49 protein-coding genes and 1 pseudogene are annotated in these 51,237 nt (G+C 65.0%); 24 read left to right on the top strand and 26 right to left on the bottom strand.

Annotation, left to right across the window (positions count from 1 at the left end; all coding sequences use genetic code 11):
• Nucleotides 1–88: 88 nt before the first annotated feature.
• From P0D89_RS31405 to P0D89_RS31395, 3 genes are all read right to left on the bottom strand, one after another.
• Nucleotides 89–337: a hypothetical protein gene (locus P0D89_RS31405; protein WP_408360699.1), complete on the bottom strand. Its 249-nt coding sequence runs from the start codon at nt 335–337 to the stop codon at nt 89–91.
• 78 nt (nt 338–415) lie between these two features.
• Entirely contained in the window at nt 416–781 is a 366-nt protein-coding gene (locus P0D89_RS31400; RefSeq protein ID WP_408360701.1) for a hypothetical protein, read from the bottom strand.
• 53 nt (nt 782–834) lie between these two features.
• Nucleotides 835–960, bottom strand: coding sequence for a hypothetical protein (locus P0D89_RS31395; protein WP_408360703.1), 126 nt, complete (start codon nt 958–960; stop codon nt 835–837).
• A 540-nt stretch (nt 961–1,500) separates the two neighbouring features.
• Here P0D89_RS31395 and P0D89_RS31390 point away from each other — a divergent pair.
• Nucleotides 1,501–2,049, top strand: a complete 549-nt coding sequence (locus P0D89_RS31390) for a cytochrome b (protein ID WP_408360822.1) — start codon at nt 1,501–1,503, stop codon at nt 2,047–2,049.
• Between the two features lie 41 nt (nt 2,050–2,090).
• Here the strand turns inward: P0D89_RS31390 and kdgR are convergent, their stop codons facing one another.
• The 3 genes and pseudogenes from kdgR to kduI all read right to left on the bottom strand — a co-directional run bounded on the left by kdgR (nt 2,091) and on the right by kduI (nt 4,696).
• Complete coding sequence (gene kdgR, locus P0D89_RS31385) at nt 2,091–2,948, bottom strand: DNA-binding transcriptional regulator KdgR (protein WP_408360705.1); 858 nt, start codon at nt 2,946–2,948, stop codon at nt 2,091–2,093.
• 101 nt (nt 2,949–3,049) lie between these two features.
• Complete coding sequence (kduD, locus tag P0D89_RS31380) at nt 3,050–3,820, bottom strand: 2-dehydro-3-deoxy-D-gluconate 5-dehydrogenase KduD (protein ID WP_408360707.1); 771 nt, start codon at nt 3,818–3,820, stop codon at nt 3,050–3,052.
• Nucleotides 3,821–3,860: 40 nt separating this feature from the next.
• Nucleotides 3,861–4,696, bottom strand: a pseudogene (gene kduI, locus P0D89_RS31375) (5-dehydro-4-deoxy-D-glucuronate isomerase).
• Nucleotides 4,697–5,007: 311 nt separating this feature from the next.
• Between kduI and kdgT the strand changes: the two are divergent.
• Nucleotides 5,008–6,024 carry a 2-keto-3-deoxygluconate transporter gene (gene kdgT, locus P0D89_RS31370; protein ID WP_408360709.1) on the top strand — a complete coding sequence of 339 codons (1,017 nt, stop codon included), beginning with the start codon at nt 5,008–5,010 and terminating at the stop codon, nt 6,022–6,024.
• Nucleotides 6,025–6,097: 73 nt separating this feature from the next.
• On the opposite strand, the gene P0D89_RS31365 is transcribed toward kdgT, so the two are convergent.
• Nucleotides 6,098–6,697 carry a GNAT family N-acetyltransferase gene (locus tag P0D89_RS31365; protein WP_408360824.1) on the bottom strand — a complete coding sequence of 200 codons (600 nt, stop codon included), beginning with the start codon at nt 6,695–6,697 and terminating at the stop codon, nt 6,098–6,100.
• Nucleotides 6,698–6,815: 118 nt separating this feature from the next.
• A complete protein-coding gene (locus P0D89_RS31360; RefSeq protein WP_408360711.1) occupies nt 6,816–8,261 on the bottom strand; it encodes an NAD-dependent succinate-semialdehyde dehydrogenase in 1,446 nt (481 codons plus the stop codon).
• 428 nt (nt 8,262–8,689) lie between these two features.
• On the opposite strand from P0D89_RS31360, the gene P0D89_RS31355 reads away from it, so the two are divergent.
• The 5 genes from P0D89_RS31355 to P0D89_RS31335 all read left to right on the top strand — a co-directional run bounded on the left by P0D89_RS31355 (nt 8,690) and on the right by P0D89_RS31335 (nt 13,787).
• On the top strand, nt 8,690–8,893 hold the full coding sequence (locus tag P0D89_RS31355; RefSeq protein WP_007181784.1) for a cold-shock protein: 204 nt from the start codon (nt 8,690–8,692) through the stop codon (nt 8,891–8,893).
• Nucleotides 8,894–9,407: 514 nt separating this feature from the next.
• On the top strand, nt 9,408–9,800 hold the full coding sequence (locus P0D89_RS31350; RefSeq protein WP_408360826.1) for a hypothetical protein: 393 nt from the start codon (nt 9,408–9,410) through the stop codon (nt 9,798–9,800).
• A gap of 243 nt (nt 9,801–10,043) precedes the next feature.
• Nucleotides 10,044–11,465 carry a hopanoid biosynthesis associated radical SAM protein HpnJ gene (gene hpnJ, locus P0D89_RS31345; RefSeq protein ID WP_408360713.1) on the top strand — a complete coding sequence of 474 codons (1,422 nt, stop codon included), beginning with the start codon at nt 10,044–10,046 and terminating at the stop codon, nt 11,463–11,465.
• The gene (hpnI, locus tag P0D89_RS31340; protein WP_408360715.1) at nt 11,462–12,622 is read left to right on the top strand and encodes a bacteriohopanetetrol glucosamine biosynthesis glycosyltransferase HpnI; all 1,161 of its coding nucleotides are present in this window, start codon (nt 11,462–11,464) and stop codon (nt 12,620–12,622) included. Before hpnJ ends, hpnI (P0D89_RS31340) begins: the two co-directional genes overlap by 4 nt.
• A gap of 124 nt (nt 12,623–12,746) precedes the next feature.
• The gene (locus P0D89_RS31335; RefSeq protein ID WP_408360717.1) at nt 12,747–13,787 is read left to right on the top strand and encodes a lysylphosphatidylglycerol synthase domain-containing protein; all 1,041 of its coding nucleotides are present in this window, start codon (nt 12,747–12,749) and stop codon (nt 13,785–13,787) included.
• A gap of 26 nt (nt 13,788–13,813) precedes the next feature.
• Here the strand turns inward: P0D89_RS31335 and P0D89_RS31330 are convergent, their stop codons facing one another.
• Together P0D89_RS31330 and P0D89_RS31325 are read right to left on the bottom strand one after the other, a co-directional pair.
• Nucleotides 13,814–15,229 carry an ATP-binding protein gene (locus P0D89_RS31330; protein WP_408360719.1) on the bottom strand — a complete coding sequence of 472 codons (1,416 nt, stop codon included), beginning with the start codon at nt 15,227–15,229 and terminating at the stop codon, nt 13,814–13,816.
• On the bottom strand, nt 15,226–15,885 hold the full coding sequence (locus P0D89_RS31325) for a response regulator (RefSeq protein WP_408360721.1): 660 nt from the start codon (nt 15,883–15,885) through the stop codon (nt 15,226–15,228). Before P0D89_RS31325 ends, P0D89_RS31330 begins: the two co-directional genes overlap by 4 nt.
• A 338-nt stretch (nt 15,886–16,223) precedes the next feature.
• On the opposite strand from P0D89_RS31325, the gene P0D89_RS31320 reads away from it, so the two are divergent.
• From P0D89_RS31320 to hpnK, 3 genes are read left to right on the top strand one after another with little or no spacing between them, the layout of a single operon-like run.
• The gene (locus P0D89_RS31320) at nt 16,224–16,574 is read left to right on the top strand and encodes a hypothetical protein (RefSeq protein WP_408360723.1); all 351 of its coding nucleotides are present in this window, start codon (nt 16,224–16,226) and stop codon (nt 16,572–16,574) included.
• Nucleotides 16,575–16,586: 12 nt separating this feature from the next.
• A complete protein-coding gene (gene hpnI, locus P0D89_RS31315; protein ID WP_408360725.1) occupies nt 16,587–17,888 on the top strand; it encodes a bacteriohopanetetrol glucosamine biosynthesis glycosyltransferase HpnI in 1,302 nt (433 codons plus the stop codon).
• Complete coding sequence (hpnK, locus tag P0D89_RS31310; protein ID WP_408360727.1) at nt 17,878–18,699, top strand: hopanoid biosynthesis-associated protein HpnK; 822 nt, start codon at nt 17,878–17,880, stop codon at nt 18,697–18,699. The genes hpnI (P0D89_RS31315) and hpnK overlap by 11 nt, the downstream gene beginning before the upstream one ends.
• A 112-nt stretch (nt 18,700–18,811) precedes the next feature.
• On the opposite strand, the gene P0D89_RS31305 is transcribed toward hpnK, so the two are convergent.
• The 3 genes from P0D89_RS31305 to P0D89_RS31295 are packed head-to-tail and all read right to left on the bottom strand — an operon-like array spanning nt 18,812 to nt 24,460.
• On the bottom strand, nt 18,812–21,862 hold the full coding sequence (locus tag P0D89_RS31305; protein WP_408360729.1) for an efflux RND transporter permease subunit: 3,051 nt from the start codon (nt 21,860–21,862) through the stop codon (nt 18,812–18,814).
• Nucleotides 21,859–22,956: an efflux RND transporter periplasmic adaptor subunit gene (locus tag P0D89_RS31300; RefSeq protein ID WP_408360731.1), complete on the bottom strand. Its 1,098-nt coding sequence runs from the start codon at nt 22,954–22,956 to the stop codon at nt 21,859–21,861. The genes P0D89_RS31305 and P0D89_RS31300 overlap by 4 nt, the downstream gene beginning before the upstream one ends.
• Before the next feature lie 34 nt (nt 22,957–22,990).
• Nucleotides 22,991–24,460: a TolC family protein gene (locus P0D89_RS31295; RefSeq protein WP_408360733.1), complete on the bottom strand. Its 1,470-nt coding sequence runs from the start codon at nt 24,458–24,460 to the stop codon at nt 22,991–22,993.
• Nucleotides 24,461–24,707: 247 nt separating this feature from the next.
• Here P0D89_RS31295 and P0D89_RS31290 point away from each other — a divergent pair, with 247 nt between their 5' ends.
• The 3 genes from P0D89_RS31290 (at nt 24,708) to P0D89_RS31280 (ending at nt 27,750) form a co-directional block, all read left to right on the top strand.
• Nucleotides 24,708–25,367, top strand: coding sequence for a response regulator (locus P0D89_RS31290; protein ID WP_408360736.1), 660 nt, complete (start codon nt 24,708–24,710; stop codon nt 25,365–25,367).
• Nucleotides 25,367–26,731, top strand: a complete 1,365-nt coding sequence (locus P0D89_RS31285; RefSeq protein ID WP_408360738.1) for a sensor histidine kinase — start codon at nt 25,367–25,369, stop codon at nt 26,729–26,731. Before P0D89_RS31290 ends, P0D89_RS31285 begins: the two co-directional genes overlap by 1 nt.
• A gap of 284 nt (nt 26,732–27,015) precedes the next feature.
• Nucleotides 27,016–27,750: a ProQ/FinO family protein gene (locus tag P0D89_RS31280; RefSeq protein ID WP_408360740.1), complete on the top strand. Its 735-nt coding sequence runs from the start codon at nt 27,016–27,018 to the stop codon at nt 27,748–27,750.
• A 16-nt stretch (nt 27,751–27,766) separates the two neighbouring features.
• Here P0D89_RS31280 and P0D89_RS31275 read toward each other — a convergent pair whose 3' ends face one another.
• Entirely contained in the window at nt 27,767–29,119 is a 1,353-nt protein-coding gene (locus P0D89_RS31275; protein WP_408360742.1) for a TAXI family TRAP transporter solute-binding subunit, read from the bottom strand.
• A gap of 210 nt (nt 29,120–29,329) precedes the next feature.
• Between P0D89_RS31275 and P0D89_RS31270 the strand changes: the two genes are divergently transcribed.
• The 3 genes from P0D89_RS31270 to P0D89_RS31260 all read left to right on the top strand — a co-directional run bounded on the left by P0D89_RS31270 (nt 29,330) and on the right by P0D89_RS31260 (nt 31,157).
• Entirely contained in the window at nt 29,330–29,746 is a 417-nt protein-coding gene (locus P0D89_RS31270; protein WP_408360828.1) for a DUF2946 domain-containing protein, read from the top strand.
• Nucleotides 29,747–29,852: 106 nt separating this feature from the next.
• Nucleotides 29,853–30,749, top strand: a complete 897-nt coding sequence (locus tag P0D89_RS31265; protein ID WP_408377670.1) for a hypothetical protein — start codon at nt 29,853–29,855, stop codon at nt 30,747–30,749.
• 15 nt (nt 30,750–30,764) lie between these two features.
• Nucleotides 30,765–31,157: a copper resistance CopC family protein gene (locus tag P0D89_RS31260; protein WP_408360746.1), complete on the top strand. Its 393-nt coding sequence runs from the start codon at nt 30,765–30,767 to the stop codon at nt 31,155–31,157.
• Nucleotides 31,158–31,407: 250 nt separating this feature from the next.
• On the opposite strand, the gene hpaC is transcribed toward P0D89_RS31260, so the two are convergent.
• The gene (hpaC, locus tag P0D89_RS31255; RefSeq protein ID WP_408360830.1) at nt 31,408–31,944 is read right to left on the bottom strand and encodes a 4-hydroxyphenylacetate 3-monooxygenase, reductase component; all 537 of its coding nucleotides are present in this window, start codon (nt 31,942–31,944) and stop codon (nt 31,408–31,410) included.
• Between the two features lie 312 nt (nt 31,945–32,256).
• Between hpaC and P0D89_RS31250 the strand changes: the two genes are divergently transcribed.
• Nucleotides 32,257–32,907: a response regulator transcription factor gene (locus P0D89_RS31250; protein WP_408360748.1), complete on the top strand. Its 651-nt coding sequence runs from the start codon at nt 32,257–32,259 to the stop codon at nt 32,905–32,907.
• An 87-nt stretch (nt 32,908–32,994) separates the two neighbouring features.
• Here P0D89_RS31250 and P0D89_RS31245 read toward each other — a convergent pair whose 3' ends face one another.
• From P0D89_RS31245 to P0D89_RS31225, 5 genes are all read right to left on the bottom strand, one after another.
• Nucleotides 32,995–33,738 (bottom strand): SDR family NAD(P)-dependent oxidoreductase, encoded by a 744-nt coding sequence (locus P0D89_RS31245; protein ID WP_408360750.1) that lies wholly within the window; start codon nt 33,736–33,738, stop codon nt 32,995–32,997.
• 81 nt (nt 33,739–33,819) lie between these two features.
• Nucleotides 33,820–34,944: an amidase gene (locus P0D89_RS31240; protein WP_408360752.1), complete on the bottom strand. Its 1,125-nt coding sequence runs from the start codon at nt 34,942–34,944 to the stop codon at nt 33,820–33,822.
• Nucleotides 34,941–35,456, bottom strand: a complete 516-nt coding sequence (locus P0D89_RS31235) for a nuclear transport factor 2 family protein (RefSeq protein ID WP_408360832.1) — start codon at nt 35,454–35,456, stop codon at nt 34,941–34,943. The genes P0D89_RS31240 and P0D89_RS31235 overlap by 4 nt, the downstream gene beginning before the upstream one ends.
• Nucleotides 35,457–35,488: 32 nt before the next feature.
• Entirely contained in the window at nt 35,489–35,884 is a 396-nt protein-coding gene (locus P0D89_RS31230; protein WP_408360754.1) for a hypothetical protein, read from the bottom strand.
• A gap of 100 nt (nt 35,885–35,984) precedes the next feature.
• A complete protein-coding gene (locus P0D89_RS31225) occupies nt 35,985–37,160 on the bottom strand; it encodes an acyl-CoA dehydrogenase family protein (protein WP_408360756.1) in 1,176 nt (391 codons plus the stop codon).
• A gap of 237 nt (nt 37,161–37,397) precedes the next feature.
• On the opposite strand from P0D89_RS31225, the gene P0D89_RS31220 reads away from it, so the two are divergent.
• Nucleotides 37,398–38,924: a PAS domain-containing sensor histidine kinase gene (locus P0D89_RS31220; RefSeq protein ID WP_408360758.1), complete on the top strand. Its 1,527-nt coding sequence runs from the start codon at nt 37,398–37,400 to the stop codon at nt 38,922–38,924.
• A 7-nt stretch (nt 38,925–38,931) separates the two neighbouring features.
• Here P0D89_RS31220 and P0D89_RS31215 read toward each other — a convergent pair whose 3' ends face one another.
• The 4 genes from P0D89_RS31215 to P0D89_RS31200 all read right to left on the bottom strand — a co-directional run bounded on the left by P0D89_RS31215 (nt 38,932) and on the right by P0D89_RS31200 (nt 42,557).
• The gene (locus P0D89_RS31215; protein ID WP_408360834.1) at nt 38,932–40,248 is read right to left on the bottom strand and encodes an MFS transporter; all 1,317 of its coding nucleotides are present in this window, start codon (nt 40,246–40,248) and stop codon (nt 38,932–38,934) included.
• Nucleotides 40,249–40,314: 66 nt separating this feature from the next.
• A complete protein-coding gene (locus P0D89_RS31210) occupies nt 40,315–40,734 on the bottom strand; it encodes a tautomerase family protein (RefSeq protein WP_408360760.1) in 420 nt (139 codons plus the stop codon).
• A 42-nt stretch (nt 40,735–40,776) separates the two neighbouring features.
• Nucleotides 40,777–41,277, bottom strand: coding sequence for an aromatic-ring-hydroxylating dioxygenase subunit beta (locus tag P0D89_RS31205; RefSeq protein ID WP_149670320.1), 501 nt, complete (start codon nt 41,275–41,277; stop codon nt 40,777–40,779).
• On the bottom strand, nt 41,274–42,557 hold the full coding sequence (locus tag P0D89_RS31200; protein WP_149670321.1) for an aromatic ring-hydroxylating oxygenase subunit alpha: 1,284 nt from the start codon (nt 42,555–42,557) through the stop codon (nt 41,274–41,276). The genes P0D89_RS31205 and P0D89_RS31200 overlap by 4 nt, the downstream gene beginning before the upstream one ends.
• Nucleotides 42,558–42,661: 104 nt before the next feature.
• On the opposite strand from P0D89_RS31200, the gene P0D89_RS31195 reads away from it, so the two are divergent.
• Entirely contained in the window at nt 42,662–43,582 is a 921-nt protein-coding gene (locus P0D89_RS31195) for a LysR family transcriptional regulator (RefSeq protein ID WP_408360763.1), read from the top strand.
• 13 nt (nt 43,583–43,595) lie between these two features.
• Here the strand turns inward: P0D89_RS31195 and P0D89_RS31190 are convergent, their stop codons facing one another.
• Entirely contained in the window at nt 43,596–44,483 is an 888-nt protein-coding gene (locus P0D89_RS31190; protein WP_408360765.1) for a LysR family transcriptional regulator, read from the bottom strand.
• Between the two features lie 283 nt (nt 44,484–44,766).
• Entirely contained in the window at nt 44,767–46,527 is a 1,761-nt protein-coding gene (locus tag P0D89_RS31185; protein ID WP_408360767.1) for a SulP family inorganic anion transporter, read from the bottom strand.
• 151 nt (nt 46,528–46,678) lie between these two features.
• On the opposite strand from P0D89_RS31185, the gene P0D89_RS31180 reads away from it, so the two are divergent.
• The 5 genes from P0D89_RS31180 to P0D89_RS31160 all read left to right on the top strand — a co-directional run bounded on the left by P0D89_RS31180 (nt 46,679) and on the right by P0D89_RS31160 (nt 51,055).
• Entirely contained in the window at nt 46,679–46,804 is a 126-nt protein-coding gene (locus tag P0D89_RS31180) for a hypothetical protein (RefSeq protein WP_408377668.1), read from the top strand.
• Nucleotides 46,805–46,975: 171 nt separating this feature from the next.
• Nucleotides 46,976–47,704, top strand: coding sequence for a FadR/GntR family transcriptional regulator (locus P0D89_RS31175; protein WP_408360769.1), 729 nt, complete (start codon nt 46,976–46,978; stop codon nt 47,702–47,704).
• A 494-nt stretch (nt 47,705–48,198) separates the two neighbouring features.
• On the top strand, nt 48,199–49,287 hold the full coding sequence (locus P0D89_RS31170) for a sugar ABC transporter substrate-binding protein (protein ID WP_408360771.1): 1,089 nt from the start codon (nt 48,199–48,201) through the stop codon (nt 49,285–49,287).
• Nucleotides 49,284–50,285 carry an ABC transporter permease gene (locus P0D89_RS31165; protein ID WP_408360773.1) on the top strand — a complete coding sequence of 334 codons (1,002 nt, stop codon included), beginning with the start codon at nt 49,284–49,286 and terminating at the stop codon, nt 50,283–50,285. The genes P0D89_RS31170 and P0D89_RS31165 overlap by 4 nt, the downstream gene beginning before the upstream one ends.
• Nucleotides 50,285–51,055: an ATP-binding cassette domain-containing protein gene (locus tag P0D89_RS31160; protein WP_408360775.1), complete on the top strand. Its 771-nt coding sequence runs from the start codon at nt 50,285–50,287 to the stop codon at nt 51,053–51,055. Before P0D89_RS31165 ends, P0D89_RS31160 begins: the two co-directional genes overlap by 1 nt.
• Nucleotides 51,056–51,237 lie beyond the last annotated feature (182 nt).

Below are 51,237 nucleotides of genomic sequence, written 5' to 3'. Positions count from 1 at the left end.
TACCCCTTTGGTTTTACCCCAACCCAACCCACCTACCCCCCCCGCCCGCCACCAAGTTTCCGCCCCCCGCTTCGCATCCGTTTAACGGCTACGGCGTGCGCAACAACGTCATCTCGTTGCGCAGCAGCGCGAGCAGATCATCGTCGCTCGGCCGCGTGCCCCAATGCCGCGCGCTCGCCACCGACGCAATCGCCATCCACGAATGCGGCGGAAACCATTCGCGCAACAGCGCGCCGTCCCGGCGCAAACACAACTGCCCGGTCTGTTCGCTGTATTCGGCGCAGATGAGCACGCCATCGACGTGCGCCGTGACTCGCCTTGTATCGCTGCGTAGCAAATCGTCGCTCCTTATAAAGAGGTGGCGCGAATGCCGGCACGACACGGCGGCGTCAGCGACACCGCCGTAGTCCATGCATCAGTGATCACCGTGCCAGTGATCGTCGCCATGGCCATGCCAGCCATTGTCGTGGCCGCGGGCGTCACGCCATTCGTGCCGGTCGTGCCGGTCGTAGTGACGCTCTTCCCACTCGCGACGTTCCCAGTAGCGGTGGCCGTCGTAGTAGCGCTCGCCGTACCAGCCCGGGCTCACGACCACCACCGGCGGCGCCGGCGCATAGACCACCGGCGGAGGCGGCGCATAAACCGGTTCGGGCGCATAAGCGACGCCCGGCACGCCGATGTTCACGCCCACGTCGACGTGGGCCAGCGCGGCCGACGATGCAGTGATCGCGAGGCCTGCGACGATCGCCAACGACATCCAGCGGTTTCGTGAATTGCTCATAGTTTGTTCTCGGGTTCTACGATTGTGAGGAAGCACTCTTGGGCGTTACGCGCTTAGTAATGGTCGTGATCGTGATGATGGTCATGATCGTGATAGCCGCCGTCGGGGACCACGATGCAGCCGCTCAACGTGCTGCCGAGCGTTGCTGCGAGGATGACTAGTGCGAAGATTTTTTTCATGGTGTTGCTCCCTTTTGCTTGTGACCCGAACTCTACTGAGCGGGGCGATTTCGGTTGTGTTTGTGTGTAACAGGACGTGTCGCGGCGCTCGTGTGCCGGTCCTGGGGAGAGTGCAGCGCAGAGGCGGGGTCGGCGCGTGGTATCGTGCCGTGGGGAGATGTCCGTGCCGGCGGGCAAGCCATTGAACACGCTATGAAAAAAACGCTGGCGTCGAACAGTGCGCGTGTGCGTCGGTGCTAAACGATCCACGCGCGAACAGCCGATAACTGCACGACATCGTGTATCGCCGCGAGTACGTCAGGCGGAAACATTCGGTTGCAGAGTGGGGACGGTAAGCGCCGTCGCGGACGGTCGCTCGCACGTCGCGCGTGCTCATCCCGCCTTCGACGCGAGGCAGCGCAGCAGCGTGAAGGCGGGACATCAGCTTCCGTTAAGGTTCGATCCGTAGTATCCGCGATGTGTGCGCCCAGCATTCCCGTTCGCCGATACGGCCATGCTGCCTTCAATCGACAACCACTCGATGCTCAAACAACTCCAATGATGCGAACCGATCAAGGCGCCTGGCGCCAGGACCAAGCGGGTTACGACGGCGTGGCGCGGTTATTTCACTGGCTGGTGGCCGCGTTGATCGCGGCTCAGTTCATGATCGGCTGGACCATGCCGGACATTCACAAGGACACGCGTCCGGAAGGGCTCATCGCGTGGCATCTCGGCGTAGGTGCCACGCTGATCGCCGTGGTGCTGCTGCGGATCGTCTGGCGTCTCGCGCACCGGCCGGGACGGGCGAACGTGTCGCCGTTTCTGCGCGTGGTGTCGAATATCACGCACGGTCTGCTCTATCTCGCGCTAGTGGTCGTGCCGCTTCTGGGATGGGCCAATGCGTCGTCGCGAGGATGGTCGGTCAAGCTGATCGGGTTGTTGCCGTATCCGGCGATCGCACCGGCCGGTTCGTCGGTCGGTCACGCAATGGGCGACATCCACGGCTATCTGGCGTGGGTGTTGTTCGCGCTGATCGCGCTGCATATCGCGGCGGCGCTGTTTCACCGCTTCGTTCTGAAGGATCGCGTGTTGCAGCGGATGTTGCCGTGACGACCGCGTGGCGTTAAGCGCACGCGGCTGACCGCGCGCCGCTATCCGGCGGCCGCATGCTCCGGCGCCGTCGCTTCGCGATACCCGAGCCGCGTCGAGATCGCGAGTCCCGACTGCTTGAGCAACGCGACGTAGTGCGACTTCGTGTCGGCGCCACAGCGCATCGTCGGAAACGAAATCGACAAGCCGGCGATCACGCGGCCGAAGCGGTCGAACACCGGCACCGCAATGCACTGCAGTCCCTCTTCCTGCTCCTCGTTGTCCTCGCCGTAGCCTTGCTCGCGCACGTGCGGCAGGATGCTGAGCACCGCCTCGGCGCAGGTGAGCGTCTTTTGCGTCGACTTGCGGAATTCGACGTGCGAGAGCACCTCGCGCGCGCCGGCCGGGTCCATCCACGCGAGCAGCACCTTGCCGATCGCCGTACTGTGCAGCGGATTACGCCGGCCGATCCGCGACTGCATGCGCAAGCCGTAATCGGCGTCGATCTTGTGGATATAGATGATCGCGTCTTCGTCGAACGCGCCGAGATGGACCGCCTCGCGTGTCATCTGGCCGATGCGCCGCATCTCGACATCGGCTTCGCGCACGAGATCGACGCTTTCCAGCGCCTTCGCGCCGAGTTCGAACAGACGGATCGTCAGCCGGTAGCGTTCGGTTTCGACTTCCTGGGTCACGTAGCCGAGTGCCTTGAGCGTCTGGATCACACGGTGGACGGTGGTCTTCGACATCGCGAGCCGTTGCGACAGCTCGCTGATGCCGATCTGCCCGCTGTCGCCGATCGCGCCGAGAATCGCGAACACGCGACCGATCGACGACGCCGATTCGCCGCGCTCAACGCTATCAGCGTCCTGTACCTGCAAGGCGGCGTCGTGCTTGCGCTGTTTGTCTATTGCTGCCATTTCCGTCATCCCTGTTCATGCGGAGCCGCGCTACCACAGCGCACCGTCAATTCACGCGCCGAGGCGCGAGAGGATACCGCGTCTCGCGCCTTTCTGGCGAGCTAGCGCGCGAGCCAGCCGCCGTCCACTGCCAGTGTATGCCCGTGCACGTAGTCCGACGCGGACGAGGCGAGAAACACGACCGGTCCCGCGAGATCGTCCGGCGAACCCCAACGGCCCGCCGGAATGCGGCCGAGAATTTCTTCATTGCGCTGCGCGTCGTCGCGCAACGCCGCCGTGTTGGTGGTCGCCATGTAGCCCGGCGCGATTGCGTTCACGTTGATGCGCTGCGCGGCCCATTCGTTCGCGAGCAGTCGCGTGAGACCGAGCACGCCGCTTTTCGCCGCTGTGTACGACGCCACCCGAATGCCGCCCTGAAACGACAGCATCGATGCGACGTTGATGATCTTGCCGCCGCTTTGCTGCCTGACGAACTGCCGCGCGGTGGCTTGCGACAGAAAGAACAGACTCTTCAGATTGACGTCGACGACGGCGTCCCAGTCCGCTTCGGTGAAGTCGAGCGCGTGCTCGCGGCGGATGATGCCGGCGTTGTTCACCAGCACGTCGACGCGGCCGAACGCCTCGAGCGCGGCGTGCACGATGTCGTCGACAGGCGCGATCGACGCGAGATCGGCGCGCACGTCGGCGAAGCGGCGGCCGGTGGCCGCGACGCGCGCGGGCGTGGTGCCGGCGTCGGCGCGGCTCACGCCGACGATGTCGCAACCGGCGGCGGCGAGCGCGACGGCCATCGCGGCGCCGAGTCCCGTGTTGCTGCCGGTGACGATGGCGACCTTGCCGGTGAGATCGAAAGTGTTCACGGTTTTCAAGCCCATATCGTTTGCAAAGGGTCGTCGGGAACGAACGTGCGCGACTTCATCGCAGCTCGCGGACCGCGACGTGGTCCATGTCGCCGAACACCTGGTTTTCGCCGACCATCCCCCAGATGAACGTGTACGCGCGCGTGCGACGCCCGAGTGAATCGACCAGCTCGGCGAGATCACCGCCTGCTCGTTGTGCACGAGAATGTGCCGCGTCTCGTGCGGCTCGCCCATCATGTGGAAGACGGCGGCGTCGGCGGCGACGTTGAAGTAGAAATACACTTCCATGCGGCGCTCGTGTGTATGGCACGGCATCGTGTTCCACAGGCTGCCCGGTTCGAGCTTGGTCATGCCCATCGACAACTGGCAGGTGGGCAACACTTCGGGCACGATGAACTTGTAGATGGTGCGGCGGTTGCTCGTGGCAGGGTCGCCGAGCGTTTGCGGCGAGGCCTGCGCCAGCGAGATCGTGCGGGTCGGATGCGACTCGTGCGCGGGCGCGCAGTTCAGGTAGAACTTCGCGGGGCGCGCGGCGTCGTCGCTGCCGAACGCGACGGCCTGCGCGCCTTTGCCGATGTAGATCGCTTCCTCGTTGCGCACTGTGTAGCGCGTGCCGTCCACGTCGACCCAGCCGTCGCCGCCGATGTTGATCGCGCCCAGTTCGCGCCGCTCCAGCAGATAGCTGACACCGATCGACTTGCCGAGCGAGCCGGGCACCTCGACCGCGCGCGTCGCCGGCCACGCGCCGCCGACGATGATCCGGTCGACGTGGCTATAGGTGAGCTTCAGCGCATCCTGCTCGAACACCTGGTCGACCAGAAACTCCTTACGCAATCCGGCGGTGTCGAGCGTCTTTGCGTATTCGCTGTTGATGGCCTGTCTCACTTCCATGTTTTGTCTCCGTTGGATTCGATCCCGGGCGCGCTGCCGCACGCGTACGGCAGCGCCGTTCTGGTCAGGACTGTAGCGCAGAATGCCAGTTTCGGAACAGTGGTCCGAAAATATTGCATTGGTGTGGCAAGCCCGACAAGGCTTGCCGAAAGCACGCGGGTAAACGATGAGCATAAATTTGAAAGAGAATCGGAACGGCGTTCCTTTCACGATGCTATATTGCGCCGAAAGGGAGCAGTCCGGCATCAGACCGGGACCTTTACCCCGGGTGATCCGCCCGACCAACAGGACGCAAAGTCCATGGAGGAGGCATGAAGATCAAGAAGGTCATCGACCGCATTCCTGGCGGCCTGATGCTGGTGCCGTTGTTGCTCGGCGCCTGTGTCCACACGTTCGCGCCGGGCGCGGGCAAGTACTTCGGGTCGTTCACCAACGGACTGATCACCGGCACCGTGCCGATTCTGGCGGTGTGGTTCTTCTGCATGGGCGCGACGATCGACTTGCGGGCGACGGGCACCGTGCTGCGCAAGTCGGGCACGCTGCTCGCGACCAAGATGGTGGTGGCGTGGATCGTGACGCTGATCGCCGCGCGCTTCATTCCGGTGGACGGCATCAAGACCGGGCTCTTCGCCGGGCTGTCGATCCTCGCGATCACGACGTCGATGGACATGACCAACGGCGGTCTCTATGCGGCGGTGATGCAGCAATACGGGACCAAGGAAGAGGCGGGCGCGTTCGTGCTGATGTCGGTCGAGTCTGGGCCGCTCGTCAGCATGATCATTCTGGGCGCGACGGGCGTCGCGTTCTTCGAGCCGCGGCTCTTCGTCGGCGCGGTGCTGCCGTTTCTGATCGGCTTCGCGCTGGGCAATTTCGACAGCGATCTGCGCGAACTGTTCGGCCGCTGCGTGCATCCGCTGATTCCGTTCTTCGGCTTCGCGCTCGGCAACGGGATCGACCTGAACGTGATTGTCACGAGCGGCTTGCCGGGCGTCGTGCTCGGTCTCGCGGTGATCGTTGTGACGGGCATTCCGCTGATTCTCGCCGACCGCTGGATCGCGGGCGGCAATGGGGCAGCAGGGCTGGCGGCGTCGTCGACGGCGGGGGCTGCGGTGGCGAATCCGGCGATCATCGGCGACATGATTCCGAGCTTCAAGCCGCTGGTGCCGGCCGCTACCGCGATGGTCGCGACCGCTTGCCTCGTGACCGCTATCCTCGTGCCGATTCTCACCGCGCTGTGGGTGCGTCGCCATCACGCACGCGGCGCTTTGCGCGAGGAGTTCGCGACGGCGCAGCCGGCGCAGCTCAATGAGCGGGACGCGCACGTTTGAGGTTGGGTGGGATGGAATGGCCCGTTTGCCTTCGATAGCAGGAGAGAACGGGCCATGAATGACGGCGCGTTGGTTACCGCGCGAGCTTCGCTGCCAGCATTTCCTTCACCGCGGGCCATTCATCATCGATGATGCTAAAGCGCACCGAGTTGCGCTTGCGCCCATCCGGCATGATCCGTTCATGCCGGACCACCCCTTCCTGTTTCGCGCCGATGCGCAGAATCGCCGCGCGTGACTTCTCGTTGAGCTCATCGGTCGTGAACTGCACGCGCACGCATTGCATGGCGTCGAACGCGTGCGTCAGCAGCAGATACTTCGCCTCGGTGTTCACCGCCGAGCGTTGCATCGACTCGCTCAACCACGTGTGACCGATTTCGAGCTTGCGGTTCGCGCGATCGATCTTCCAGAAGCGCGTGCTGCCGACAATCGCGCCGCTCTCACGCAGCACGATGACGAACGGCATCACGGTGCCGGCCGCGCGTGCGTCGAGCGCGGTCGCGATGTAGCCGCCGACGGTGTCGGGCCCCGGCACCACCGCAAGCTTCAGGTTCCATAGTTCGCCGTCCGCGGCGGCGTCGAGCAGCGCTTGCGCGTGGTCGGGCCGAAGCGGGCGGAGTTCGACGGTCGTGCCGGTCAGCGTGGGCTGCATGGATCGGGAAGGGGTGTCGTTCAGGGCAATAAAAAAGGTCCGCGAGCGAAGGCTCGCGGACCCGGTAGGGCGATTCGAAATAGCGCGGGCCAAATGGCTTGCCTCAGCCAGCCTCAGCCCGCGCTTGCAGGCCTCAAAGGCCTTAAGCCGACATCACCGACACCGCCTTCGTGACCAGATAGCCTTCCATGGCTTCCGGGCCGCCTTCGGAGCCGTAGCCCGAATCCTTCACGCCGCCGAACGGCATTTCCGGCGAAGGCGTGGCCGGCTGGTTGATCCACAGCATGCCGACTTCCATCTGCTGCGACAGCAAATGCACGTTGCTGAACGACTTCGTGTACGCATAGCCCGCGAGGCCGTACGGCAGACGGTTGGCTTCGGCGATCGCTTCTTCGAGCTTGTCGAAGCCGCGAATCGCCGCGATCGGGCCGAACGGCTCGTTATTGAACACGTCCGCTTCGAGCGACACGTTGGTCAGCACGGTCGGCGCGAAGAAGTTGCCTTCCGAGCCCACCCGTTCGCCGCCCGTCGCCACCGTCGCGCCGGTCTTGCGCGCGTCGTCCAGCACCTTGCTCATTGCGCTCAGGCGGCGCGCATTGGCGAGCGGCCCGAGGGTCGTGCCTTCCGCGAGACCGTCGCCGAGCTTCAGGCTTTCGGCGTGCTTGACCAGCGCCGCGGCGAACTCTTCGCGGATGCTGTTGTGCACGAGGAAGCGGGTCGGCGAGATGCACACCTGGCCCGCGTTGCGGAATTTCGCGCCGCCGGCCGCCTTGACGGCGAGCGCCACGTCCGCGTCTTCAGCCACGATGACCGGCGCATGTCCGCCCAGCTCCATCGTCGCGCGCTTCATGTGCGAGCCGGCCAGCGCGGCCAGTTGCTTGCCGACCGGCGTCGAGCCGGTGAACGTGACCTTGCGGATCACCGGATGCGGAATCAGGTAGCTGGAAATTTCAGCCGGATCGCCGAACACGAGGCCGACCGTGCCCGCCGGCACGCCGGCTTCGACGAATGCCCGCAACAGCGCCGCCGGCGACGCCGGGGTTTCTTCCGGCGCCTTCACGAGGAACGAACAGCCGCAGGCGAGCGCCGCGCTCAGCTTGCGCACCACCTGGTTGACCGGGAAATTCCACGGCGTGAACGCCGCGACCGGGCCGATCGGCTCCTTGAGCACCAGTTGCTGCGCGGCGAGGTTGCGCGACGGCACGATCCGGCCATACACGCGGCGCCCTTCGTCGGCGAACCATTCGATGATGTCGGCGGCGGCCAGCACTTCGACGCGCGCTTCGGCGAACGGCTTGCCCTGTTCCTGCGTCATCAGGCGGCCGATGTCGGCGGCGCGCTCGCGCACCAGCGCGGCGGCTTTGCGCATGGTCGCGGCGCGCTCGTTCGCCGGAATCTTGCGCCATGCTTCGAAGCCGCGCTGCGCGGCTTCGAGCGCGCGGTCCAGGTCGGCGATGCCGGCGTGGGCCACTTTGCCGATGGCCTGGCCGGTGGCCGGATTGATGACGTCGAGGGTCTTGCCGCTGGCGGCGTCGCACCATTCGCCGTTGATCAGAAGTCGGGTATCGGTATAGCTCGAAGTGGCCATGCTGGGTTCCTGTGTATGGGAAAAAACGACAGCCTGCGCAGTCGTGGAGCAAGCAGACGAAACGTGCGCGGCCATGGATGGACTGCCGATAGCAATCATCTTATCTGATTGCGCGCGATCGCATCGGATGCGGGCTCGGTTGCGAGGGGCGGCACGCCGCTTGCGAGGCTGATGTCGCGGCGCTGGAAAATCGGTCGATGCGGCGTCGCGCAAAGAGGCGTACAGTCAAGCGGCAGTGGCAGTTGCGGTGATGGCAAAAGGCCCGAGCCCGCGGCCGTGGATCTTGCCGGAGCGGCTTCGAGCAGGCATCGGCGAGGCGCCAGCCAGGCACCAGCCGACCTGAACGGAGCGCGACGCAAGATTCGAAAGCGGCGGCCCGAAGAAAGCGACTGCAACTCAATCAACCCCGATCCACACGAGGAATCGACATGCCTACCGGTACAGTGAAGTGGTTTAACGACGCGAAGGGCTTTGGCTTCATCACGCCCGATGACGGTGGTGAAGATCTGTTCGCGCATTTCTCGGAGATTCGCTCCGAGGGTTTCAAGTCGCTGCAGGAAAACCAGAAGGTCAGCTTTGAAATCAAGCAGGGGCCGAAGGGTAAGCAGGCGGCGGACATCAAGCCGGTCTGACGAAGGAGGGTGGCCGGCCCGCGCGCGTTGGGGCGTGGGGCCGGCCGCGTTGCCATGAGCTAGCCGCGAAATTGCCGGGAAAGTTGCTACGAAAGTCGGCGCGCCGTTGCCGGGTAGTTGCGGGGGTCTGGTTGCCGCGACATCGCCCGCTATATCTACATCCGTCAAGCCCGGCCGTTCGACGCGGCCCCAATCCCTTCGAGCAATTCATCGCGCACGTCCGCGAGTGCCTGTTCCAGCCAGCCTTTGCGCCTGATGACGAGGCGCTCCGGTGAGTAATACGCGTAGTCGAGCTTCAGCAGGCGCTATGAAAGGGGAAGACGAACTGCGCGCTTAATGCAGAGGACCTGGCACCCAGGCGCTGTGACACCTGAATACTGATCCCATGATGTCCGGCTGCAATGACGCACTGCAGCGTGAATCGAATCAGGGTGAGTGCGCAGCACAACGCAGCGAGTGTGGCACGATCATGTCAACGGCCGCCGCCGCGCGGCCTGCCGAAAGGGACGCCTTCGTGGACAAGGACAGCGCATACCAGCAGATCACCGACAACGGCGGCGAACCTTATGCAAGGTATTTCGCCGCGCAGAACCCCGATCATCCACTCACACCATTCTGCTATCGCTACCTGTTCGAAAAGGATCAGGAAGCGCGCACGGCGAAACAGGACGAAGAGCGCGGCTTCGCGCTGAAGTCGCTCGCGCAGATGGAGTCGTCCTCGCACATCGCGCAGGCGGCGGCGAGCGCGTCGCGCGATGCGGCCACGGCCGCGCACACGTCGGCGCTGAGTGCGCGGCGCTCGGCATTCTGGACCATGATCGCGGCCATCGCGTCGGCACTCGGCGTAGTGGTAAACGCTGCCCTCAATCTCGGCTGGCTCGATTGGGCAAGACACGTCGTCCCGTGAGCCTGGCAACGGCCGCACAACGCGCATTTTTCCCTAATACCACAACGAAAAGACAAGCGCCCGTCACTTGAAACTAAACATGAGAACAATGCCGCAAGCAGCGGGAACGCAGTATTATTCTTCAGGTTTCCTTCAGCTTTGCTCCGTACTATTTGCGCCACGACTCGCCCCTACGCGACTCATGGTTCTATTAGCTTCCCCGACAAAATACTGAAAGCGCCGTTCAGGCTCGCTGGAGCACTCATGAAAACTCTGTTCTTGCAGGCGCCGTCTTTCGACGGTTTCGACGGCGGCGCGGGTTCGCGCTACCAGGCGAAACGTGAAGTCAAGTCGTTCTGGTATCCCACCTGGCTTGCACAGCCTGCCGCTCTGATTCCCGACAGCCGCGTGTTCGATGCGACCGCGAATGGCGCGTCGGTCGATGAGACGCTCGATCTCGCGCAGCAATACGATCTCGTCATCATCCACACCAGCACCCCTTCCTTTCCCACTGACGCGATGTTTGCGCAGCATCTGAAGGAACGCAAGCCGTCGCTATTGATAGGTATGGTCGGCGCCAAGGTCGCGGTCGATCCGCACAACTCGCTCACCGCGACCGAGGCGATCGACTTCGTAGGCCGTGAAGAATTCGATTTCACCTGCAAGGAAGTCGCCGAAGGCGTGCCGTTCGCGCAGATCAAAGGCTTGAGCTATCGCGCGGCGGACGGTTCGATCGAGCATAACGAAGCGCGTCCGATCCTCGAGAACATGGACGAGTTGCCGTTCGTCGCGCCGGTCTACAAGCGCGATCTGAAGATCGAAAACTACTTCAACGGCTACCTGAAACATCCGTACGTGTCGCTCTACACGGGCCGCGGCTGCCGCTCGAGGTGCACGTTCTGCCTGTGGCCGCACACCGTCGGCGGCCACGCCTATCGGACGCGTTCGGTCGAGCACGTGCTCGAAGAGGTCAAGTGGATCCGCGACAACATGCCCGAAGTCAAGGAGATCATGTTCGACGACGACACGTTCACCGACTTCAAGCCACGCGCGGAAGAGATTGCACGCGGTATGGGCAAGCTGGGCGTGACGTGGTCGTGCAACGCCAAGGCGAACGTGCCTTACTCGACGCTGAAGATCATGAAGGAAAACGGCCTGCGCCTCTTGCTGGTCGGCTATGAATCCGGCGACGATCAGATCCTGGTGAACGTCAAGAAGGGCTTGCGCACGGATATGGCGCGGCGCTTCGCGAAAGACTGCCGCACGCTCGGCATCAAGGTTCACGGGACCTTCATTCTGGGCTTGCCGGGCGAGACGCCGGAAACGATTCAGAAGACCATCGAGTACGCGAAAGAGGTCAATCCGCTGACCATCCAGGTGTCGCTCGCCGCACCGTATCCCGGCACCGTGCTCTATAACCAGGCGGTCGAGAACGGCTGGCTCGCGGAGAACAAGGTCATCAATCTCGTCAGCAAGGAAGGCGTGCAGCTGGCGGCGATCGGCTATCCGCATCTGTCGCGCGACGAGATGTATCACCAGCTCGAAAACTTCTACAAGCGCTTCTATTTCCGGCCGTCGAAAATCTGGGAAATCCTGCGCGAGATGTTCACGAGTTGGGACATGATGAAACGGCGCTTGCGTGAAGGCGTCGAATTCTTCCGCTTCCTGCGCGCCCATCAAGCGTGAGCGCCACGCATCTGCTCGCCGTCACGCTGGCCTACGCGTGTGCGGCGGCGGCTGTGTTCGGCATCGGCTACACCGTGCTGGCCGGCGCGCTGATCGGGCGTTTCTTTGCCCGGCCGGTCGCCGAACCGGCCAGTTTTCCGCCGGTCACGATCGTCAAGCCGCTGCATGGTAGCGAATGGGCGCTGCTCGCCAATCTGTCGAGTTTCTGCTTGCAGGACTACCCTGGACCAATGCAATTCGTGTTCGGCGTGCACGACTCGACCGACCCGGCGCTGCAAGCGGTCGACGAACTGCGGCGGCTGCACCCGGAAGCGGACATCACCGTGGTGGCCGATGCGCGTCTGTACGGCCCTAACCGCAAGATCAGCAACATCCTCAACATGGTGCCGCACGCGCGGCACGACGTGCTGGTGTTCGCCGACAGCGACGTGAGCGTCGCGCCCGATTATCTGCGCAACGTGATCGGCGAATTGCAGAAGCCGGATGTCGGGCTCGTCACCTGCGCGTATCACGGGCAACCCGATCCGGGCTTCTGGCCGCGGCTGTCGGTCAGGGCCACCAACTACCAGTTCCTGCCCAGCGTGGTGACCGGCCTGGCGGTCGGGCTCGCGCGGCCGTGCTTGGGGCAGACCATCGCGATGCGGCGCGACACGTACGAAAAAATCGGCGGCTTCACGCCGTTCGTGCGGCATCTCGCCGAGGACCACGCGATCGGCGAGGCGGTGCGCATGATTGGCGAGAAGGTGGTGATTCCGCCGTTCCCGATCGCGCATGCGTGCGTCGAAGCGAGCGCGACGCAGCTGATCGCGCATGAACTGCGCTGGAGCCGCACGATTCGCCATATCGATCCGCTCGGGCATCTGGGCTCGGCGCTGATTCATCCGCTCGCGTTCGCGCTGCTTGCCGTTGCGTTTTCGGGCGGCGCGATCTGGACCTGGCCGCTCGCGCTCGTCGCCGTGTGCGCGCGGCTTGCGCTGCAACTGCTCACCGATCGCGCGTTGCGGGTGCGCTCCCGCGACATGTGGCTGATGCCGTTATGGGATATCGTATCGTTTGCGATTTTCGTCGCGAGTTTCCGGTCGTCGCGTGTGATCTGGCGGGGCTTCAGCTTTAAGGTGGACGGCGACGGTCTGCTGTCGGCAGCACGCGACGAATGACGGATTAACGGCAGGTTGGGTCGGTAATGATGCAAGGTTTCTTTTTCGAACCGCGAGACGGCGGCAAGGCAGTGGCGGTGGCAGTGCCGATGACAGTAAAGCACGCGCACGAGGTGGCCGCGTGATGAAACATCTTGGCCGCGTCGCCGCATTAGTGGGCTTGCTGCTGTCGCTCTGGCTCGTCTGGCGCGACAACCCCGGCGCCGTGCTCGGCGCGCTAAGGGCCGCCGGCGCCGGCCTCGTGGTGGCGGCGCTCGTGCACGTGCTGCCGATGCTCGCCAACGCATGCGACTGGCGTTCGCTGATTCGCGGCGCGAACCGGCCCAGCATTCTGAAGATGCTGCATCTGGTGTGGGTGCGCGAATCGGTCAACAGCATGCTGCCGGTCGCGCGGGTCGGCGGCGAAGTCATCGCGTTCCGCATGCTCAAAGGCTGGGGCGTGCGGCCGTCGACGGCAATGGGCAGCATCATCGTGGATATGCAGCTCACGGTAATTAGCCAGCTGCTGTTCACGATGGTCGGCATCGGCTTCCTGTTCGCGCACGCGCAGTCGGACACCCTGCGGCTTGCAGGGCAACTGGCGTGGGGCGTCGTGGTCCTCGCGCCGCTGCTGCTGCTGTTCGCGCTCGTTCAGCACGCGAATCCATTCGAGCGCATCACGCGCGTGCTCAATCACATGACGAGCGGCAAGCTCGCGGCGCTGGTTGGGCAGTCGGCGCAGATCGATCAGTCGATCAAGCTGATCTGGCGGCGGCGCGCCGTGGTGCTGCGCTATCTGTTCTTCTGGCAGCCGTTGCAGTGTTTCCTGACCTCGCTGCAGATCTGGCTCGCGCTGCACTTCCTCGGTGTGCCCGTCACCCTTGTCGAAGCGGTCGTGATCGAATCGTTGATCCAGGCGATCAGCAGCGCAGCGTTCTTCGTGCCCGGCGGACTGGGCGTGCAGGAAGGCGGTTTCATTCTGGTCGGCGGCGCGCTCGGGCTCGATCCGTCCACCTGCCTTGCGCTCGCCGCCGCGCGGCGCATTCGCGATCTGCTGGTGTTCGTGCCCGGCCTGATCGCGTGGCAGTTCGCCGAGTCGTCCAATCGCACGCTCGTGCATGGGCAGCGGGGCGCACGCGCGGTGGCCCAATCGCGGTCCGCCGTGCGCGAGACGAGCCGGCGCTAGCAGCGCGCGCGAGCGTTGTCAGCGCGTCAGTGTGCGGGCGCCTCAGCCGCCGCATACGCGGGAAACGACACCTCGACCGCAAGGCCCCGCTCGCCGATGCCCGTGCCGAGATGCAGCCGCGCGCCGAAATGCTCGGCGATGCGCGCGACGATCGACAAACCCAGGCCGCTGCCGGTGGCCTGATTGCCGGTTGCGCGGAAAAAGCGATTGGTCAGGCGCGTGAGATCGTCCGGCGCAACGCCGGGGCCGTCGTCGCGCACGGTGAGCTGCACGCGGTCGTCGGCATGCCGCACTGCGACTTCGATGCTGCCGCCGTTGCGCCCGTACTTGATCGCGTTGTCCAGCAGATTGTCGAGCAGGATGCCGATCAGCACCGGCTCCGCATTAATCTCCGCGCGCATGTCGCCAATCAGCATCACGCTGATGTTCTTCTGCTGCGCGTAGCGCTCGTTCGCGAGCAACGTGTTTTTCGCGACGCTCGCCGGTTTGAGCGGCACCGTCGACACCTTCTCTTGCACGTCCAGACGCGCGAGCAACAGCAACTGCTCCGCGAGCCGCGCGCTGCGGTCCACGCCTTGCACCACGCGTTCCATCGCGAGCCGCTGCAATGCCGTGTTCTGCTCGCCCAGCGCGACCTGCGCCTGTACCTTGATCGCTGCAAGCGGTGTCTTCAGTTCGTGGGCGGCGTCGGCGGTGAACGCGCGTTCGCGTTCCAGCGAATTCTGCAAACGCGACAGCATCAGGTTGATCGCATCGACGAGCGGCCGCACCTCGGTCGGCGCGTGGCCGATGTCGACCGGCTCCATCCGGTTGATGTCGCGCGAGCGGATTGCGTCCGACAGCACCTTGAGCGGCGCGAGACTCCAGCCGATACTGAACCACACCAGCAACGCCAGCACCGGTAGCGCAATCAGCGTGGGCCGCGCGATCCGGCTCGCGACGCCGCTCACCAGGTCGCTGCGCGTGTTGGCCGGTTCGAATACGCGCACCGTATGGCCGAGTGTGGTGTTACGCAGCGTGAACGTGTGATACATCTGGCCGCCCAGCGTGATGTCTTGCGCGCCGCTCGCGGGCGGCACCGGCAGATCCCACGCGCTGAGGGCGCGCAACTGCGGGCTGCCCGCCAGCACCACGCCGTTCACGGCGCGCACCTGGAAGAGGGCGTCGCGCGGCAGCGTGTCGTCGTCGTCGAGATCGCTCGCGCCGGGATCGCCGCCTTTTTCTTCTTCGCGCACATCGATGCGCGCGTTGGCGAGCGTGGTCAGATTGCGCTGATCGAGCAGCGCGAGGATCTGCGCGAGTTCCGCGAGGCGCGCCACTTCCCATTCGCCGACTTCGCGCGACGCCTGACGATAGCTCGACACGAGCGCGATGCCCCAGATCAGCGCGATGCTCGCGAGCACCAGCAGCGACAGGCGCCGGCGAATCGACGCGCCCATCACGCTTTCTCCATCACGTAGCCGATATTGCGCACGGTCTTGATCAATCCCGCGCCGAGTTTCTTGCGCAGATTGGACACGTGCACTTCGATCGCGTTGCTTTCGATCTCTTCCTGCCAGCCATACAGGCTTTCTTCGAGCCGCGAGCGCGACTGCGGAATTCCCTGATTGGTCAGCAACTGCAGCAGGATCGCCCATTCGCGCGAGGTGAGCGGCACTCGCGTCGTGCCCACTGCGACCGTTTGCGCGGCCGGGTTGACGGTGAGGTCCTGATAGTGGATCAACTCGACGCTGCGGCCTTGCGCGCGGCGCAGCAAAGCGCGGCAACGGGCAATCAGCTCGGTCAGGTCGAAGGGCTTGCCGAGGTAGTCGTCGGCACCGGCTTCCAGACCGCCGACGCGATCGACCACCGTGCTCTTCGCGGTCAGCACCAGCACCGGCACGTCGTTGCCCTCGTCGCGCAGGTGCTTGAGCAGTTCCATGCCGGACACGAGCGGCAAGCCGAGGTCGAGTACCACGAGCGCATACGCGGTGGTGTCGAGCGCGAGACCGGCCTTGTGGCCGTCGCGCGCCCAGTCGACTGTGAAGCCTGCCTGACGCAGTCCGGCTTCGATGCCGTAGCCGATCAGTTCGTCGTCTTCTACGAGGAGTACGCGCATGTGGGATTCCGTTTCGAATGTTTTATTGCATAACTGTAAGCGTTTTTACGCAAGCGCCGATACATGCAGGCGAAGTTTAACCAGCCCCTTGATGATCCGCTTTATACCGTGCGCATGCTTAAGGTTTCCTTCAGCTTGAATGGATAGTATCCCCCCTCAACAGCCCGGTTCGAGTAGTGGTGAAGAGCGTGAAGCGGCGTTGTTGTCAGCCACTTCTATCGATTACTTTTGTCAGGTTCTTGCAGCTTGATCGTAAGGACACCGACGCAATCCTATCGACCGGTGTTTTTATGCCGATGAATAGCGCCGTGCGTTCCGTCAGGTCACGAGGCCACGTTATGAAGCCAGTCACCGTCGACATGCTGCGAGCCCATCTGCTGGTCGCATCGCTCACGGCCGTGGGCGCCGAGGCCGTGGTCTGCATCGTGCTGCTGGTATTGCCGGTGTCGCAGCAGTTCTTCTCGACCACGCCGTTCCGCCTGCTCGCGATCGCGGTGATCGTCGGCGGCGTGATCGTAACGCGCGAATTCGCGCAGGCCGCCTTCGAGGTCTCCGTCAAAAGCCATCACACAATCCCCGCCGGGCGCGCCGCGTGGCCGGTCGAGGTGGCCTCGGATTGTCCGCGCCGCTGGCTCGTCATTCTTCATCTGCGGCTGACGGGTCGACCGTTCGTGCTGGCCGGGCACTGACGGAAACGGACGATGGCGGCGCACGCATGGACCCTATGCCAATGGATTGTGCTGATTGGCTGCGCCGGCGCCGCGGTCTACGCGACGACGGCGGCGCTGGCGATGCCATTCTTCGGCACGCGCCGCTACAGCTCGACCACGCGGGCCAAGTCCTCTGATCTTCCACGTGCCTCCGCGTCGTGTGCGTCGCAGCCCGCGCAGCCGTTTGCGCGGGTCGGCGTCAGCGTGCTCAAACCGCTGTGCGGCGCCGAGCCGCGTCTCTACGAAAATCTGCGGACCTTCTGCGAGCAACGCCACGGACATTTCCAGCTGGTGCTCGGCGTGTCGTCGCCGCACGATCCCGCGATCGCGGTGGTGCGCCGTTTGCAGGCCGCCTACCCGGCGTGCGACATCGAGCTTGCGATCGACACGCGCGTGCATGGCAGCAATCTGAAGGTCAGCAATCTGATCAACATGGCGGGGCGAGCCCGTCACGACGTGATCGTGATCGCCGACAGCGACATCGCCGTCGAAGCCGATTATCTCGACAGCGTCGCCGCGCCGCTCGCGGACCCGCGCGTGGGTGTCGTCACGTGTCTGTATGTCGCACGTGGCGTCGGCGGGTTCTGGCCGCGCGTGGGCGCGCTCTTCATCAATGAATGGTTCGCGCCGTCGGTGCGCGTCGCGCATGTGGCGGGCTCGCGCCGCTTCGGCTTCGGCGCGACGCTGGCATTGCGCCGCGCGACGCTCGAACGCATCGGCGGTTTCGACGCGCTGAAAAACTGTCTCGCGGACGATTACTGGCTGGCCGAACACGTGCGCGCGCTGGGGCTGCAGACGGTGCTCTCGCGCGTGATGGTCGCCACCGATGTGATCGAGCCGACCTTCGGCGCACTATGGCAGCGTGAAACGCGCTGGCTGCGCACGATCCGTTCGGTGAACCCGTTGGGTTTCGCGTCGCTGGTCATCACGTTTCCGACGCCGTGGCTGCTGACCGGCGCGGGGCTGAGCGCATCCCTCGCGACGAGCGCGTGCCATGGCGCACACGGTGCGGTCACGCTCGCGCTCGCGAGCGCAGCCGCCACGGCGGTCGGCCTGGGCGCGCGTCTGCTGCTGCATCTGCGCGCCGCCAGGCACGAACGCACGTTCTGGCGCGATCTGCCGCTCGTGCCGTTGCGCGATCTGCTGCTGGCGTTGCAATGGTGCACCGGTGCGTTCGGCTCGCATGTGACGTGGCGCGGCGCGCGCGTGCCGCTGGAAACGTCCGCTGCGTCGCTCGCGCGCAGGAGGCGTCCGAACGTGATGGATGCGATGGAGGTGTCGGATGGCGGTTAGGCCGCGCGGGCTGATCGTGACCGCCGACGATTTCGGTCTGCATGCGCGCGTGAATCTGGCGGTCGAACGCGCGCATCGCCACGGCGTGCTGAGCGCCGCGAGCCTGATGATCGGCGCGCCGGCCGCGCGCGACGCCGTGACGCGCGCGCGCGAGTTGCCGCAACTGCGGGTTGGTCTGCATCTGGTGCTGGCTGACGGCGCCGCGCTCCTGCCGCGCGCATCGATTCGCGCGTTGCTCGACGAGCATGGCCGCTTCGGCGACAACATGGTGCGCGACGGCATGCGCTTTTTCTTCCTGCCGCATGTGCGCAAACAGCTCGCGCGCGAGATTCGCGCGCAGTTCGACGCGTTTGCGCAAACCGGTTTGACGCTCGATCACGTGAACACGCACAAGCATTTTCATCTGCATCCGACGGTGCTCGGGCTGATTCTCGCGATCGGCCGCGAGTACGGGATGAAGGCGATGCGCCTGCCGTTCGAGGCGAACGCGCCGCTGTGGTTGAAGCCGTGGGTCGCGCGGGTGAGGGCGCGCCTCGATCGCGCGGGGATCGCGCACAACGACTATGTGGTTGGAATCACCGGCAGCGGGCGCATGGACGAGGCTGCGTGGCTCGCGGCGCTGGCCGATCTGCCGCACGGCGTGGGCGAGATCTATTGCCATCCCGCGCTCGCGGGCGACCTCCCGTTGAGCGACGGCATGCGGAACTACCGGCACGCCGATGAATTGCAGGCGCTGCTTTCGCCGAAGGTCGCCGCCGCGATTCGCGCGTCGGGCGCGCGAATCGGCGGATTTGCGGACGTCTTGGCGTAGCGGCTTTTGAGTTTGATGGCGGGCGGGTCCGTCGACGACATGCCGTGAACGGACCAACCAGGACGCAACGCGCAAGCCAGCGCGCCCGCGTGCACGCGGCAAAAACCGCGCGTTATATAGGCTGCTGCTTCATCAACAGCTTCAGCAGCACCGGCAGCAGCAACAGCACCAATGGCAACTGCACGATCAGCCCGGAGATGATCGCGATCGCGAGCGGCTGCTGCATCGCCGAGCCTTGCCCGAGCGCGAACGCCAGCGGCAGCAGCGCGAGGATCGCGGCGATCGTCGTCATCGCAATGGGACGCAGGCGGTTGCGGCCGGCGCTTCGCAACGCTTCGTCGAACGGCATCTCCTCGTCGCGCACCAGCGCCTGCAACTCCGACACATAGAAGATCGCCACCTCGGTGACGATGCCGATGATCATCGTCATCCCCATCATCGCCGAGATGTTCAGCTCGATGCCGGTGACCCACAGGCCGATGAACACCGCGCCCGCTGCCAGCAATGGCATCGCCAGCACCGACAGCGCGACGCGAAAGCGCTCGTACAGAAACAGCAGCAAGCCGAACACCAGGGCGATCGCGGCGCCGAACACGGTCAGCAAGCCCTTGAAGGCGATCTGCTGTTGCTGGTACAAGCCGCCCAGTTCGTAGTAGACGCCTGTGGGCAGCAGGGTCCCGTCGCCGAGCGCCTTCTGCACGTCGGCGATGGTGGAGCCGAGATCGCGCCCATCGATACGCGCGGTCACCGCGACCATCCGCTTCAGGTTGTCGCGGCTGATCTCCGGCTGGCCCGTCACCGTCACCTGATCGGCGACGCGATTCAGCGCGAACAGATGCCCGTCCGGCGCGCGGATCTGTAACTGGCCCAGTTGCGTATCCGTGAGTTTCAGCGCGCCGACCGCCCGCACGCGCACGCCGACCGTTTTCGGTCCGCTCTGGAACTGTGTCGCCACGTTGCCTTCGACCATGTCGGACACGGCCTGCGCGATCGATTGCGGGTCCATGCCCTCGGCGGCCGCCGCGGCCGGCAGGATGTGCAGTTCGAGCGCGTCGCCCGCGGGGTTGATGCCGTCGTTCACATCCACCACGCCCTGAATCTTGCCGATCCGCGCGGCAACCTTGCGCGCGGTGGTGTCGAGCGTGTTCGCGTCGTCGGAAAAGATCTTGATCTGCACCGGTTGCGGCACCGCCGTCAGGTCGCCGATCAGGTCCTCCATCAGCTGCGCGAGTTCGATACTCACGCCGGGCACTCGCGCCTCGACCTGCGAGCGGATTTCTTCCATCACTGTGTCGATCGGCTCGCGCTGGCCGGACTTCAGCCGCATGAAGAAGTCGCCCTTGTTGGGCTCGTTCAGATCGCCGCCGAGACCCGCGCCGGTGCGGCGAGAATAGGTCGATACATTCGGATTCGCGCGGATGATGCTCTCGATCTGCTTCATCAGCCGGTCGGTCTCGGTCACCGAGGTGCCCGGTTCGGTGTGATAGTCGAGCACGAAGCCGCCTTCGTCCATGCTCGGCATGAAGCCGCTGCCTACCCGCGTGAACGCGAACGCGGCCACCACGATCAGCGGCACGACGCCGAGCAGCACGAGCACGGGCTTCGTGGTGACGCGCTCGACCAGCGTCGCGTAACGCCGGTTCAGCCACGCGGCGAAGCGGGTATCCGCGTGCTCCTCGGCGTCTTTCGGTTTGAGCCAGCGGTCGCACAGAATCGGCACCGCGAGCCACGTGACGAGAAACGAAATGAACAGCGCGCTGGCCATCGTCACCGAGAGCGCCTTGAAAAACGCGCCCGTCACGCCCGACAGAAACGCGAGCGGCACGAAGATGATCAGCGTCGCCGCCGAGGAACCGGCCAGCGGCCGCGTGAATTCGAGCGCCGCCGCCATCACGCGGCCGTGAAACGCGCGCGCGCCGGCTTCGCGCATGCGCCGCACGATGTGCTCGATCATCACGATCGCGTCGTCGATCACGAGACCGACCGCGGCCGCCATACCGCCGAGCGTCATGATGTTAAAGCCCATGCCGAACACGTCGAGCAGCAGGATCGTCGCGGCCATCACCACCGGCACCAGTGCGACGGCGATCGCCGTGATCTTCCAGTTGCGCAGGAACACGAACAGCGTGAGCGCCGCCAGCACCACGCCGATCATGATCGCGTCGCGCACGCTGGTGGCCGACGCGATCACCAGTTCGCTCTGGTCGTACCAGTTCGACAGATGCACGCCCGGCGGCATCTGACGCTGGAAGTCGGCCAGCTTCGCGCGGATCGCCTTCGCCATCGCGACGCTGTTCGCGCCGGGCTGCTGGTAGACGTTGAGCAGCACGGCGTCCTTGCCATCGGCGGTGACGCGCATCCATTGCGGCACGACGCCCTGGCGGACCGTCGCGACGTCGCCCAGACGGATTTGCGTCGCGCCGTTGGCGGACACCACCACGTTGCGCAATTCGTCGAGCTGCGTGATGGTGGTGTTGGTGATGACGAGGTACAGCTTGTCGTGGTCCTCGATGCGGCCGTTGGCCATCAGCACGTTGTGCGCGCCGATCGCCTTCGAGACGTCGGCGAGCGACAGCTTGTACGCGGCGAGGCGAGCGGGGTCGACCGCGACTTCGAATTCGTCCTGCGCGCCGCCGGTCACGTCGACCCGCGCGACGCCTTCCACCGACGACAGCAAAGGCCGCATCTGGAACTGCGCGAGATCGTGCAGCGCGGACAGCGACTGCTGCGTCGAAGTGAGGCTGTACGCGAGCACTGGAAACACGGTCGGGTCCATGCGCCGCACCTGCATCGAGGTGCCTGGCGGCAGCGTCGCGAGAATCTCGCTGATGGCCGACTGCGCCTGCAACGTGGCCTGCGCCATGTCGGTGCCCCAGTCGAAGTTCAGGGAGATTTCCGCCGCGCCGCGGCTGGTCCTCGACTCCACGTCGCGCACGTTCGGCACGCGGCGCAGCGCTTCTTCGACCGGCATCGTGACGAGCGTGGCCATCTGTTCGGCGGGGCGGTCGCCCGCATCGAGCGAAACCACCGCGCGCGGAAACGCGACGTTCGGGAACAGCGAGATCGGCAGACGGAACGCGGTCAGCGCGCCCGCGATCGCCAGCAGCGCGATCACGAACAGCAGCGAGCGGCGGTGCGCCTGCATCCATTGACCGAAGTTCATCGCGGTGCGCCTCCGCTGGTGCGCACCGGCATGCCGTCCTTCAGTTCATAGTTGCCGCTGATCACGAGCCCCTGGGCGGCGTCTAGCGGACCGTCCACGCCATAGCGGTCGCCGTTCTCGATCCGGATGCTCACGGCGACGCGACGCGCCTTGTTCTGCGGCGCGATCTGGAAGACGTAAGCGCCTTTGTCGTCCTTCAGCACGGCCGCGCGCGGCACGATCCAATACGTGCCGCTGGCGGTCGCGATCTCGGCGCTTACGCGCGTGCCCGGAATGAACGCGCTCTGGCCGAGCGGCACGTTCGCGCCGACATCCACCAATTGGCTCTGCGGATTGACGGCTGCGCCGACCAGCACCACGCGGCCGTTGACCGGCGTGTTGGCGAGCGCGGTCGACAGGCCGCGCAGCGTGACGCTGTCGCCAGCGTGAATCGCGCCCGCGTCCGACGGTTCGACGCCGAGCATCACGTTGGCGCGCGCGTCCTTCGGATTGCCGCCGGCGAGTTGCAGGATCGCCGCGCCGGCCTGCACCTGGTCGCCCTGAGCCGCCGACAGTTGCAGCACCACGCCGTCGAGCGGCGCGGTCACCACCTTGTTGCCGCTCGCGACGCCGGTCTGATTCTGCGCGGCGAGGGCCTGCTGCGCGTCGTCGGCGGCCTTGCGGGCGTTCGCGAGTTGCGACTGCGTGGCGAGCCCCTTGTCGTACAGCGACTGCGTACGCGCCAGCTCGCCTTGCGCGAGCGTGACGGCGCTCTTCGCCTGGTTGGCGGCGAGCACGGCGGCCGGATCGGCCTGCACGACGAAGAGCGGCGTGCCGCGCGTGACGGTCTGGCCGGACTGAACGCGCATCTGCACGATGCGCGCGACGTAGGGCAGATTGATGGTCGTGAGATTGGATGCGGACGCGGCGACGATACCGAAGCCGCGTACCGGTTGCGCGATCTCGGCGCGCTGCACGCGAACTGTCTGGACGGATACGACGGGTTGGTCGGCGGTGTCGTCGGCAGCGGCAGCGGCGGCACCGGCAGCATGAGCCGCGCTCACGGCGTGCAGCGTCACGCACAGCAGCGCGGCACAGGCGAACGCGGTCGCCACGGCGGCGACGCGCGGCCGTGACCTTGGGTGTGGACTATTTCGCATGAGTGTCGATGAAGGTCTGAGCGGAAGAGAAAGCGTCGGGAATCGCGCTGCCCAGCAGCGCCTGCAAGCCGACGCGCTGTTCGGCGAGCGACTCGCGCAGCGTCGCCACGTCGACGCGTTTGGCGAGCGCGGCGCTTTGCGCGTCGGTGTACGCGCCGAGCGCGAGGTTGTGTTCGGCGTAGGCGGCGGCCGCATGTTGGGCGGCGAGGTCGACATCGGGCAGCGCGGCTTCGGTCTGCTGCAATTGCCGCGTGAGGATCACCTGGTCCGCGCGCATCTGCGCGACGTCCGCGTAAGCCTGGTTCAGGCGCGTCTGATATTCGTCGCGCAGCCGCTGACGGGTGGCTTTTTCGATCGCGACATTGCCCTGGTTGCGGTTGAAGATCGGCAGGCTCAGGTTGATCTGGAAGCCGCTGGTGTAGATGTTCGAGGTGTCGCGCGCGCGTACGAAGCCCACCGACAGGCTCGGAAACTGGCTCAGAATCGTCGCGCGATATTTCTGCTCCTGCGCTTCGTAGCCCGCCTGCAACGCGATCAGGTCGGGGCGGCGTTGCGCGAGGGAGGCGAGCGCGGCGTCGAGCGTGGGGTCGGCCACCGGTGCAATGTCCTCTTTGCCGCTCAGTTGCACCTGGACTTCGGGCGCGAGGCCAAGCAACGCGTTGAGATCGTGACGCGTCTGCTGCGCGGCGCGCTCGGCATCGGTGTATTGCTTGCGCGCGTCGCTGTACGCGGTGAGGGCGGCGGTCAGTGTGTCGTCGGTGAGATTGCCGTCGCGGCGCGCTTCGGCCATCCGTTCGTAGCGCGTGCGCGCGAGGTCGCGCTGTTGTTGCAGCAGCGGCAGCGTGTCCTGCTGAAAGCGCGTCTTGATGAACAACTGCCGTGCCTGCGCGACCACCTGCCATTCCTGCCACAGCAGGCCGAGATCGGTCTTCGCGACGCTCGCGTCGGCGGACTGTTTGTTCGCGCTGCGCAGCACGATCGCCATCACGTCGATGCTCAGGCCATAATTGAACGCGCGCGTGGCGCCGGCGGCGCCGGGGTAATCGCTCGACACGCTCAGTTGCGGGTCGGGCAGCAGCCCCGCCGAGTAGGCCTGCGCGCGGGCGATGCCGAGATCGTCGCGAGCCAGCTTGAGGTCGGGATTGTTGGCTACCGCGAGCATCGCGACTTCGTCGATGTCGAGCCCGTCGGACGGATCGAAACGATGCGCGGCCAGCTCGGGCAGCGGCATGCGCGACGCGTCGATCTGGATGCGTTCGAGCGAATGGGCGGAAGTGGACGTGTCGCGCGGCGCGAGCGGCTCGCGGTGATACCACGTGCAGCCGCCCAGCAGCAGCGCGCCGACGGCCACCAGCGCGCGCAGTCGTGGCGAGCGGTGCGCGGCCACTGAGGCGCGCGTTGGCGCGGACGCTTCGCAAACCGCTGGGAAAGCCGCCGCGGCGGCGTCGAAAACGGGCAAAATCCGGCTCCTGAAGGAAAAGTTGATGCAACCGCGAGCGCAGGCCGCGGAAGTGGAGCCGAGTTTGCGGAGAAAGCGCTTAAGTAACCCTTAAGTTCAATTCAAGCCGGTCGTGAAAATCCCTTGCAATCCCTTATCCCTTAAGCGCCTCCTCAGGCGAGTGTCAGGTTGCCTCAAGGAAGCCATAAGCAAGCGTTAAGCTGGCGGCCCGGACAATGTGCGGTCCAAACTGGACGGAGAAGAGGCCATGCGCCTGCTACTGGTCGAAGACGACGAGATGATTGCGGAAACGGTGCTGGGCGCGATGCGCCGGTCCGGCTACGCAATCGATTGGGCCGCGGACGGCCGCGCGGCGGAGCTGTCGCTGGGCAACGGCGTGTACGACCTCGTGCTGCTCGATCTGGGCTTGCCGAAGAAGGACGGCATCGAAGTGCTCAACGCATATCGCAAGAACGGCGGGTCCGCGCCGGTCATCATCCTGACCGCGCGCGACGCCGTCGACGAACGGATTCGCGGCCTCGACGCCGGCGCCGACGACTACCTGATCAAGCCGTTCGATCTGGACGAGCTGGCCGCGCGCGTGCGCGCGCTGCTGCGCCGCCGCACCGGCCAGAAGCAGCCGGTGTACGCGCACGGCGAACTCACGCTCGACCCCGCCGCGCATGAAGTCACCAAGGACGGCGCGCCGCTGCCGCTCGTGCCGCGCGAGTTCGCGCTGCTGCAGGCGCTGATCGAAGAGCCCACGCGCGTGTTCACCAAGGCTGAGCTGGAAGAGAAGCTGTACGGCTGGGGCGAGGAAGTGGGCAGCAACACGATCGAGGTCCACGTGCACAGCTTGCGGCGCAAGATCGGCGCGGAGCAGGTGGTGACCGTGCGCGGCGTGGGCTACCGTCTGAAGAGGTGCTGATGACGTCGATTCGCCGCTGGCTGCTGGGCTGGCTGATCTTCGGCATGGCGGCGGCGGCGGCCGTGGCGGCGTTCGGCATCTTCCACACGGCGCGCGAGGAAGCCAGTGAGCTGTTCGACTATGAACTGCGCACGGTGGCGCTGTCGTTGCCGTCGAACCTGACCGGCGTGGGCGACGGCGAACATCGCGACCCCGATCTCGGCGGCCTTGCCGACGACCGCATCGTCATCGAAATCTGGGACCGCGGCGGCGAGCTGATCTATCACTCCACGCGGGCGCCGGTACTGGCGCGCTTGCCGGACGGATTCAACACGGTCGAGCGCGGTGAGTATCACTGGCGCACGTTCGGCGTGGACCAGAAAGACCGTTATGTGCAGGTGGCGCAACCCGTTTCGGTGCGCGAGGATCTCGCGCTGAAGCTGGCGCTGCACACGCTGTGGCCGCTGGCCCTGCTGGTGCCGGTGACGATCGTGCTGGTGCTGCTGGTGGTCGCGCGCGGGCTCGGGCCGATCGGCGGCCTGTCGCGCGCGCTGTCGACCCGTTCGATCGACTCGCTCGAACCGCTGCGTCTGGACGGCAGCGTGCCGGTCGAAATCCAGCCGCTGGTGCAGGCGCTGAACGATCTGCTGGAACGGCTGCACACGGCCTCGCAGGCGCAGCGCACGTTCATCGCCGATGCCGCGCACGAGCTGCGCTCGCCGCTCGCCGCGCTGAAGCTGCAACTGCAGGCGGCCTCGCGCGACGGCTCGCTGAAGGGCGAGGGGCAGACGCTAGAGCGCGTCGAGGGGCGCGTGAACCGGATCATTCACCTGGTGCAGCAGTTGTTGATGCTGGCGCGCGAAGACGCGCATCCGGTCACGTCGATGGTGCCGGTGAGTCTACGGCGGATCGGCGAGCAGGCGGTCGGCGATCTGTCGCTGCTGGCGGAGACGAAGGAGATCGATCTCGGCCTCGAATGCGAAGGCGCGCGCACGCCTAACGACGCCTACATGGTGCTGGCCGAGCCGCACGGGATGAGCGTTCTATTAGGAAACCTGATCAATAATTCGATCCGGCATACGCCGCGCGGCGGTCGCGTCGACGTGATCCTCAAGCGCGCCGGCGAGCGGGTCGGCTTCGAAGTCGTCGATAGCGGCTCGGGGATCCCGGAGGCCGAACTGGAGCGCGTGTTCGACCGCTTCTATCGCGGCGAGGAGGCGCGCGGCGAGGGCAGCGGGCTCGGTCTCGCGATCGTGTCGCGGATCGCCGAGCGGCATCAGCTTGGACTGTCGCTGCGCAATAACGACGGGCGGCCCGGCTTGCGCGTCGCGGTGTTCGGTTTGAAGGCGCTCGATGCCGAGGCGCCCGTGCCGGTCAGAACCTGACGCCGTTGCAGGCAGGTTGGCCTTGAGCAGGGCATTGCGTGCGCGTTTCGCTTTGATGCAATGATCGCCAGGAGCTGCATTCGCTTATTCAAACTGGGCGGCGGCAGGCGGGATTTGTCTGCGGCTTATCAAGCGCGCACATGCGGCGCAGCGGGCCGGAACACCGGCTGCCAGCGCCGCACGGCGCGCCGTCGGCGCGGTATGCCAATCCCGGCTTGTAGGGTTGTCATGAGCGCGTTTCCACACGCTGCTACAATCTTGTCTTTCTCGACCGATTGTGCGCTATGGGTTTCGAACAACTCGCTGAACTGAAGAAGCAACTGGCCGCTGCACGCGCCGAATCTGCGCCTGCCGCCAAGTCCGGTGGCAGACCGGCATCCAAGTCTGCTTCAAAGCCTGCATCCAAGGCCGGTTCCAGGCCGGGCGCGAAGCCTGCCCGCAACAACGCCGAGCCGCGCCGCGATGCGCCCGCAGCCGCGGCGCAAGCCAGGCCGGCGGCGGATGCCAGGCCAGTGGACCCGGTCGTCAAGTCGATCGGGCGTCTGCAGAAGCGCTTTCCGATTGCGTTCCCGAAGAACCCCGCGCCGAAGCTGCCGTTGAAGATCGGCATCTTCGAAGACCTCGTCGCGCACGCGAAGGAGCTGTCGCTGAGCGAAGCCGAACTGCGCGACGCGATCAAGACGTGGTGCCGTGGCAGCCGCTACTGGAAGTGTCTTGTCGAAGGCGCGGCGCGTGTCGATCTGACCGGCGTCGAGGCGGGCAAGGTCACCGCACAGGAAGCGGCGGGCGCGCAGCGCCTGCAAGCGCACCGCGCAAGCAAGGGCGCGCCGAAGACGGCGGCAGTGGCAGCGGATGCGCCGGCGGCCGAAGCGCCGGTGGCAGCGGCCGATCCGGCCGACGCCGCGGCGAGCGCGCCCGACGAGTCCGTCAGCAAGCCGCAGGCCAGCTCGACGGAGCCGTCCGCCAACAGCGCGGCGGTTGCGGAACCGGCAGCTTCGCCGGCCACTCCGTCAGCCTGACGTCCCCGCCACCCCGCTACGGGGTGCCGCTTTGCCGCTCCGCAGCCGTCAGCCGGCTGCGCACGAAGCCGACGTGTTCGCGCAGCACGTAGAATGCATCGGCATACGCGAGCGGCATGCGCAGCCGATTCAACGACGCCTCGATCTGATCCAGCTTCGCGAAGAGCGCCTTGCGCTCTTCGTCGGTGGAATGGGCGAGCGCGTCGCGTTCGATCGCAATCAGCGAACCGTAATACCGGTAGATCCGCGAACGTATCCGCCAGCCATAAATCGCGGGAATCAGGCGCATGGTCGGAAACAGCAGCACCGCCACGGGCAGCAACAGCACGAGCGTGCGGTCGCCGATGCTCGCCAGCCAGAACGGCAGTGTGCGGTAGAGAAAACTCTTGCCGGTCTTGTAGTAGCGCTGCGCGTCCTCGCTGATCTGATATTCGTGGGCAACCGGATTCGGAAACTGCCCCGCGTGCTGCAACAGACCCGGCCTGCCGTGCACTTCCTGCGCCGCTTCGATCAGCAGATCCGAGATCGCCGGATGCAGGCTGGTGCGCGCGACCAGCTCAACTGTGGGGCTGATCAGATGCACCGTTTCCGGCGGAATCCTGTGTTTCAGATCCAGCACGCCAGGCGGCAGGTCGATCCGGTCCAGATACGGGAAGAGGCGCGTATAGGCGCTCGCTTCCTCGATATTGATCACCGAGATGCCGGGCACCCTGAGCAGACGCAGCATCAAACCACGCGTGGCCGAGTCGCCGCTCAGAATCGCCGCGTCCACCTCGCCCGCGACCAGTTGGGTGGCGGCCTGCAGGCCGTCGCTCGGCATCAGCACGGTGCCGCCGTCAGGCTCGATGCCGTTCGCGTCAAGCAGCTTGAGCGCGAGCCGGCGCGTGCCGCTGCCTTCGCGGCCGATGGCGATCCGCTTGCCTTCCAGTTGTGAAAGCTGGGTCACGCCCGTGCCGCGGTAAAACACGACCACCGGGACATAGAAAACGCTGCCGAGCGACATCAGCGACGAGGTGTCGAGTCCGTCGGCGAGCCCCCCTTGCACGAGCGCAATATCGACGTGCTGCTTCGGGTCCAGCAGACGCTGCAGATTCTGATCCGAACCGTCGGACTCGAGCACGTTCAGCCGGATGCCGTTGCGCGCGAGGATTTTCTTGTACTGATTCGCGGTGATGAGAAACGAGCTGTCGCGCGGGCCCGCGCTCATCGTGATGGTTTTCGGCGGAGCCGGATCGACCACCCATACGAGCAGCATGACCACCAGCACCACGAGCATGGCCACGACGGCATACGGCAGCGTGTGATCGCGCCATTCGGCATGCGTAGGGCCGCCAGGGAATCGCGGGGGACGCTGACGCTGCGCTTTCATGGGGACTCCGTGCCGCAAGCTGGGATGCTGCATTGTCTACTGTACGCGGCGGGTTTGTCGTCGGCAGTTTGCTCTATTGACCCGGCAGGGCGAATTGATCGCCGTGCGGTGCGGCGAGTAGAGGCGTCGTGTCGCTCGCATCCGTCTGATCGTCATGCGTGACTGAGCGTGGCATAATCCGCCACAGCTTCTCATCGCATCGACGGGCGCATCTTGAGTCGTTTCCAGCGGAAGATCGGCAGTTGGCTGGGATTGTTCGCGATCCTGATGGCTACGCTCGCACCGACGATTTCGCATACCCTCGCCGCGCGCGCGGATCAAGATGCGAGGTCGGAAGAGCATTGCTCGATGGCGTCGATGGACGGCATGTCGTCAATGCGGGATGAAGCGGCGCAAGCACCCGCCACTCCCGACGATGCCACCGGCAAGCACGCGCAGATGTCCGACGGCGACGCCTGCGGCTATTGCAGCCTGCTGGCCCATCTGCCCGCCATGCCGAGCGTCGAGGCGCTGTTTCTGGTCGCCGTCCGGGTCCGCGAGCACACCGTCGCGACCCGCTTCGAGAGCGTGCGCCGCGTCGAACCGCTCACCTTCGCGCAGCCCCGCGCGCCACCCTTAGCATCCTGATCCGAGTCACCGAGGCGCGCCGCGTTGAACCGCATCGCGCCTGCCGCCGCGTGCGCATTCGAGCGTGCGCGCCGGCATCGTCACGACCTATCGAACAGGATGAACCATGTCAACCTCACCAACGCGCAGCGGCCGGCCGCTGCGCGCGGCGCCCCTCGTTGCGGCCGCCGCGAGCTTCGCGCTCTGCACGCCGTCGCTCGTCGACGCGCACGCGATTGCGGGCAACCGCGTCTTCCCGTCGACGATGGCGGTCGACGACCCCGGCGTCGGCGACGAAGCCAACTTCGAGTATGGCCATCAGCGCGTGCCCGGCGATGACGGCGACCAGAGCATCAACACCTTCAGCTTCGAATACGACAAGCTGATCACGCCGCGCCTCGCGGTGTCCGTCGACGGCAGCTATGCGATGCAAAACAATCCGACGGCGCGGGGCTTCGACAATTTCGGCGTCGGCCTGAAGTACCTGCTGTACGTCAACGATGCGCGCGAATTCATGACCTCGATCGGCGTGAACGCAGAACTCGGCGGCACCGGCAGCCGCGCCATCGCCGACAACTTTTCGACGATCTCGCCGACCGTGTACGTCGGCAAGGGCATGGGCGATCTGCCGGACTCGCTCACCTATCTGCGGCCCATTGCGATCACCGCTGAAGCGGGCCCCGCGCTGACCACCGGCGCGGGCCAACCGAACGCGTTCGACTACGGCTTCACGGTGCAATACAGCCTGCCGTATCTGCAGCAGCACGTGCGCGACGCCGGTCTGCCGCAGCCGTTCGCGAACCTGATCCCGCTGGTGGAGATTCCGCTATCGAGGAGTCAGGGGCAGACGACCGGTACGGTCAATCCGGGCTTCATCTGGATCAACCGCTATGGGCAGTTCGGTGTCGAGGCGCAAATTCCGATTAATCGTGCGAGCGGCTCGCACGTCGGCATTCTGGTGCAGGCGCATATTTTCTTCGACGACGTCGCCCCGACCACGATCGGCAAACCACTGTTTCAGTAAAGCAGGAGAGAGATGATGAACAACGTGCTGGACGGATTTGGGACCATCGGCTTGCGCGCGGCCGCGAAACTGACGGCGCTTGCCGCCGGTCTCGCGCTCGCGAGCGCAGCCTTTGCGCATGTGTTTCCACAGAAGCAGGAGCCGGGCGCGGGCTCGACGGTGGCGCCGCCGCCGCAGGTCCGCGTGATCTTCGACGGGCCGCTCGAACCGGCATTCAGTTCGCTGATGGTGACCGACGCGAGCGGCAAACAGGTCACCACGCAAAAGGCCTCGGTCGACCCGCATGAGCCCACCACGATGACGGTGCCGTTGCCGTCGCTCGCGGCCGGTCACTATACGGTGCATTGGGTGGCTGTGGCTTCGGACGGGCATCGCACGCACGGTGATTATGGGTTCGATGTGAAGTAGCGCGAGGCGGTAGTGGCTTGTTGTATAGGCCTTTCGCCGACGTTGGGGGCCGGTTGAAAGGGCGGTTGGAGGAGTGCCTTACCGAACGGCACCGCTATCCGCTCGCTCAAGACTTGTGCCGCAACCCCACCCGAATCACTGCCTGCTTATCTTCCGCCGAAGCCGACGGCCCATTGATTGCGGCCACCGCCGGCTTCCCGGTCGAATTGGATCGCGCGGCTGATGCACAGCGCCCGTTCAAGCTCTGCGTTCAGCACGACGCGACCCGCTTGATGCGATGAAAATTGCGGTCGAAATAGATCAGGCCATCGCCATCCGCACGCACGCTGATGCGCGTGGTCTTCACGAACATCACCGAGTGCGAACCGACTTCCTTCAGATCGACGATCTCGCCTTGCAGGCTCGCGAGCGCATCGCGCAGCACCGGCACGCCGTGCGCGCCGTCGTCCCAGATCGGCCAGCCGAAGCGCTCTTCCATCGCCACCTGGGTCATCCCCGCGAAGTGGCGCGCGAGCAGTTCGTGCTCGCCAGGCAGCACGTTGACGCAGACGTGGCGGTTGCCCTCGAACGTGGAGTGCATCGCGCTCGAACGGTTCAGGCAGACGAGCAGCGTCGGCGGCGTGTCGGTGACGGAGCACACGGCGCTCGCGGTGACGCCGCAGCGGCCGTGCGGGCCGGCGGTCGTGATGACGTTGACGGCCGCGCACAGATGCGCCATCGCCTGGCGGAACTGCCGTTTGGCGTTCAGGTGAGCGTCGTTGTCGGAAGCGGGGGACTGGGTCGGCATCGTGGTCATCTGGATTCCTTGAGGGCGCGGCATCGTGGGTGTCGGTCTGGATTCAAGCGTAATCAATCCCGGTGCGGAAAAATATCCGCGCGAGCCGCGCATGGGTGGGCGTCTTTCCCAACGTGTCTAAAGTTTTCCCCAATACCTCAAGTGCTCTCAGTGCTCCAGTGCACATTCTAGGAGCGAGCGCGTGAGCGGAACGCAAGCGGCGCTTCAGGGTAACCATGACTTTGCACGGCCTTTTTCGCTGGATATGATGGTTCGTGCAACGCGTTTTAAACCGCACCAATACGAACCGCTTCGGCTCCGTCCATGCCCCACCCGCAGCAGTCAGCTTCCGTTCCCGCACCCATTGTCTATATCGTCGACGACGACAGCGGCATGCGCACGTCGCTCGCGTGGCTGCTCGAATCGGTTGGCGTGAAGTCGGCGGGCTTCGCGAATGCGCGCGAGTTTCTCGATGCGTTCGACGCGGCCATTCCCGCCGCGCTGGTGCTCGACGTACGGATGCCGGAGCAAAGCGGCTTCGACGTGCAGGCCGAATTGAACCGGCGCGGCGCAAGCTTGCCGATCATTTTCGTCAGCGGCCACGGCGACATTCCGATGTCCGTGCGCGCGTTGCAGAACGGCGCGATCGACTTCGTCGAGAAGCCGTATAACTCGCAGCAGATGCTCGATCGCGTGCAGCGCGCGTTGAAGCTCGCTGCGCAACGGCACGTCGCCGCTCAGAAGCGGCGCGAGCTGCGCAAGCGGATCGAGTCGCTGACGGCCCGCGAAACGGAAGTGCTGCGTGGGGTGATCGACGGCAAGGGCAGCAAGCGCATTGCGAGCGATCTGTCGATCAGCGTGAAGACCGTCGACGTACATCGCGCGAGCATCAAGGACAAGCTTGGCGCCGCGTCGATCGCGATGCTGGTGCGCGAGGTGATGGTGGTGTGGGAAGAGGACGAGGCGTCTCGTTGATACGCGCTGGTGGCGCAGGTGCGATCAACGCAAGCAGGCGCACCACGTGCGCCCGAGCGCCTCGACTATCGGCAACGCGTAGCCCCGTCACCGCATGAACAACCCGCCATTCACATCCCAACACGCGCCGTTCGCGAAGTAGGCATTCTCCGCGGCGAGCATCACGGCGACATCGGCGACATAATCCGCCGAGCCTAGTCGTCCCGAGGGAATATTCGCGATCACCGCCTTGAGCTTCTCAGGCGCGACGCTCTCATGCACGACCGGCAAGTCCATCGGCCCCGGCGAAATGGCGTTGACGGTGACGCCCGCCGCGCCGAGATCGCGCGCGAACACCTTGGTAAGCGTGATCACGCCGCCCTTGGCGGCCGCATAGTGCGCGCCGGTCGCCGAGCCGCCGTTCTGCCCCGCCAGCGACGCGATGTTGACGATGCGGCCCGCGCCCGCGTCGGCGAAATGCCGGCCGAACACCTGGCAGCCGAACAGCACGCTGCGCAGATTGACGTTGATGACCTGATCGAACTGTTCGCCGGTAATCTCCATCACCGGCACGACTTCGGATGCGCCCGCGTTGTTGACCAGCGCGTCCACGCGGCCCCAGCGCTGCAGGATCGCGTCGCGCGCCGTTTCGAATGAGGCTTTCGCGGTGACGTCGAGATTCAGCGCGAATGCGCTCGAACCGTCGGCGCTCAGATCGCGCGCGAGCGCTTGCGCGGCATCGAACGCGATGTCGCCGATCGCGACCGCATAACCCGCCGCATGAAAGCGCGCGGCGATTGCGGCGCCCAGGCCGCGCGCCGCGCCGGTGACGAGTGCGACTCTTTTCTGCATGACTTCAACTCCGTGTGAATGCACAAAGCGCAGCCGCGACATGAGCGGCCGCGTAAGTGACTTGAGCCTGACCGAGCCTGCTCAAGCTGCAAGTGCTGCTTCGAAACGCGCCGCGATCGCGCACACCTGCTCGTCCTGCCCCTTGCGTCCGACGATCTGCAAACCCGCCTTCAGCGGCGAACCCTCGATCGGCAACGGCAAGCTCAGCGCGGGATGGCCGCTCAAATTGAACGGCCGGATCAGCGACGACATCGCGATCACCGACGTGCCGCCACGCGCTTCGTCGAGTGTGATCGGCAGCGCGGGCAGCGTCGGCAGGATGAGTACGTCAACGTTTTCGAGCGCGTGGTCGACGGCCACCGTGAATTGCCGGCGTACCTGTTCCGCCGCATCGAGTTGCGCAGTGGTGGTTTTCGCCGCGGCGCGCAGCCGTGCGTCGAGATCGGCGCCGAGCTTGCCGGTTTCCACCAGATGACCGAATGCGCGCGAGGTCTCCACATTGATGACCGCGAGGCCCGCGTCGAACGCGGCAGCGAGTCCCGCGAGTTGCGTCCCATGGGCGGCGCAGTCGGCCACGTGCGCCGCGCGCGCGACGGCTGCGCGGATCTCCGGCGTGGCGTCGGCCTGCACGATGCCGACCTTGCATGCGCCCTCCCAGGCGCGCGCGGCTTGCGCGTCGAAGTCCACGGTGATCGCCTGCATCGCGGCCACCAGCATGGACATCTCGCGTGCGAACGGCCCGACGCAATCGAGCGACGATTCGCGCGGCGCCACGCCGCGCCGCGACACGCGCCCGAACGTCGGCTTCAAACCGAGCACGCCGCAGCACGCGGCGGGGCCGCGAATCGAGCCGCCGGTGTCGGTGCCGAGCGCGGCATCGGCTAGTTTGAGGCCGACCGCAGCCGCCGAGCCGCTCGACGATCCGCCCGGAATGCGCGCGGCGTCCTGCGGGTTTTGCGGTGTGCCGGTGTAGTCGTTGATGCCGGTCATGCCGAACGCCAGTTCATGCATATTCGCCTTGCCGACAATGCGCCAGCCGAGCGCGAGCAGGCGTTCGACGACTTCCGCGTGCCGCTGCGCGGGTGGTGTGTCCGCCAGCGCGCGGCTCGCGGCGGTGGTCGCGTAGCCGGCGATATCGATCGTGTCCTTGATCGCGATGGTCGGTCCCGGTCCCCCTATCGACAGGGTCTGGATAAACTCGTTCATAGGTTCGGTTTCCTTGCATTGACTTGCCACGGCGCGTCGAACAGGCGCTCGGTGCGAAAGTGCGTAATGAGCCAGTCACGGCCGTTGCCGGCCGGCGCGAAATCCACTTCGAGACGCGCCGAAATCAGTTCGGCCGGCGCGTCGACATAGCCCGAAGCTTGCAGCATGAGCCAGCGGCCCTTCGCCGTCGCGCCGCGCACGTCGATCGTTTCTGACGTGAGGAAGTGCGTGTTCACCGTGAAGTGGGGCGACGGCGGCAGGTAGCGCGTGAGCATCGCGAGGATCGCCTCGTGACCCTTCAGGTATCCGAATTTGTTCGCGTACTGCGGGCCGATGCCTTCCCACACGGCGTCGGCGGTGAAAAGGGCGGCGAGCGTCTCGCCTTCGAGCGCGCCGCTCGGCACGTCGCACAGCGCCATGTAACGCGCGATCGTGCGGCGCACCGCGGATTCAGCTTCGAGCGCGGCGAGCCGGTCGGTCAACAGGCGCAGCGTGTCCGGGTTCACCTTCATCGCATCATGCTCCGAAACGTTCGCTTTCACGCTCACGCCGCGCTCGCATGTTGCGGCGGCACTTGCAACGCGCGGCCAACGCGCGCTTCGATCTTGCCGTAGCGCCACAGGTTGTACTCGCCGACCGGCGTCGTGCGATACAGATTGCACACGGCAACCGCCGTGTCGAAGTCACGCACGTCGGCCATGATGTAGAAGGTCCACGGCGAGTTGTCCGCGTTGCCGACGGTGAGACGGTCGTCGTCCATGATGCCGAGCACCTTGACGCCTTCCATCGCTTCGACCGCGGCTAGCATCTTGCCGTAGGCCTGCCAGACTTCGCCGATCCGCTCGCGCGGCAGGTCGAAGAAATTCTGCGTGACGCCGCAGCAGAACAGAACGCGTAAAGGCAGTGCCGAGGTTTCGGTGGTGGTGGACGCAGTGGTCATGGGGTGAATCTCCTTGAAATCGTGTGACAGAAAGACGGCGCGAAATGATCCGGATGACTCAGGCGGCTTACGGGTCGCTCACGGATCACTCGCCAATCGCTTAAAGGTAGCCGGGAATCGGCGGCACGCCGACGAACACCGCGCCGGCGCCGTCGTAATTGCCCTCGCCGAGAAACGCGTGCTGCGTCACGACCATCGAGTCGCGCAACAAGCGCTGCAACGGATGCGAGCGATAGATCGCCATCGTGCCGCCGAGCCGGTATGCGCGCTGCACGACCTCGGCGCCTTCGCGGGCGATCTGCGTGGCGGCCAGACGCAGCAGGCTGACCTGGTCGGCGGTGACGGGATTGCCGGCGAGGATCGACTGCCACACCTGGTCGGTGCACTCGTAGAAGAACGCGCGGGCCGAGCGCAGTTGCGCTTCGGCTTTCGCGAGTTCGATCCGGTAGTACGCGCGGTCGGCGAGTTGCGGCGCGCCGGTCGTGGTCTTGCGCCCGCCCGCCATCTGATTGGCGACGTCGAGCGCGGCGCGCGCGAGGCCGAGGTTGACCACGGCGAGCACTTGCGCCGCATACGCGATAGTCGGGTAGCGATACAGCGGTTCATCGACGCACGGTTCGCCGCCGCGCACGAAGGTCCACGCATTAGCGACGAACTGGTCGTTCACGCGCAGATCGTGACTGCCGGTGCCTTGCATGCCGACCACGTCCCAGTTCTCGACGATCTCCACCTGATGCGGGCGAAACACAGCCGTGCGCGGTTTGCCGGGTGCGCCCGCGCTGTTCGTCCCAATTCCCACGCCTAGCCAGTCCGCGCCCTTGCAGCCGCTCGCGAATTTCCACGTACCGTTCACGCGCCAGCCACCGTCCGCCGGCTGTGCCGTCTGCACCGGGAAGAGGCCGCCCGCGAACACCTGGTCCGGGCTGTCGGCGTAGATCTCGGCCTGGGTCTGAAGCGGCAGCGCGGCCAGATAGACATTGGCTGAGCCGAAGCTCGCGACCCACGCGGCCGAGCCATCCACCATCGCAATCCGTTCGATCATGTCGAGGAACGCGGCCGGCGCGAGCGCATCGCCGCCGAAGCGCCGTGGCGTCGCGGCGCGATAGACGCCCGCGCGTTTCAACTTCGCGATCACGTCGCGCGGCACATGCGAAAGACGGTCGAACTCGTCGCGGCGCGCGGCGATTTCTGCGATCACGTCGGAAAGCGGCAGACGAGCGGGCGCCGACGCGTCCGGTTGGTCGAAAGCGACGGCGGTGGCGGTGGCTGCGGGCATGGGGGCTTCTCCTTGATTCGTTATCGGCTGGAACACGACGCACGGTCGCCGTGAAGTTGACGCGCCGTGCACGGTGTGACCAGTCTAGAAATGCAAAAAGAACGCTTCAATTGGGATGCGGGGCGCCTGTTTAGGTAACGCACCGGGGGCGTCTAAAGAAATCTTCAGATACGGATCACGCGCACTGGTGTTATGTTCTGGCCCATACCTGATCGAACCTGAGTGCCGTTCTCTCCGATGAATTTCCCTGCCGAAGCCGATTTCCACCGACTGCTCGACGCGCTCACGCTGTGCGTGCTGTTGCACGACGCCGAAACCAAGGCGATCGTATGGGCCAATCGCGCGGCGTGTGACGCGCTCGGCTTCACGCTCGACGAACTGCTGCCGCTGAAGGCGAAGGACATGACGCGGCCAGTGCCGAAGTACCGGCGCGAGATCGGCGTCGGCGCAATGGACCGTTCGATTACCGAGGGGCCGCAGGTCTACGAGTGGTGCTACCGTTCGCGCAGCGGCGCCGATATGTTGTCCGAAGCGATCGCCACCTATGTGCCGCTCGCGGGGCGGCCTGTCGTGATGGTGCAGTTCCGCGACATCAGCGCGGAGGACTCGCTCAAGCAGACCTTGCGGCGTTACGAATCGCGGCTGCGCGAATTCATGCAGGACCTTGGCGAAGGCGTCGCAGTGCTGACGCCCGCCGGTGAAGTGGAGTTCGTCAGCGAGTCCGGCCGGCGCGTGCTCGGCCTCGAAGAAGGCGCGCCGATGGGCGACGTGCTCGACTATTGCAGCGAACCGGACCGCGACCGCCTGCTCGCGCAACTCGCCGCCGCACCACGCATCCAGCCTTCGGCGCCGCAGCGCTATTGCATCACGCGGCGCGACGGCACGCCGCGCTGGCTGCGCATCACATGCCGCAGGATCGAGATCGAGGACGATCTCAATGGCCGACTGCTGCACTTTCGCGATGTGACCGACGAGGTCGCCGTCGAAGAGGCGCGCCGCAACGAGGCGCGTCTGCTCGAATACGCGGGGCGCTACAACGCGATGGGCGAAATGGCGACTGCGATCGCTCACGAGTTGAGCCAGCCGCTCGCGGCGGTGCGCAACTTCATCGAAGGCGCGATCCGCCGGCTCGCGCAACCCGGTTCGCTCGACGACGCCATGTGGGGCCTGCGCAGCGCCGATCGGCAGGCGGAGCACGCGGCGCTCATCATCAAGAGCGTGCGCGATTACATCGTCAAGCGCGAGCCGAGCGAGACGCATGCGGATTTGCGCGAAGTGCTCGCGGACGCCGCTTACTTCATCGAATTGCGCGCGCGCGAAGCGGGCGTGACGGTCACGATCGAACAGGCGAGCGAGCCGCTGCCGGTGTATGTTGAGCGGGTGCTGATCGGCCAGGTGGTGCTGAATCTCGCGTTCAATGCGATCGATGCGCTGGGGCAAGGCACGCAGCATGCGGACACCCAGGCGCACGCGAATCCGACCCAGCCTCAGCGCCGCGAATTGCGCCTCGTCACCTGCCTGCGCGGCAAGCACGCAATCGCCCAGGTGATCGACAACGGACCCGGCGTGCCCGCCGATGCGCATGGCCGGCTGTTCGACGGCTTCTCGTCCTCGAAAGCGGGCGGCAACGGCATCGGCCTGTCGCTGTGCAAGAACATCGTCACGCGGCATGGCGGCGACATCTGGGCGAAGCCGGCGCGGCACGGCGGCCTCGAATGCAGCTTTTCGCTGCCGCTCGCGGCCGCGCCCGCGCCCGCGGACTGAGCGCGGCTTAATCATGCGTGGCGTGCGTGTTCCTCGGAATGGTCACGAGCGTCAGCGCGGTAATCAACCCGAAGCCGACCAGCATCAACGCGACCGGCCACGGTTCGCGCACCTTCGCATACAACGCGGTGGCGACCAGCGGCGCGAGTCCGCCGGAAAAGACCGACGCGATTTCATGGCCGAGCGCCATACCCGAGTAGCGGACTTCAGTGGGAAACAGTTCGCCCATCAACGCGGGTTGCGTGCCGATCATCGCAGCGTGGCAGAACGGCAAGCCCAGCGCGAGCGAGAGAAACACGTACAGCGGCTGATGCGTGTCGATCAGCCAGAAGGCCGGAAACGCGATCACCACGAGTCCGAGCGCGCCGATCATATACACGGGGCGCCGGCCGATCACATCCGAGAGCCGTCCCCACAGCACGATCGTCACGAGTTCGAGCAGCATCGCGATCATCACGCCGCCGAGCATCACCGAAACCGGCACGCCCACCGTCTTGCCGTACACCAGCACGAACGACAGAAAGATATACGTGCCGCCGTTTTCCGCGACGCGCAGCCCCATCGCCTGCAACACCTGTTTCGGATGATTGCGCAGCACCGTCAGCACCGGCATGTGCTTCGGTTTGGCGGCCACGAAATCGCGGCTCTCGGGCAAGCGCCGACGAATGTATACGCCGACGCCGAAGATCAGCACGCTCGCGAGAAACGGCACGCGCCAGCCCCATGACATGAAGCTCTCGGTCGGCAAACGTTGCACCAGATAAAACGCCGCCGCCGACAACACGAAGCCGCCCGCCACGCCCAACTGGCTGAACGACGCATAGTAGCCGCGACGATTGGCCGGCGCGCTCTCGCTGATCAGCAGCACGCCGCCGCCCCATTCGCCGCCGGACGCAATGCCTTGCACGACGCGCAGACACACCAGCGCGGCGGGCGCGAGAAAGCCGACTTGCGAGAACGTCGGCAACAGGCCGATGCCGAAAGTCGCCACACCCATCATCATCAGCGTGATGACGAGCGCGCGTTTGCGGCCCTGCCGGTCGCCGATGTGGCCGAACACGACGCCGCCCAGCGGCCGCGCCAGAAAGCCGATTGCAAAACCCGCGAACGCAGCGAGCGTGCCGAGCAGCGGATCACCATGCAGCGGAAAAAACAGCGGTCCGAAGATCAGCGCCGCGGCCGTGCCGTACAGGAAGAAGTCGTACCATTCGAGCGCGTTGCCGAGCACGGACGCGACGATGATGCGCCGCAAGGTCCGCGAGGTAGCCGGCATCGCGGGGGCGGGGGGCGACCCGGCCGTTGGGGAAAGCGTGTCGTTTTGCATCGTCGTGCTCTCTGGTTTCGCGATGTGTGAGGGCATCGCGGATATCGTGGGGGCGAGGTAAGGGCGCTAGCGCCCGAGTGACTTCGCGGTCTGACCGCCAATGCCGAAGTCGGTGTTCGGAATGTCCTTGATCATCACGCGGGCGGCGTCGAGCGGCGTGTCGAGCACGCTCGCGCCGGTCTCGCTGAGCGCGGCGATCAACGCGGTCTTTTGCGCGGGCGTGCGGCCCGCGATCAGGATCGCGACGATGCTCAGCAATGTGGCGCGCCGGGCAACGCGGCCCGGGTCGCCGGCATGGCCCGCATCGCTCATCGCGCTGACTCCGCCCACGCCGAAATCATGCGGCGGCAATTCGCTCAGCAGTATCCGCACCGCTTCGGCAGGCGCGCCGATCGAGTCGACCGTGGCCTGCGTGAGGCCCGCAATCAGTTGCGCCTTGCGCGCTGGCGCGTGACCGGCCGGCAGATAGACTTCTAGTGTAGGCATCGTTTCGCCTCGCTCGCGGGTTCGGACATCACGGTTCGAGGATCACAGCAGGAAGCCGATCGCACTGAGCGCGTCGGTCGAATCGATCAGGCGGATCACCTTCTGCACGATGCGCGGCTCGCCGCTCGCGAAGCCGATGCGATGCGTCAGATCCGCCGCGAACAGTGTCGCCTTGCCGCGTTTGTACGCGACGATCACCTGCGCCGAATTCACCGTGACCTCGTCGCTCGCATCGCTCGTCAGCGTGAAGCGCGAGACCGTGCGCACGGTGCGGGCGGCGTCGCTCGCCGACGACGAATAGCCGGACGTCATCCGTTGCACGCGTTTTTCGCGCATGTCCTGATCGTCGTAGGCGTAGTTCAGCGTGGCGGCGAAGTCGGTGGCGTCGGGTTCGATCGGCACCACGTAGAAGCCCGCCGGGTCCCACAGCGACAGCCACTCGCGATAGTCCTTGCGGTCCAGCAGTTCGGCTTCGCGCCAGATGAGTTCGATCGCGTCGGCGAAGATCTTCTGCGAGAACAGGGTGTTGCGGTCGTCCATCATGCCTGCTCCATCATCGTGCGCCATTGCGCGTACGCTTCACGCATGCCGGTCTCGTCGGTGGCGTGCGCGGTCTTCTCGCCGTTCGGCGCGGTGCTCTCGCGATTCAGGCCGCGGTTCACGAGGATCGGCAGATCGGGGCCGGCATGCGAGCCGCGTTGCACGCGCTCCCACGCTTCGGCGTCGTCGGGACTGCCGAAGCCGAACGGGCCCTGGAAGTGCTCGTGAATGCGCAGACGCACGCGGTTCGCTTCCTCGGGGCCGCCGTCCATGGCGAGCGCGACGTGGCGGATTTCGGTCTCGTTCGCGGAAATGGGCCGCAGCACGCGGAAAAACGCCATCGACAACGCGAGGTTCGGAAACAGGTTCAGATTGAAGCCGACGCCCATCAGCGAGCGCACGATGCGGCGCACTTCGTCCGGCGCGTGATCTTTGGCGAGCGATGCGGCCAGCGCCTCGAAGCGCTCGGGAATCGGCGCGCCGTCGTCGCGGTCCAGATCGACGAGTTCCGGCACCAGCACCGCGAGGCTATGACCGTTGCCGAGCGAGCGGCAGAACGCGTCTTCGCTGGTCATGAAGCTGGTGATCGCGGCGGCGGTTTCGTCGTCGATCGATTTCATCCACGACTTGTGCACCACTGGGAAGTGATACAGGTCGGTGGTGTTCTCGAGCTGGATCTTCCAGTTGCCGTTGAAACGGAAGCGGTGTTCGCCGTTGGCCTTGATCGGATAGCCCGCGCCTTGCTTCATGAACAGATCGATCCACGGCTTCGCGCCGCCGAGGAAATCTTCGAGCGGCTCGATCTCCTGATTGAAGCTCGCGAAGATCAACCCTTGATAGATGCCCACGCGCAGACTCGCCAGCGGCAGCTCGGTCTTGTCGATCACGCCTTCATAGCCGTCGCCGTACGGCAGCGCCCGCAGCGCGCCGTCGAGGCCGTAGGTCCAGCTGTGATACGGGCACGTAAAGCCTTTCGCGTTGCCCTTGTGCTGTTCGCAGACAGTCGCGCCACGATGACGGCAGCGGTTTTGCAGCACGTTGACCGCGCCGCTCTTGTCGCGCACGACGATCACCGGCTGGCGGCCGATCGTGGTGGTGCGGAAGTCGCCGGGATTCGGCAGTTCGCTTTCGTGCGCGACCCAGATCCACGTCTTGTAGAAAATGCGTTCGAGTTCGGCTTCGAAAACGGCCGGGTCGTAGTACAGCGACGGGGCGACGCGGTCGGACTGCGCGCGCTGATACAACGCGCTCGTATCGACGGTCTGATATGAGGATTCGCTCATGACGGTATAAGTGGGGTGGTCGATGGAACAAAGTCTCGCTGACCGTCTGATATGCGTCAAATTGATCTAAAATAAAAACTAAAATCAACCGTATGGATATCTTGATGAACTCGCTGGATCATGTCGACCTCAACCTGCTGCGCGTTTTTCAGGCGATCGTCGAAGAGCGCAGCCTCACGCGGGCCGGGCAGCGGCTTGCGCTATCGCAGCCGGCCATCAGTTATTCGCTGGGCCGCCTGCGCACGCTGTTCGACGATCCGCTGTTCATCCGCACGCGCGTCGGCATGCAGCCCACGCCGATCGCGCTGGAACTGTCGGCAATCGTGTCGCGCGCGCTCGACACGGTGCGCGAGGCGCTGCGTTACGCGGAGCATTTCGACCCGGCGGTGAGCACGCGCACGTTCCGGCTGTCGCTCTCGGACGCGGGCGAGCTGGCCTATCTGCCGCCGATCTGCGAGGCCTTGCACCGGCAGGCGCCGCGCGTGAAATTGCGCATCGAGCCGTTGCCGGTCGAGGAAATCGAAGACGCGTTGCGCGCGAGCCGGCTCGATTTCGCGATCGGCAATCTGCCGACGCTGACCGCGCGCACGCGGCATCAGGCGCTGTTCGAGGAGACGTACGTGTGCATGACCCGCAAACGGCGCGGCTTGCCGCGTACGAAGGAGTTGGGTCTGAAGGCGTTTCTGGACGCGTCGCACGTGCAGATCACGTCGGTCGAGCACAGTCATCACGCGCTCGACGACGAATTCCGCGCGCAAGGCGTCGGGCGTCATATCGCGCTGGAGCTACCGCATTTCGTCGCGTTGCCGAACGTGCTGGCCGTCACCGATCTGTTCGCGACTCTGCCGCGGCGCCTCGCGCACATTTTCAATCGCGGCGGCGGCTTCCACATCTACGAGTTGCCGGTGACTTTGCCGATCGCGGCGGTGACGATGCACTGGCACGAGCATTTCGACCAGGACGAAGGCAACGTGTGGCTGCGCAATCTGATGGCGGACATCGTGCGGCGCTTCGACGAGCCTTGAGACGAAAGCGGCCTCACGCGCGCTTGAAGAGCTTGCGCGCGAGCGAACACATTAGCGTGGTGGCGGGCGATTCGTCCTGCAAACGGCGGCTCATGATGATCGGCGACGCGATATTGGCCGCCGGAATCGTCCGGTACGTGACGCCATGCGCGCGCAAGCCTTCCACGCTTTCCGGCACGAGGCACACGCCCACTTGCGCGGCCACCAGGCCCAGCGCGGTCTGCAACTCCCGCACTTCATGAATCGCCTTCGGCTCCAGCGCATGATCGTGCAGTGCGGAGAGCTGCTGGTCGGCATAGCTCGGACGCGGCGTGCTCGGATAGACGATCAGCGTTTCCTGCGCCAGCGCGTCGAGCGTCAGCGGCTTCTTCTGGCGCGCGAGCGGATGGTCTTGCGGCAGTGCGGCGATCATCCGTTCCTCGACGAGCACTTCGCGCGCCAGTTGCGCGTCGTCGAAACGCAGGCGGCCGAAGCCGACATCGATACGGCCGCCTTTGAGCGCGCCCAGTTGTTCGATCGTGAACATTTCGATCAACGACAGTTCGATATGCGGCGCGGCTTCGCGAAACGCGCGGATCACGGCGGGCAGCGCGCCGTACAGCGTCGACGGCACGAAACCGATCACGATGCGCTCGGCCAGTTGCGCGAGCCGGCGCGTGAGCGGCGCGAGTTCATCGGCCTCGTCGATCAGGCGTTTCGCCTTCGCGTAGAAAATGCGGCCGGCTTCGGTCAGGCGCAGCGGCCGCGAGCCGCGTTCGAACAGCGGCAGGCCGACGCTTTCCTCGATCTGCTGAATCTGCCGGCTCAGCGGCGGCTGTGTCATGTGCAGGCGATTCGCGGCCCGCGTGATGTTCATCTCTTCGGCGACCGCGATGAAGTAGCGGAGTTGGCGAAGTTCCATGCATGCCCCTGAGGTGTAAAGGTTCTTATTGGTTTTGGAGGTTGCCGTCCGTTCGCGGATAAGCGCCGTCGGCATGAACCGGCTTCATTCGTTTTCGCTCTCATCATCGAACCGCGTGCGCGAATGGCTCATGACGTTGCCGCTGAACGCGCACTTCTGCGAATCGTCGGACCGCGCACCGCGGAATTCCGGCTGGCTGGCTGAGCGGGGCAGGCGCAGGGTAGTTTAAGCAGGTGTGTCTGGTCAAACGCGAAACCTGCCGGCGGCAAATGGTCCATAACTACTACGGGCCAGCACCGCGCTCGTCCACGACGACGCCCGATTCTCTCAGGTAGTCGTCGACAGCGCTTCCTATTGTGGGATGAAAGCTCCGGTCGCCAATGATCTCCATCAGCTCGAAGCGTATGAGCTTGTCGCGAACCGGGTCCTTCATTTCGGCGAAGTGCAGGCGGATGCCTCGCTCGTCCAGAATTCGGCTCAGTTCCCTTAACATGTCGGCGGAAGTAACGTCGACGCTGGTCACGGGCTCGGCTGCCACGACGACTCTGCGAACTGGCGTCGGATAGTCGGCGACCGCTTCCAGCAGACGATCCTGAAACAGCTCGGCGTTAGCGAAGAAAAGTGGGGCGTCCCAGCGAAACAGCAGCAACCCCGGAATTCTCGTGGCATGCGGATAGCGCTTCACATCATGGTAGCCACGCAAGCCTTCCACGTGACCCAGAATCGCGTAATGAGGCCGCCAGCCGTCCCAGAGAAACTCGATGACAGCGATCACCACCGCCAGACAGATGCCCGGAATCGCACCGAATACCGCGACGCCCGCGAAGCACGCGATCGAGAGCCAGAACTCCCACTGCTGGATACGGTAGATGCGCTTGAGGTCGGTGAATTCGAACAGACCGAGCGCTGCGGCGATGACAACCGCGGCTAGCGCACTGGTGGGCAGATTGCGCAGCAGATTCGGCGCGGCGATCAGCAGCGTCGCGACAGCCAGCGCGCCCACCACGCCTGTCACCTGTGTGCGCGCGCCAGCTGCTTCGGCTACCGGCGTACGCGACGCACTGCTGCTGATCGGAAACCCCTGAAAAAACCCTGCCGCGAGGTTCGCGGCGCCGAGGCTCACCATTTCCTGATTCGGATCGACGCGATGGCGCAAACGCGCGGCGAAGGTGCGCGACAGCACGCTGGTGTCCGCGAAAGAGATCAGCGCCACCGCGCAGCCGCCGAGCACGATCTTGATCAGGTCAGCGTCGCTTGCCCACGGCAGCACGAAAGCCGGGAGACCTTGGGGAATCGTGCCGAGCACGCTCACGCCGACCCTATCGAGGTTGAACACGTCGACGCACAGCGTCGCCAGCACAACGGCGATCAGCACACCAGGCACTTTCTCGAAGCGCTTGAGGAACAGTATCAGCACGAGACATCCCGCGCCGATCGCGAGGCTGTACCCGTTGATTTTCCCGGCGGCGATGGCGCCCGCAATGCTCAGGACGGTGTTCAACGGGCCTTTGGCGTCGCTGGAGACGCCGAAGAGCCGCGGCAGTTGACTGATCAGAACGGTGATTGCTATGCCGTTCATGTAGCCGTAGCGAATCGGTTTGGACAGCAGTTCGGTGATGAAGCCCAAACGCAGTAGCCCCATGACGATGCAGAAGAGTCCCGAGACAACCGCCATCATGCTTGCCACAGCGATCGCGCGCGGCGGATCGCCGGGGGCAAGCGATAAGACGACGGCGAGGATCGGCGCCGCCAGCGCGGAGTCTGGACCCAGCACGAGCAGCCGGCTGGGCCCGAAGACGGCGTAGGCAAGCAGCGGGACGATCGTCGCGTAGAGGCCATAAACCCCTGGGACGCCGGAGGCCTCGGCATAGGCGATGCCGACCGGCACCAGCATCGTGGTCAACACGAGGCCTGCCGCGATGTCCTTCGGCAGCCAGGCGGCCTGGTACTCTCTCAGCACCCGCAGGCCCGGCAGCCAGCGCAACCAGCGTTGCGCGTGGCTCGCGGGATGCTCGTCGTGGGAAGTTGACCTGTCGGGTTGCATGAGTCGGCTATTTGCGTCGAATCGTGGTCACGCGGAAGAGAAGATGCACATTGTCTAACAGAAAGAATAGTGCAGACCGCGGCTAAGACAATAGGCGACGAGATAAGCCGAGAGTGGTTGCCCCTTCCGAATCTCGACGACATCCCACGCGATGATGGTGACGAGTACTCCGGCTACGCCCAGCATCGGCAACGTGTTGAAGCAGGGCGAAAAGACCGGCGTCGCGCTGCTTGCCGTCGATGAAATCGATACTGACTCGACGGGGCGGCGAACGTGATAATCAAGAATGCAGAGCCGACATGCAGCGTGATACCGCGTGCTATGCTTGATTACGCATCGGCGCTCCATGCAGCAGAAGCCTGTCCGGGTCGACAACGGAGTCAGTGCCGTTTCATACGCCGAACTGATCGGAGCGGAACCGAACGGTGCACGACCGCGAGCTCCGAGCATGGACTATCGTCATCTGCAACAGCGCAAGAGCATGCATGGCCGCATTGTGCAGGAGCTTGGCATGGGCATCGTCAGCGGCAAGCTGCAACCGGGCCAGCGCTTGCCGGCCGAAGCCGTGCTGTGCGAAGGCTATGGCGTGAGCCGCCCGGTATTGCGCGAGGCGACGCGCGTGCTGGCCGCAAAGGGGCTCGTCGTGTCGAAGCCGCGGGTGGGCAGTGTGGTGAGGCCGCGGGCGGACTGGCATATGCTCGATCCGGATGTGCTGTACTGGACCATCAGCAGCGTTCCGGAAGGCGAATTCTTCAGCTCGCTTCTGACCGTGCGCCGCGTCATCGAGCCCGCGGCGGCGGCGCTCGCCGCCAGCGCGGCGACCAGCGACGATCTCGCGCTTATCGCGTCCGCGTATGACCGGATGGAACGCGCGGGAACGGCGAGCGAGCTGCTGGACCCGGACCTCGAGTTTCATCGCGCGATCATGGCGGCCACTCACAACGACATGCTGGCGTACATCGGCAATATGCTGTCGCTCGCGCTGTCGGAGTCGATCAGACTGACAAGCCGTCATCCGGACACACATGCGCTGTCGCTGCCCCGGCACAAGGCGATCCTCACCGCAATCCAGAATCGCGACCCGCTGGGCGCGCGGCATGCCAGTCTGGTTCAACTCGAAAATGCCCGCGCGGATGCCGAGAGCATTCTGGAGCTCGGCAGCCATCATCCGGCGTGATGGCTTCTGCGCCCAGCAGGCGCTTCTCATGGTCTGCTTAGATAGTATGACTATTGATGCGGCCTGCCGCGCCGGCTCTGCGCGCGCACGGGAGAGAAATGCCCGCGGAGAAGTCCTTGCCCTTGAGCTCGTTCCGCTGCCGTCACGAGACGGGCAGCTAGCGCCACGAATTGCTGCGTCACGAGAATTGCGGACAAAACCTCTGCTGCAACAGCGCCACTCCAGCCATCTCGGCTCCTCGACACCCACTCGCCGCCCGCTCCAGTCGCGTTGTCACGAACCGTACTCCAGTGCACTTCAAATAGTCGGACTAGTTAAGGGTATACATTGATTGAGGGTAAAAGCGCGTGATATAGGATCTTCCTCAGGGTCGTCAGGCGCACGCGCATGCACACGCGTTTTGTGGAGTGTGGTGGGGCCCGGCACTGGCGCTTTCCTGGCCTGCGCCGTCATGCACAGCGAGTTATTCAATAACCGAGAGACTGGAGACTGACATGGCGGAAGAGCAGGAAGACCAGCACGGCCAGGAGCAGGTGCAACGCACGCGCCGCGGATTGCTGCAAGGCGCGGGTCTCGGTGCAGCGCTCGCAATGTTCGGTGGAGCGTTCACGCCGGCGCAAGCCGCGGAGGCGAGCCCATTTCCGGAACACAAGCGCTGGAAGATCGTATTCGTCAACCACGTCACGACGAATCCATTCTTCGTTCCCACGCAATACGGTATTCAGGATTCCACGACCCTGCTCGGGATGGACTATCAGTGGACCGGGTCGGCCAATGCCGACATTGCTCAAATGGTGAATGCGGTCAACGCGGCGATTGCGGCGAAGGCCGACGCCATTGCCGTGCCGATCGTCGATCCGAAGGCGTTCGACAAACCGATCCAGGCGGCGCTCGACGCCGGCATTCCGGTGTTCGCGTATAACGCCGACGCGCCGCAAGGCACCCCCAATCCGCGCCTCTCGTATATCGGCCAGGATCTGTATCTGTCCGGGTATCAGATGGGCGAGCGCATCGTCAGCCTCATCGATAGCGGTCTGGTCGCCATCTTCATCGCGACGCCCGGGCAGCTCAACATTCAGCCTCGGTTAGACGGCGCGGTAGCCGCGATCAAGAAGTCGGGCAAGAAGATCGACGTGCAGACCATCGCGACCGGCGCGACCGTCAACGAAGAACTCTCGAAGATCAAGTCGTTCTATCTGGGCCACCAGGATGTGAAGGGCATGTTCGCGGTCGACGCCGGCAGCACCCAGGGCGTGGCCGAAGTGATGAAGGCGTCGAACCTGCCTTCGAAGGGCGTGCACGGCGGCGGCTTCGACCTGTTGCCGCGCACGGTCCAACTGATCCATGAAGGCTTTCTGGACTTCACGATCGATCAGCAGCCCTACGTGCAGGGGTTTTACACCGTGGTTCAGGCATTCGTGTTCCTGTCGTCCGGCGGACTGGTTGGTCCGGCGAATGTGAACACGGGTCTGAAATTCGTTACTAAAGACACGGTCGAGCCTTACCTGAACACGTCGACGCGTTATGAAGGCAAGAGCACCAAGCCGCAGATCGTGCCGCACTCGGGCGCGATCAAGGGATGACGTCTTCTGTGGCGGAAAAATCGAAACCTCGCGAACGCCGCCGGTTATGGTCGAGACCGGTCTGGCGTTCGAGCGAGATTCGCATCCTCGCGGTTGCGCTCATCCTGTGCGCCTATTTCGAAACCGCCAACCGTGATTTTCTGCTGACGGGCGCGAGTCTCGAGAACCTGTCGCAATTCATCGCGCCGGTTGCGATCATTGCGTTTGGCGAAATCATGCTGATGATCGGCGGGGAGATCGATCTCTCCGCCGGGATGGTCTTCGCGTTCGCGCCGTTCATCATGTATTTCGCCAACGAGGCCGGTTTGCCTGTGTGGGTCGCCGTGCTCGCCGGGCTGCTTGCGGCGGCCGTAGTCGGGCTGGTCAACGGCGCGGTGACGGTGTATCTGCGCATTCCATCTTTCGTCACCACGCTCGGCACGCTCTTTTTCGTCAACGGCTTCACGCTGACGATTTCACGCGGCACGCCCGTTTCGCCGCCGGAAGGTACGCGTTTTTCGGCGATCATGGGCGCATGGGGTTATAGCGAGATCATCTGGACGCTCGTGATCGCGGCCGTCATGCACATTCTGCTGCGCCATACCCGCTGGGGTTTGCATACGATTGCAGGTGGAGCGAATCCGCTCGGCGCGAGCGAAGCCGGCATTCATGTCAAACGCCTGAAACTCGGCAACTTCATTCTCGCCGCGGTGCTCGCCGGCTTTACAGGCATTCTCGAAGCCTTCCGGATCACCTCGATCGATCCGCAAGCAGGCGGCAACCAGATCATGTTTCTCGCGGTGGCCGCAGCGGTGATCGGCGGCACGCCGCTCGCCGGCGGATCGGGCACGATCATCGGCGGTCTGATCGGCGCGGCGGTCCTCGGCATTCTCAATGACGGCTTCACGCTGATCGGCATCAACGCGTTCACCTTCAATATGATTCTCGGCGCCGCTATTCTCGCGGCGATGATCTTCAACATTCATGTGGTCCGTCTCGCGCGCAAGGGAGAGCTTTGATGCCCGAGCTTGCGGAAGCCCTGCGCGGCGAGGACATCGTCAAGCGTTTCGGCGCGGTCACCGCGCTCGATGGTGTGTCGCTGACGCTCAAGCCGGGTGAAATACTCGGCGTACTCGGCGACAACGGCGCGGGCAAGTCGACGTTGATCAAGATTCTGACCGGGTTTCATCAGCAGACGAGCGGCAAGCTCTTCGTGCACGGCGTGGAAACAATGCTGCGCTCGGTCGATCACGCCCGTTCGCTGGGGATCGAATGCGTGTATCAGGATCTGGCGCTGGCGAACTCGCTGAGCATTTATCACAACATGTTCCTGAATCGCGAGATCATCCGGCGCGGCCCGTTCCGTTTGCTGGACAACCGCGCGATGCGCAAACGCGCGGCGGAATGTCTCGAAGAGATCGGCGTGCACGTGCCCTCGGTCGAACTGCCGGTCGAGCAGCTTTCCGGTGGACAGCGCCAGGCGATCGCAGTCGCTCGCGCGGTCAATTCGGATGCGAGGATTCTGCTGCTCGACGAACCGCTCGCGGCAATGGGTGCCCGCGAAGCCGGGCTCATCATCGATCTGATTTTGCGGCTCAAGGAGAAGGGCGGGCTGTCGATCATCATGATCATGCACAACTATGCGCAGACGCTCGATATCGCGGATCGCGTGATGCTGATGCAGCGCGGCCGCGTGACGTATCAGCGGGAAGCCGCGAGCACATCGGTCGCGGAGTTGATGGATATCGTGCGGCGCGAGTATCGGGCGATGCGAACCCCGGCGCAGTGACGCCGGTTCGTCCGTGGTGCTCTCAGGTGCCGCCGGGCAAAAAGCGCGCACAGCGAAGATCCTCGTAGACCATCCTCCTCTTTCACGTCCCATCCCGATTCGAAGACCGTCAGCGACGTCGTCCATCCATTCGCCGTCAGCGCGAAACTCGACTCTCTCCGTCTATCAAAGTCCACGTTAAT

It is taken from the genome of Paraburkholderia sp. RL18-085-BIA-A, from assembly GCF_046027075.1.
Taxonomy (GTDB): domain Bacteria; phylum Pseudomonadota; class Gammaproteobacteria; order Burkholderiales; family Burkholderiaceae; genus Paraburkholderia.
This window is presented reverse-complemented; position numbering and strand designations above follow the sequence as displayed.

Coding starts and splice junctions, on each gene's coding strand:
- P0D89_RS31400 (WP_408360701.1), bottom strand. CDS start 781: ATGAGCAATTCACGAAACCGCTGGATGTCGTTGGCGATCGTCGCAGGC.
- P0D89_RS31395 (WP_408360703.1), bottom strand. CDS start 960: ATGAAAAAAATCTTCGCACTAGTCATCCTCGCAGCAACGCTCGGCAGC.
- P0D89_RS31390 (WP_408360822.1), top strand. CDS start 1,501: ATGCGAACCGATCAAGGCGCCTGGCGCCAGGACCAAGCGGGTTACGAC.
- kdgR (WP_408360705.1), bottom strand. CDS start 2,948: ATGGCAGCAATAGACAAACAGCGCAAGCACGACGCCGCCTTGCAGGTA.
- kduD (WP_408360707.1), bottom strand. CDS start 3,820: ATGGGCTTGAAAACCGTGAACACTTTCGATCTCACCGGCAAGGTCGCC.
- kdgT (WP_408360709.1), top strand. CDS start 5,008: ATGAAGATCAAGAAGGTCATCGACCGCATTCCTGGCGGCCTGATGCTG.
- P0D89_RS31360 (WP_408360711.1), bottom strand. CDS start 8,261: ATGGCCACTTCGAGCTATACCGATACCCGACTTCTGATCAACGGCGAA.
- P0D89_RS31355 (WP_007181784.1), top strand. CDS start 8,690: ATGCCTACCGGTACAGTGAAGTGGTTTAACGACGCGAAGGGCTTTGGC.
- hpnJ (WP_408360713.1), top strand. CDS start 10,044: ATGAAAACTCTGTTCTTGCAGGCGCCGTCTTTCGACGGTTTCGACGGC.
- P0D89_RS31335 (WP_408360717.1), top strand. CDS start 12,747: ATGAAACATCTTGGCCGCGTCGCCGCATTAGTGGGCTTGCTGCTGTCG.
- P0D89_RS31325 (WP_408360721.1), bottom strand. CDS start 15,885: ATGCGCGTACTCCTCGTAGAAGACGACGAACTGATCGGCTACGGCATC.
- P0D89_RS31320 (WP_408360723.1), top strand. CDS start 16,224: ATGAAGCCAGTCACCGTCGACATGCTGCGAGCCCATCTGCTGGTCGCA.
- hpnI (WP_408360725.1), top strand. CDS start 16,587: ATGGCGGCGCACGCATGGACCCTATGCCAATGGATTGTGCTGATTGGC.
- hpnK (WP_408360727.1), top strand. CDS start 17,878: ATGGCGGTTAGGCCGCGCGGGCTGATCGTGACCGCCGACGATTTCGGT.
- P0D89_RS31305 (WP_408360729.1), bottom strand. CDS start 21,862: ATGAACTTCGGTCAATGGATGCAGGCGCACCGCCGCTCGCTGCTGTTC.
- P0D89_RS31290 (WP_408360736.1), top strand. CDS start 24,708: ATGCGCCTGCTACTGGTCGAAGACGACGAGATGATTGCGGAAACGGTG.
- P0D89_RS31285 (WP_408360738.1), top strand. CDS start 25,367: ATGACGTCGATTCGCCGCTGGCTGCTGGGCTGGCTGATCTTCGGCATG.
- P0D89_RS31280 (WP_408360740.1), top strand. CDS start 27,016: ATGGGTTTCGAACAACTCGCTGAACTGAAGAAGCAACTGGCCGCTGCA.
- P0D89_RS31275 (WP_408360742.1), bottom strand. CDS start 29,119: ATGAAAGCGCAGCGTCAGCGTCCCCCGCGATTCCCTGGCGGCCCTACG.
- P0D89_RS31265 (WP_408377670.1), top strand. CDS start 29,853: ATGTCAACCTCACCAACGCGCAGCGGCCGGCCGCTGCGCGCGGCGCCC.
- P0D89_RS31260 (WP_408360746.1), top strand. CDS start 30,765: ATGAACAACGTGCTGGACGGATTTGGGACCATCGGCTTGCGCGCGGCC.
- hpaC (WP_408360830.1), bottom strand. CDS start 31,944: ATGCCGACCCAGTCCCCCGCTTCCGACAACGACGCTCACCTGAACGCC.
- P0D89_RS31250 (WP_408360748.1), top strand. CDS start 32,257: ATGCCCCACCCGCAGCAGTCAGCTTCCGTTCCCGCACCCATTGTCTAT.
- P0D89_RS31245 (WP_408360750.1), bottom strand. CDS start 33,738: ATGCAGAAAAGAGTCGCACTCGTCACCGGCGCGGCGCGCGGCCTGGGC.
- P0D89_RS31240 (WP_408360752.1), bottom strand. CDS start 34,944: ATGAACGAGTTTATCCAGACCCTGTCGATAGGGGGACCGGGACCGACC.
- P0D89_RS31235 (WP_408360832.1), bottom strand. CDS start 35,456: ATGAAGGTGAACCCGGACACGCTGCGCCTGTTGACCGACCGGCTCGCC.
- P0D89_RS31230 (WP_408360754.1), bottom strand. CDS start 35,884: ATGACCACTGCGTCCACCACCACCGAAACCTCGGCACTGCCTTTACGC.
- P0D89_RS31225 (WP_408360756.1), bottom strand. CDS start 37,160: ATGCCCGCAGCCACCGCCACCGCCGTCGCTTTCGACCAACCGGACGCG.
- P0D89_RS31220 (WP_408360758.1), top strand. CDS start 37,398: ATGAATTTCCCTGCCGAAGCCGATTTCCACCGACTGCTCGACGCGCTC.
- P0D89_RS31215 (WP_408360834.1), bottom strand. CDS start 40,248: ATGCAAAACGACACGCTTTCCCCAACGGCCGGGTCGCCCCCCGCCCCC.
- P0D89_RS31210 (WP_408360760.1), bottom strand. CDS start 40,734: ATGCCTACACTAGAAGTCTATCTGCCGGCCGGTCACGCGCCAGCGCGC.
- P0D89_RS31205 (WP_149670320.1), bottom strand. CDS start 41,277: ATGATGGACGACCGCAACACCCTGTTCTCGCAGAAGATCTTCGCCGAC.
- P0D89_RS31200 (WP_149670321.1), bottom strand. CDS start 42,557: ATGAGCGAATCCTCATATCAGACCGTCGATACGAGCGCGTTGTATCAG.
- P0D89_RS31195 (WP_408360763.1), top strand. CDS start 42,662: ATGAACTCGCTGGATCATGTCGACCTCAACCTGCTGCGCGTTTTTCAG.
- P0D89_RS31190 (WP_408360765.1), bottom strand. CDS start 44,483: ATGGAACTTCGCCAACTCCGCTACTTCATCGCGGTCGCCGAAGAGATG.
- P0D89_RS31185 (WP_408360767.1), bottom strand. CDS start 46,527: ATGCAACCCGACAGGTCAACTTCCCACGACGAGCATCCCGCGAGCCAC.
- P0D89_RS31180 (WP_408377668.1), top strand. CDS start 46,679: ATGATGGTGACGAGTACTCCGGCTACGCCCAGCATCGGCAACGTGTTG.
- P0D89_RS31175 (WP_408360769.1), top strand. CDS start 46,976: ATGGACTATCGTCATCTGCAACAGCGCAAGAGCATGCATGGCCGCATT.
- P0D89_RS31170 (WP_408360771.1), top strand. CDS start 48,199: ATGGCGGAAGAGCAGGAAGACCAGCACGGCCAGGAGCAGGTGCAACGC.
- P0D89_RS31165 (WP_408360773.1), top strand. CDS start 49,284: ATGACGTCTTCTGTGGCGGAAAAATCGAAACCTCGCGAACGCCGCCGG.
- P0D89_RS31160 (WP_408360775.1), top strand. CDS start 50,285: ATGCCCGAGCTTGCGGAAGCCCTGCGCGGCGAGGACATCGTCAAGCGT.